Source organism: Marinovum algicola (assembly GCF_900109145.1).
Lineage (GTDB): Bacteria > Pseudomonadota > Alphaproteobacteria > Rhodobacterales > Rhodobacteraceae > Marinovum > Marinovum algicola.
Map to the genome: position 1 here is coordinate 54989 of NZ_FNYY01000001.1, position 56384 is coordinate 111372.

54 protein-coding genes (2 of these 54 running past the window's edge) are annotated in these 56384 nt (G+C 66.5%); 23 read left to right on the forward strand and 31 right to left on the reverse strand.

Annotated elements, in window-relative coordinates; translation table 11 throughout:
• Window positions 1–275 carry the end of an amino acid ABC transporter ATP-binding protein gene (locus BMW90_RS00295; RefSeq protein WP_048529652.1) on the forward strand. The gene continues 499 nt to the left of window position 1, outside the view, so only the last 275 of its 774 coding nucleotides appear in the window; the start codon falls outside the window, past its left edge; its stop codon occupies window positions 273–275.
• 216 nt (window positions 276–491) lie between these two features.
• Here the strand turns inward: BMW90_RS00295 and BMW90_RS00300 are convergent, their stop codons facing one another.
• The 10 genes from BMW90_RS00300 to BMW90_RS00345 all read right to left on the reverse strand — a co-directional run bounded on the left by BMW90_RS00300 (window position 492) and on the right by BMW90_RS00345 (window position 10263).
• Window positions 492–983, reverse strand: coding sequence for a SixA phosphatase family protein (locus BMW90_RS00300; RefSeq protein ID WP_074834244.1), 492 nt, complete (start codon window positions 981–983; stop codon window positions 492–494).
• Entirely contained in the window at window positions 980–1639 is a 660-nt protein-coding gene (locus BMW90_RS00305) for a ferredoxin (protein WP_074834246.1), read from the reverse strand. The genes BMW90_RS00300 and BMW90_RS00305 overlap by 4 nt, the downstream gene beginning before the upstream one ends.
• Window positions 1615–2409: a sterol desaturase family protein gene (locus BMW90_RS00310; protein WP_048529655.1), complete on the reverse strand. Its 795-nt coding sequence runs from the start codon at window positions 2407–2409 to the stop codon at window positions 1615–1617. The genes BMW90_RS00305 and BMW90_RS00310 overlap by 25 nt, the downstream gene beginning before the upstream one ends.
• Before the next feature lie 36 nt (window positions 2410–2445).
• Window positions 2446–3318 (reverse strand): acetylglutamate kinase, encoded by an 873-nt coding sequence (gene argB / locus BMW90_RS00315; protein WP_074834248.1) that lies wholly within the window; start codon window positions 3316–3318, stop codon window positions 2446–2448.
• A 204-nt stretch (window positions 3319–3522) separates the two neighbouring features.
• The gene (gene yihA, locus BMW90_RS00320) at window positions 3523–4173 is read right to left on the reverse strand and encodes a ribosome biogenesis GTP-binding protein YihA/YsxC (RefSeq protein WP_048533657.1); all 651 of its coding nucleotides are present in this window, start codon (window positions 4171–4173) and stop codon (window positions 3523–3525) included.
• On the reverse strand, window positions 4173–4916 hold the full coding sequence (locus tag BMW90_RS00325) for an MOSC domain-containing protein (RefSeq protein ID WP_074834249.1): 744 nt from the start codon (window positions 4914–4916) through the stop codon (window positions 4173–4175). The genes yihA and BMW90_RS00325 overlap by 1 nt, the downstream gene beginning before the upstream one ends.
• A complete protein-coding gene (gene yidC, locus BMW90_RS00330) occupies window positions 4913–6733 on the reverse strand; it encodes a membrane protein insertase YidC (protein WP_074834250.1) in 1821 nt (606 codons plus the stop codon). The genes BMW90_RS00325 and yidC overlap by 4 nt, the downstream gene beginning before the upstream one ends.
• 167 nt (window positions 6734–6900) lie before the next feature.
• On the reverse strand, window positions 6901–8463 hold the full coding sequence (locus tag BMW90_RS00335) for a putative bifunctional diguanylate cyclase/phosphodiesterase (RefSeq protein ID WP_074834252.1): 1563 nt from the start codon (window positions 8461–8463) through the stop codon (window positions 6901–6903).
• 64 nt (window positions 8464–8527) lie between these two features.
• The gene (gene ttcA, locus BMW90_RS00340; protein ID WP_048529664.1) at window positions 8528–9397 is read right to left on the reverse strand and encodes a tRNA 2-thiocytidine(32) synthetase TtcA; all 870 of its coding nucleotides are present in this window, start codon (window positions 9395–9397) and stop codon (window positions 8528–8530) included.
• 44 nt (window positions 9398–9441) lie between these two features.
• The gene (locus BMW90_RS00345; protein ID WP_048529667.1) at window positions 9442–10263 is read right to left on the reverse strand and encodes an ABC transporter permease; all 822 of its coding nucleotides are present in this window, start codon (window positions 10261–10263) and stop codon (window positions 9442–9444) included.
• Window positions 10264–10385: 122 nt separating this feature from the next.
• On the opposite strand from BMW90_RS00345, the gene BMW90_RS00350 reads away from it, so the two are divergent.
• The 5 genes from BMW90_RS00350 (at window position 10386) to recR (ending at window position 15176) form a co-directional block, all read left to right on the forward strand.
• A complete protein-coding gene (locus BMW90_RS00350; protein ID WP_074834253.1) occupies window positions 10386–10970 on the forward strand; it encodes a GcrA family cell cycle regulator in 585 nt (194 codons plus the stop codon).
• Between the two features lie 269 nt (window positions 10971–11239).
• Window positions 11240–13006 (forward strand): DNA polymerase III subunit gamma/tau, encoded by a 1767-nt coding sequence (locus tag BMW90_RS00355; RefSeq protein ID WP_074834255.1) that lies wholly within the window; start codon window positions 11240–11242, stop codon window positions 13004–13006.
• Between the two features lie 181 nt (window positions 13007–13187).
• Window positions 13188–13532 (forward strand): YbaB/EbfC family nucleoid-associated protein, encoded by a 345-nt coding sequence (locus BMW90_RS00360; protein ID WP_048529670.1) that lies wholly within the window; start codon window positions 13188–13190, stop codon window positions 13530–13532.
• A gap of 4 nt (window positions 13533–13536) precedes the next feature.
• The gene (locus BMW90_RS00365) at window positions 13537–14586 is read left to right on the forward strand and encodes a TraB/GumN family protein (RefSeq protein ID WP_074834256.1); all 1050 of its coding nucleotides are present in this window, start codon (window positions 13537–13539) and stop codon (window positions 14584–14586) included.
• A complete protein-coding gene (recR, locus tag BMW90_RS00370; RefSeq protein WP_048529673.1) occupies window positions 14583–15176 on the forward strand; it encodes a recombination mediator RecR in 594 nt (197 codons plus the stop codon). Before BMW90_RS00365 ends, recR begins: the two co-directional genes overlap by 4 nt.
• Window positions 15177–15280: 104 nt before the next feature.
• Here recR and plsY read toward each other — a convergent pair whose 3' ends face one another.
• The 4 genes from plsY to BMW90_RS00390 form a co-directional block, all read right to left on the reverse strand.
• A complete protein-coding gene (gene plsY / locus BMW90_RS00375; protein ID WP_074834258.1) occupies window positions 15281–15889 on the reverse strand; it encodes a glycerol-3-phosphate 1-O-acyltransferase PlsY in 609 nt (202 codons plus the stop codon).
• Complete coding sequence (gene pyrC / locus BMW90_RS00380; protein WP_074834260.1) at window positions 15889–17169, reverse strand: dihydroorotase; 1281 nt, start codon at window positions 17167–17169, stop codon at window positions 15889–15891. Before pyrC ends, plsY begins: the two co-directional genes overlap by 1 nt.
• A gap of 153 nt (window positions 17170–17322) precedes the next feature.
• Window positions 17323–17874, reverse strand: coding sequence for a hypothetical protein (locus tag BMW90_RS00385; RefSeq protein WP_074834261.1), 552 nt, complete (start codon window positions 17872–17874; stop codon window positions 17323–17325).
• A complete protein-coding gene (locus BMW90_RS00390; protein ID WP_074834263.1) occupies window positions 17871–18824 on the reverse strand; it encodes an aspartate carbamoyltransferase catalytic subunit in 954 nt (317 codons plus the stop codon). The genes BMW90_RS00385 and BMW90_RS00390 overlap by 4 nt, the downstream gene beginning before the upstream one ends.
• A gap of 167 nt (window positions 18825–18991) precedes the next feature.
• On the opposite strand from BMW90_RS00390, the gene BMW90_RS00395 reads away from it, so the two are divergent.
• The 15 genes from BMW90_RS00395 to folD all read left to right on the forward strand — a co-directional run bounded on the left by BMW90_RS00395 (window position 18992) and on the right by folD (window position 37661).
• Window positions 18992–19756 carry a uracil-DNA glycosylase gene (locus BMW90_RS00395; protein WP_074834265.1) on the forward strand — a complete coding sequence of 255 codons (765 nt, stop codon included), beginning with the start codon at window positions 18992–18994 and terminating at the stop codon, window positions 19754–19756.
• 21 nt (window positions 19757–19777) lie between these two features.
• Window positions 19778–20320, forward strand: coding sequence for a molybdenum cofactor biosynthesis protein B (gene moaB, locus BMW90_RS00400; RefSeq protein ID WP_074834267.1), 543 nt, complete (start codon window positions 19778–19780; stop codon window positions 20318–20320).
• A 91-nt stretch (window positions 20321–20411) separates the two neighbouring features.
• Entirely contained in the window at window positions 20412–21869 is a 1458-nt protein-coding gene (locus BMW90_RS00405) for an efflux RND transporter periplasmic adaptor subunit (RefSeq protein WP_074834821.1), read from the forward strand.
• 156 nt (window positions 21870–22025) lie between these two features.
• Window positions 22026–25427 (forward strand): efflux RND transporter permease subunit, encoded by a 3402-nt coding sequence (locus tag BMW90_RS00410; protein ID WP_074834268.1) that lies wholly within the window; start codon window positions 22026–22028, stop codon window positions 25425–25427.
• Between the two features lie 172 nt (window positions 25428–25599).
• Complete coding sequence (tolQ, locus tag BMW90_RS00415) at window positions 25600–26295, forward strand: protein TolQ (RefSeq protein ID WP_048529687.1); 696 nt, start codon at window positions 25600–25602, stop codon at window positions 26293–26295.
• A gap of 3 nt (window positions 26296–26298) precedes the next feature.
• On the forward strand, window positions 26299–26775 hold the full coding sequence (gene tolR, locus BMW90_RS00420; RefSeq protein WP_048529689.1) for a protein TolR: 477 nt from the start codon (window positions 26299–26301) through the stop codon (window positions 26773–26775).
• Window positions 26776–26787: 12 nt separating this feature from the next.
• A complete protein-coding gene (locus BMW90_RS00425; RefSeq protein ID WP_244526408.1) occupies window positions 26788–28020 on the forward strand; it encodes a cell envelope biogenesis protein TolA in 1233 nt (410 codons plus the stop codon).
• A complete protein-coding gene (gene tolB, locus BMW90_RS00430) occupies window positions 28017–29351 on the forward strand; it encodes a Tol-Pal system beta propeller repeat protein TolB (protein WP_048529691.1) in 1335 nt (444 codons plus the stop codon). The genes BMW90_RS00425 and tolB overlap by 4 nt, the downstream gene beginning before the upstream one ends.
• A gap of 98 nt (window positions 29352–29449) precedes the next feature.
• Window positions 29450–29974, forward strand: coding sequence for a peptidoglycan-associated lipoprotein Pal (gene pal / locus BMW90_RS00435; protein ID WP_074834270.1), 525 nt, complete (start codon window positions 29450–29452; stop codon window positions 29972–29974).
• A gap of 43 nt (window positions 29975–30017) precedes the next feature.
• A complete protein-coding gene (locus tag BMW90_RS00440) occupies window positions 30018–30854 on the forward strand; it encodes a tetratricopeptide repeat protein (RefSeq protein WP_170850482.1) in 837 nt (278 codons plus the stop codon).
• Window positions 30855–30960: 106 nt separating this feature from the next.
• Entirely contained in the window at window positions 30961–32229 is a 1269-nt protein-coding gene (gene tilS, locus BMW90_RS00445; RefSeq protein ID WP_074834272.1) for a tRNA lysidine(34) synthetase TilS, read from the forward strand.
• Window positions 32230–32308: 79 nt separating this feature from the next.
• Window positions 32309–34222: an ATP-dependent zinc metalloprotease FtsH gene (gene ftsH, locus BMW90_RS00450; protein WP_048529696.1), complete on the forward strand. Its 1914-nt coding sequence runs from the start codon at window positions 32309–32311 to the stop codon at window positions 34220–34222.
• A gap of 448 nt (window positions 34223–34670) precedes the next feature.
• The gene (locus BMW90_RS00455) at window positions 34671–36347 is read left to right on the forward strand and encodes a formate--tetrahydrofolate ligase (protein WP_074834273.1); all 1677 of its coding nucleotides are present in this window, start codon (window positions 34671–34673) and stop codon (window positions 36345–36347) included.
• A 103-nt stretch (window positions 36348–36450) separates the two neighbouring features.
• The gene (locus tag BMW90_RS00460) at window positions 36451–36762 is read left to right on the forward strand and encodes a chorismate mutase (RefSeq protein ID WP_048529698.1); all 312 of its coding nucleotides are present in this window, start codon (window positions 36451–36453) and stop codon (window positions 36760–36762) included.
• Window positions 36759–37661: a bifunctional methylenetetrahydrofolate dehydrogenase/methenyltetrahydrofolate cyclohydrolase FolD gene (folD, locus tag BMW90_RS00465; RefSeq protein ID WP_074834275.1), complete on the forward strand. Its 903-nt coding sequence runs from the start codon at window positions 36759–36761 to the stop codon at window positions 37659–37661. The genes BMW90_RS00460 and folD overlap by 4 nt, the downstream gene beginning before the upstream one ends.
• Here folD and BMW90_RS00470 read toward each other — a convergent pair.
• Entirely contained in the window at window positions 37658–38029 is a 372-nt protein-coding gene (locus tag BMW90_RS00470) for a PaaI family thioesterase (protein WP_244526409.1), read from the reverse strand. The genes folD and BMW90_RS00470 overlap by 4 nt on opposite strands.
• A 143-nt stretch (window positions 38030–38172) precedes the next feature.
• Between BMW90_RS00470 and BMW90_RS00475 the strand changes: the two genes are divergently transcribed.
• Window positions 38173–39012, forward strand: a complete 840-nt coding sequence (locus tag BMW90_RS00475) for a LytTR family DNA-binding domain-containing protein (RefSeq protein ID WP_074834278.1) — start codon at window positions 38173–38175, stop codon at window positions 39010–39012.
• Here the strand turns inward: BMW90_RS00475 and pdeM are convergent.
• From pdeM to BMW90_RS00555, 16 genes are all read right to left on the reverse strand, one after another.
• On the reverse strand, window positions 38970–39656 hold the full coding sequence (gene pdeM / locus BMW90_RS00480) for a ligase-associated DNA damage response endonuclease PdeM (protein WP_074834279.1): 687 nt from the start codon (window positions 39654–39656) through the stop codon (window positions 38970–38972). The genes BMW90_RS00475 and pdeM overlap by 43 nt on opposite strands.
• 40 nt (window positions 39657–39696) lie before the next feature.
• Window positions 39697–42105: a ligase-associated DNA damage response DEXH box helicase gene (locus BMW90_RS00485; protein WP_074834826.1), complete on the reverse strand. Its 2409-nt coding sequence runs from the start codon at window positions 42103–42105 to the stop codon at window positions 39697–39699.
• Between the two features lie 172 nt (window positions 42106–42277).
• On the reverse strand, window positions 42278–43588 hold the full coding sequence (locus BMW90_RS00490; RefSeq protein WP_048529707.1) for an ATPase: 1311 nt from the start codon (window positions 43586–43588) through the stop codon (window positions 42278–42280).
• A gap of 70 nt (window positions 43589–43658) precedes the next feature.
• Window positions 43659–44159, reverse strand: a complete 501-nt coding sequence (locus tag BMW90_RS00495) for a prepilin peptidase (protein ID WP_074834281.1) — start codon at window positions 44157–44159, stop codon at window positions 43659–43661.
• 3 nt (window positions 44160–44162) lie between these two features.
• Entirely contained in the window at window positions 44163–45023 is an 861-nt protein-coding gene (locus BMW90_RS00500; RefSeq protein WP_074834282.1) for a tetratricopeptide repeat protein, read from the reverse strand.
• Window positions 45024–45049: 26 nt separating this feature from the next.
• Window positions 45050–45649, reverse strand: a complete 600-nt coding sequence (locus BMW90_RS00505; RefSeq protein ID WP_053083316.1) for a tetratricopeptide repeat protein — start codon at window positions 45647–45649, stop codon at window positions 45050–45052.
• A gap of 243 nt (window positions 45650–45892) precedes the next feature.
• Window positions 45893–46861 carry a type II secretion system F family protein gene (locus BMW90_RS00510; protein ID WP_048529713.1) on the reverse strand — a complete coding sequence of 323 codons (969 nt, stop codon included), beginning with the start codon at window positions 46859–46861 and terminating at the stop codon, window positions 45893–45895.
• Between the two features lie 11 nt (window positions 46862–46872).
• Complete coding sequence (locus BMW90_RS00515; RefSeq protein ID WP_048529715.1) at window positions 46873–47841, reverse strand: type II secretion system F family protein; 969 nt, start codon at window positions 47839–47841, stop codon at window positions 46873–46875.
• A 5-nt stretch (window positions 47842–47846) separates the two neighbouring features.
• Entirely contained in the window at window positions 47847–49289 is a 1443-nt protein-coding gene (locus BMW90_RS00520) for a TadA family conjugal transfer-associated ATPase (protein WP_048529717.1), read from the reverse strand.
• Window positions 49290–49301: 12 nt separating this feature from the next.
• The gene (locus BMW90_RS00525) at window positions 49302–50612 is read right to left on the reverse strand and encodes a CpaE/TadZ family protein (RefSeq protein WP_048529719.1); all 1311 of its coding nucleotides are present in this window, start codon (window positions 50610–50612) and stop codon (window positions 49302–49304) included.
• A gap of 295 nt (window positions 50613–50907) precedes the next feature.
• Window positions 50908–51603, reverse strand: coding sequence for an OmpA family protein (locus BMW90_RS00530; RefSeq protein WP_048529721.1), 696 nt, complete (start codon window positions 51601–51603; stop codon window positions 50908–50910).
• A 4-nt stretch (window positions 51604–51607) separates the two neighbouring features.
• Window positions 51608–53032, reverse strand: a complete 1425-nt coding sequence (locus BMW90_RS00535; RefSeq protein WP_048529723.1) for a type II and III secretion system protein family protein — start codon at window positions 53030–53032, stop codon at window positions 51608–51610.
• 216 nt (window positions 53033–53248) lie between these two features.
• A complete protein-coding gene (gene cpaB, locus BMW90_RS00540; protein ID WP_048529725.1) occupies window positions 53249–54235 on the reverse strand; it encodes a Flp pilus assembly protein CpaB in 987 nt (328 codons plus the stop codon).
• Window positions 54236–54435: 200 nt separating this feature from the next.
• Complete coding sequence (locus BMW90_RS00545; protein WP_048529726.1) at window positions 54436–54615, reverse strand: hypothetical protein; 180 nt, start codon at window positions 54613–54615, stop codon at window positions 54436–54438.
• Between the two features lie 255 nt (window positions 54616–54870).
• On the reverse strand, window positions 54871–55050 hold the full coding sequence (locus BMW90_RS00550) for a Flp family type IVb pilin (protein WP_048529728.1): 180 nt from the start codon (window positions 55048–55050) through the stop codon (window positions 54871–54873).
• A 90-nt stretch (window positions 55051–55140) separates the two neighbouring features.
• Window positions 55141–55320, reverse strand: coding sequence for a Flp family type IVb pilin (locus BMW90_RS00555; protein ID WP_048529728.1), 180 nt, complete (start codon window positions 55318–55320; stop codon window positions 55141–55143).
• A gap of 361 nt (window positions 55321–55681) precedes the next feature.
• Between BMW90_RS00555 and BMW90_RS00560 the strand changes: the two genes are divergently transcribed.
• Window positions 55682–56384: the 5' portion of a lytic transglycosylase domain-containing protein gene (locus BMW90_RS00560; protein WP_074834284.1), read on the forward strand. 107 nt of this gene lie beyond the right edge of the window; only the first 703 of its 810 coding nucleotides appear in the window; the start codon lies at window positions 55682–55684; the stop codon falls past the right edge of the window.

Genomic DNA, 56384 nt, shown 5'->3' on the forward strand with positions numbered 1-56384 from the left:
GCATGCGGCCGCGGATCATGCTGTTCGACGAACCGACGTCGGCGCTTGACCCCGAGATGATCAAGGAGGTGCTCGACACCATGGTCGAGCTGGCCGAAGAGGGCATGACCATGCTCTGCGTGACCCACGAGATGGGCTTCGCGCGGCAGGTGGCAAACCGGGTGATCTTCATGGACGCCGGCCAGATCGTCGAACAGAACGAGCCGGAAGAGTTCTTCAACAACCCGCAGAACGAGCGCACCAAGCTGTTCCTGAGCCAGATCCTCGGACACTGAGACGCGCCGGGCATCCCCGGGCAGACCCGTCCCGGGCCTGACCCGGGACCTCCCGGCCAAGGGCGAGGCCCCGGATCAGGTCCGGGGCGCGTGCCTCGAAAAACAGAGCTGCGCACGCCCGCCTGGCATGCGTGGCCTCTCGCCAAAGCCTGCCAGGCTTGGCCGAAACCTCTCGTCACGTCGGAATTGGTAGCCCCGGAACCGATCCGTGGCGCGTCACACCAGCTCGCGCGGCACCACGAAATCGAGAACGGATGCCGTGCCATAATCCACCCCGGCCCAGCTCTCGGCCGCGAACTCCGCCACCAGGGTCGCGCCGGTCGGGTAGGGATCAAACTTCGGATGGTCCGGCGCCGTTGCCACCAGCCGCCCGGCAAACGCGCCGATCCCCGGGTTATGCCCGATCAGCAGCACCGACCGGGACTCGGCCTGCCGCAATCGCTCCAGCATCGTCCCGGTATCGGCCAGATACAGCGCCGGTGTGAAGCGCACCGGACAGGCCAGCGCCAGCCCGGCAAAGGTCTCTTGCGTGCGCACCGCATCCGAGCTGAGCGCCACATCCGGCAGATGGCCCTTGGCCCGCAGCCAATTTCCCAGCGCCTCGGCCGACCGCCGGCCGCGGCCGTTCAGCCGCCTTGCGTGATCGCCCTGCCACGGGTCGTCCCAGCTCGATTTCGTGTGGCGCATCAAAATCAGTCGCAGGGTCATGCCGGGTGAAAGCTCCTCATGTGAAAGGCCGATTGCGCCTCCGCCCGCCCGTAGCTCTGCGAAAGGGGACAGGACCGGCGTACAGCGCATCCCCGCGTCATGCAATCCTTGCCCGCAGGGGTGTCCAGATAGCCCTTGCAGCGCGGCACGTCATATGCGCGATCCGGGCCCATCGCCCCCACCGGACAGGCGCTCAGGCAGGGCTTGGCGCAGCGCTCGCAGGGGCAGGGTGGGGCAGGTGGCAGGGCGATCCGCTCGGCCAGCGCCAGCGCACCGCGAAACGACACCATCAGCCCGGCCCGGTCGTGCACCAGGATGCCGGCGGGCGAATTCCAGACCCGCCCCGTGGCCTTGGCCCAGGCGATGAAGGGCGCATAAGGCGGGCCATCCGAGGGGAACACCGCGCGCGCGTCCAGTTCCCGGGCCCAGCCGCCGAGCATCCGTTTCGACCAACGGTCGAGCGGATCGGGCGCGCCGTCGGAAAACTCCGGGCTGGCCTGGAACGCCGGCCAGAAGCCGGGTTCCGCCGGGCCGATCATCAGCAGGGTGGCACAGCCCTCGGGGGCGCCATCCCGTGGCCCTGGATGAAACCCGCCCAGCACCCGCAGGTGCCGCGCCTCGGCCTGCGTCTCTAGCGCTTCGAGAAGGGCAGCCACAGGCTCCACCCCAGTCGCGTCGGCCGTGTGTCCTGCCACTCCAGCCCGATTGTCATGCCGTCGTGCCCGGCCTCGGGCTGGGCCCGGTAGGTGCGGAACAGGCGATCCCAGAGAGAGAGGGAAAAGCCGTAGTTGCTGTCATGTTCGTGACGGTGCACCGAATGGTGCACCCGGTGCATGTCGGGGGTCACCAGCACCTTGCGCAACGCCGCGTCCAAACCCAGCGGCAGGCGCAGGTTGGCGTGGTTGAACATCGCCGTGCCATTGAGCAGCACCTCGAAGATCACCACCGCCCAGGCCGCCGGACCCAGGAGATAGACCAGCCCGATCTTGAGCAGCATCGACAGCGCGATCTCGACCGGGTGAAAACGGATCGCGGTGGTCACGTCGAAATCGACATCGGCATGATGCACCCGGTGCAGCCGCCAGAGCAGCGGCACCTTGTGGGTGATCAGATGTTGCAGCCAGATCGCAAAGTCGAAGATCAGTACCGCCAGCGCCATTTCGAGCCAGAGCGGCCAGCCCAGTTGGTTGAACAGACCCCAGCCCTGCGCCTCGGCATCAAGCGCCGCGCCCACCGCCAGCAGCGGCAGGCCCAGCGCCAGCGCCCGCAGTGCCAGCACATTGGCGATGGAAATCCCCCAGTTGGTCAGCCATCGGCCGCGGCGCGGATGTTTGCGCACGCGGCGCGGTGCCACCGTTTCGAGCGCCGCGAAGAGCAGGAAAAGCCCGCCGAACGCGCCCAGTCTGACAAGTGCTTCATTCTCCATGGCGGCGAATATATGCCATGGGCGGAATGTGACAACTCACGTCTTGGGCACTTCGCGGATCAGCGATCCGGCACCGTGTTCGGTATAGAGCTCGAGCAGGCAGGCATTGGGCGCGCGTCCGTCGAGGATCACCACCGCCCGCACGCCGCGCCCGATGGCGTCGAGCGCGGTTTCGGTCTTGGGGATCATGCCGCCGGCGATCACGCCCTCGGCGGTCATCTCGCGGATCTGCGCCGCCGTCAGTTCGGTCACCACCTCGCCCGCGGCATTCTTGACGCCGGCCACATCGGTCAGGAGCAGCAACCGGTCGGCCTTGAGCGCGCCGGCGATGGCGCCGGCGGCGGTGTCGCCGTTGATGTTGAATGTCTCGCCCTTGCGCCCCGCGCCGAGCGGCGCGATCACCGGAATGGTGTTTGACCGGAACATGTCGTGCAGCACCGCGGTGTTGATCCTATCGGGCGTGCCGACAAAGCCCAGGTCGGCATGGGTCTGTTCGCAGACGATCAGATTGGCATCCTTGCCCGAGAGGCCCACGGCCTTGCCACCCTGGGCGTTGATCGCCTGCACGATGCGCTTGTTGACGAGGCCCGAGAGCACCATCTCGACGACTTCCACCGTCGGTTTGTCGGTCACCCGCTTGCCGCCTACGAAGGTGCTTTCGATGCCCAGCTTGTCGAGCATCGCGTTGATCATCGGGCCGCCACCATGGACGACCACCGGGTTCACCCCGACCTGCTGCATCAACACGACGTCGCGGGCAAATTCCTCCATCGCCTCGTCCGAGCCCATGGCGTGCCCGCCAAGCTTGATGACGACGATGGCGTCGGTGTAGCGCTGAAGATACGGCAGTGCCTGGCTCAGCGTGCGAGCCGTGGCGATCCAATCACGGTTCATGTCCTGGGTTCTCATTTTCGGCCCTCTTGAAAGGCTGTTATCACAAGCTGGGGAAACGGGTGCAAGCGGTTTGCGGGAGGCGTGTCCCCGCCCCGGACCCGGCTCCGGGGCCGATTGGCAAGGGCGGGGGAGGCGGCCGCGGGCCGCTGCGCCCTGCGTCGGGCCGGCGGGGCCTGTGGGGCGCGCGGTCCCGGCGCGGGGGCCGGGACGGGGTGGGCGTCAGATCAGCGTCGCGATGATCGCCCGCAATGTCTCGATCCCGTCGCCCTTCTCGGACGAGGTGACCACGATCTCGGGGAAGGCCGCCGGATGCGCCGAGAGCCGCTTGCGCACCTGCGCCATCACCTTGTCGCGTTCTGCCGCCTTGACCTTGTCGGCCTTGGTCAGCACCGCCTGAAAGGTCACCGCGCTCTTGTCGAGCAGGGTCAGGATCTCTTCATCGACCTTTTTCACCCCGTGCCGCGCGTCGATCAGCACGAAGGCCCGGCGCAGCGATTGCCGCCCCGACAGATATTGCTTGAGCAGGCGCTGCCATTTCTCGACCACTGCCAGCGGCGCATTGGCATAGCCATAGCCCGGCAGGTCGACGAGGTAATGGCTCTCGGCCAGGGTAAAGAAGTTGATTTCCTGCGTCCGCCCCGGGGTGTTCGACGCCCGGGCAATGCCCTTGCGCCCGGTCAGGGCATTGATCAGAGACGATTTTCCCACGTTCGACCGGCCGGCGAAACAAACCTCGATCCGGTCGTCGGGCGGCAGGCCGGACATGGCCACCACGCCCTTGAGGAAATCTTTCTCGCCGGCAAAGAGCTTGCGGCCCGCCTCGCGGGCAAACGCGTCGGGCTCTTCGGCTATGGGGAAGGGCAGTTGCATCATGCGCGTCCGATCTCGTCACCTACGGCGATCTCGCCGCTTTTCACCACTTCGGCCATCACGCTGAAATCGCGATGCCCCCAGGCCTCGAGCGTGCCCAGAATATCCGCGTCCCGGGCCCCGGTCTCGGGGTTGGCATGGGTCATAAGACAGCGCCCGGTGCGCTCGCGCGGGATCACCACGGCGCTGCCGATCCGGACCTCGCGGTCGATCCAGTCGAATTCCTCCCAGGGCGCCAAGCCGTCAAACCAGAGGTTTCCGCGCCAGCGATGGATCGACAGTTCCCGGCCCAGCTTCTGCGATACTGCCCGGTGCGACGAGTGGTTGCAGAGCGTCACCGAGGCGAAATCGCTGTCGGTCATCGCCCGCGCCTCGGCCCGTACCACCCGGTCCGACGCGGCCCGGCCCTCGGGCATCAGCGGTCGCGTCCAGTCGATCAATCGCGCGCCTTCGTCATCGGGGCGAAATCTCAACTGGCCCAGCTCGGGGTGGGCCAGCGTCACCCGGGCGTCGGCTTCGTCGAGCGCGGCGGTCATTGCCTGCAAGCCGGGCACCTTGGCGCCGCGGGTGAAATTGCGGCAGGGCACCCAATCCGAGCCATCGGCATCCGAGGCTTCGTGCGCCACTGCCCAATGCCGGTCCCAGGGCAGGGATTGGCCTTCGGTCAAAGTGACGCGAGCCACGGCCTCCCGGCCGTGGCTCTTGATCGGATACCGCAGGATATCGGTGATCCTGCCGGTCATTTCTTGGCGGCTTCCGCGGCCTTCTTCTTGTTGCGGCCGGTGATATTGCCGAACAGGTCCGGCTTGTACCCATGGCTGCGCATGATCAGATACTGCTGGATGAAGGTGATCGTGTTGTTGGCGATCCAGTAGACCACGAGTCCGCTGGCAAAACTGCCCAGCATGAACATGAAGACCCAGGGCATCCAGGCAAAGATCATCTGCTGCGTCGGATCGGTGGGCGCCGGGTTCAGCTTTTGTTGCAGCCACATCGAGACGCCCAGAAGCAGCGGCAGGATACCGATGAAGATCAGCGCGAGGATGGTGCCCGGCTCGGGCGCGGCCCAGGGCAGCAGGCCCCAGAGGTTGTAGAGCGACGACGGGTCGGGCGCCGACAGGTCGTCGATCCAGCCGATCCAGGGCGCGTGGCGCAGCTCGAGCGTGACGAAGATCACCTTGTAGAGCGAGAAGAAGATCGGGATCTGCAACAGCAGCGGCAGACAGCCCGAGGCCGGATTGACCTTTTCCTTCTTGTAAAGGCCCATCATCTCCTGCTGGAGCTTTTGGCGGTCGTCGCCGGCGCGCTCCTTGATCTTCTCCATCTCCGGCTGAAGCTCGCGCATCTTGGCCATCGAGGCATAGGATTTGTAGGCCAGCGGAAAGAGCACGGCCTTGATGATCAGGGTGAGCGCGATGATCGCCCAGCCCATGTTGCCGATCAGCTGGTTGAGCCAGTGCAACAGGGCAAAGATCGGCTTGGTCAGGAAGAAGAACCAGCCCCAGTCGATCGAGTCGATAAAGCCCTCGACGCCCTCGGCCTCGTATTCGCGGATGGTTTCCCATTCCTTGGCGCCGGCAAAGAGCTGGGTGGTGACCTCGGCGCTGGCGCCGGGCGCCAGGCTCTGGGTCGGCAGGACGGCCTCGGTCTGGTAGATGTTGCGGCGCGGGTCGTATTTCGCGGCGGCGCGAAACGCCTCGCCGGGCGCGGGCACCAGGGTCGCCATCCAGTAATGGTCGGTAAAGCCGATCCAGCCGTTCTCGGTGACCTGCATGACCTCGGCCGGCACACCTTCGCGGGCATCGACGTCGAAATCGGTCATGTCGTCATAGTCGATCTCGGCCAACTCGCCATCGGCCATGGCGACAACGCCCTCGTGCAGGACAAAGAAGTTTTTCAGGTCCACCGGCTCGCCATGCCGCGCCAGAATGCCGTAGGGGGCCAGCGAAACGGTGCCTTCGGTGGTGTTTTCCACGCTCTGGGTGATGGTGAACATATAGTCCGCATCCACCGCGATCTGGCGGGTAAACCGCAGGCCGGCGTCATTGTCCCAGGTCAGGGTGACCGGGGTGTCCTGAGTCAGGGTCGCATCGCCGGCGATCTGCCATTCGGTGTTGGGGCCGGGCACATCCTCGATGGCGAGCCCCTGGCCGGGAGCCCAGCCGTGCAGTGCATAATAGGCGCCGGCGGTGCCCACCGGCCGCAGCAAAGAGACGATCGGCGCATCGGGCTCGGTGGATTCGCGGTAGTCCTTGAGCGCCAGGGTGTCGATCCGCCCGCCTTGGGTCGAGATGCTGCCCGACAGGCGCGGGGTCTCGATCGCGATGCGCGGCGCGTCGGCGGGGCCGGCGGCGGTCTCTTCGGTCGCCGGCGTGCCGCCGGGGGTGTCAGCCACGCCGGGGGTGGCGGCGACATCGCCGGGGGCCGCCGTTTCCTCGGTCACCGCCGGGGCCGGCTCGATCGCCTCCGGCTCTGGCGGTGGGAACAGCACGAACCAGATCAGGATCACGACGAAGCTGAGCGCAGTTGCGAGGATGAGGTTCTTGTTCTGATCGTCCATAGGGGACCGCCACCTGTCACTAGGGTATCGTGCCGGGTTCAACCCTTGCGCGGCCCAAAGGTCAAGGGCAGAGTGGCACATTCCCTTGCGGTGCGGCCATTCGGGGCACCCCCGAAGGGACGACGGGCGCCGGGCGGGAGGCGTGTCAAAGGCCTTTGACGGCCGGTTCAGGGGCTCTTGCGCCGGGCCGGTCCGCGCAGGGGGGTGATCTCGGGCGGCGGGGCGATCCGCGCATTGTGATCGGTGATCCAGGCCGCCAGGTTCTCGGCCGGCATCGGCACGGCGATGCCGAAGCCCTGCACATGACCGCAGCCCATCTGCGACAGCAGGGCGTTCTCGCCCAGCGTCTCGACGCCTTCGGCCAGGGTGTCGAGGCCCAGTTTCTCGGCCATAGACAGGATCATCGTCACCATCCGCCGCTGCTCGGGGTCGGTGTCACATCTGACGATGAAGGAGCGATCGATCTTGAGCCGGTCGATGGCGAATCGCCGCAGGCTGGTGATCGAGGCATGGCCGGTGCCGAAATCGTCGAGGTCGATGGCGCAGCCCAGGGCCGCCAGATCGGCGATATTGCGCGCGACGATGTCATCCGGGGTGCCGGCCACCACATGTTCGAGGATCTCGATCGTCAGCCGGTCGGGGGCCAAGTTGAAACGGTCGATCTCCCACCGCAAGCGCTGGCCGAGCTTGGGGTTGCGCAGCTCGGTCTCGGTAAAGTTCACCCCCACTTGCGGAATGTCGAAGCCGTCGCGATCAAGATCGCGCAGCGTGGAGAGGGCATGAAACAGGATCACCTCGCCCAGCCGCTCCATCAGGCCGGCGGCCTCGAGCGCGGGCAGGAAATCGGCCGGCGGGATCAGCCCGCGCGCCGGGTGGCGCCAGCGGGCCAGCGCCTCGATACCGGAAATCCGGCCGGTCTCGGTACTGATCTGCGGCTGATACCAGGCGCAGATCTGGCCGTCGTCCAGCGCCCGCGCCACCTCGTCCCGCAGTGCCACGCGCTGAATGCGGTTGCGCTGAAGGTCGGGGGAAAAGGCGCGGATCGCCCCGGGCCCGTGGCGCCGGGCCTCATCCAGCGCGGCCACCGTGGCCTCGATCAGCCCGGCGCCGCTCTGGTCCGGCGCGCGGGCGGCGAGGCAGAAGCCGAGGCAGGCCGAGATATAGACCGGCGCGCGGTCGATCCTGACAGGCTCTTCGAGTTCGGCCTGCAAGCGCGCCGCCATCTGAACCGCGGTTTCGATGTCGATCCGCCGCAGCGGCGACAGCACGACGCCGATCCGCCAGTCGCCCAGCCGTACGAAGCTGTCGGAACCGCGCATCGCCGTGCGCAGCCGCGCCGCCAGCGTATCGGCCACCCGGTCGCAGGCCTCGCCGCCGAATCGCTCGGTCAGTTCGGCGCTGTCATCGACCTCGATCATGAAACAGACGGTGGTGTGGCCGGTGCTGCGGCAGTCGGCCAGAAGCGCCTCGAGCCTTTCGGCAAACCCCTCCTTGAGGCGCAGCCCGGTAACCGGATCGGTGCGCGCGGCGGGCCGCCCGGCGCGGCCGATCAGCACCGCCAGCCAGACCAGGGGCACGCCGATCGCCAGAAGGGCCAGAACCGGTTCGCCGCCAAGCCAGAACCCGCCCAGGGCCAGCGCCGGAAACATCGCCGGCAACAGCGGGCTGGCCGTCACATCATTCAGAACGCGCTGCGTGGCGCGCGCCATTCGCGGCTTGGAAACCGACATGGGCAATCCGTCCGAGCTTGTCTTGTCCGAGCTTCAGACTTAGCCGCGAGGGTTCACTCATGCGTTAACGCAAGTCAGGAACATTCCCGGAACTTGTTTCGAATTGTTCCGAATTTCGCATCAACCCGGCAAAATCGAACAACCCCGAATCAAGCAGATGCGAGGGCCGCGCGTTCATCAGCGCGCGAAACATCACCTGCCGCCGGCCCGGGCTGTTGCGTTCCCATCCGTCGAGGATCTGCTTGACCTGCTGGCGCTGCAACCCGTCCTGCGAGCCGCAGAGGTCGCAGGGAATGATGGGATAATTCAACGCCTTGGCAAATTTCTCGCAATCGGCCTCGGCAACAAAGGACAGCGGACGATAGACAAAGAGATCGCCCTCTTCGTTGACCAGCTTCGGCGGCATGGTCGCCAGGCGGCCGCCGTGAAACAAGTTCATGAAGAAGGTTTCGAGGATGTCGTCGCGATGATGGCCGAGCACCACGGCAGAACAGCCCTCTTCCCGCGCGATCCGGTAAAGATTGCCGCGCCGAAGCCGCGAGCAGAGCGCGCAATAGGTCCGCCCGGCCGGCACCTTGTCCTTTACGATGGAATAGGTGTCCTGATATTCGATCCGATGCGGAACCCCCATCTTTTCAAGGAATTCCGGCAGCACGGTCGCCGGGAAATTCGGCTGGCCCTGATCGAGGTTGCAGGCCAGAAGCTCGACCGGAAGAAGCCCGCGCCACTTCAGCTCGTGCAGCACCGCCAGCAGGGTATAACTGTCCTTGCCGCCGGAGAGGCAGACCAGCCATTTTGCGCCGCGCTCGACCATGCCGAATTGCTCGACCGCTTCGCGGGTCTGGCGCACGATTCGCTTGCGCAGCTTCTTGAACTCCGTCGAAGACGGGGCATCGGCAAAGAGCGGGTGAATGTCATCGGTGTTGTCGAACATGGGGCGGGTTTAGGCCTGCTGTCGCGGCGTGGCAAGCACCATGCTCAGGCCTTGAGCCTGGTGCCCCTGCGCAACATGTTCCAGGCCACCGCGGCCACCGCCACAACCGAAACCAGCGAGATCACCAGCCCCAGCGCCGGGGCGCTGTCCGACACGCCGATCATGCCGAACCGCACGCCGTCGATCAGATAGAACATCGGATTGAAGCGGGTGATCTCGTGCAGCACCGGCGGCAGCGCCTCGACCGAGTAGAAGGTGCCCGACAGAAAGGCCAGCGGGGTGACGATGAAATTGGTGATCGCCGCCATCTGGTCGAACTTCTGCGCATAGATCCCGGCGATGATCCCGAGGCCCGACAGGAAGGCTGCGCCCAGCACCCCGAAACACAAGGCCCAGAGCGGATGCGCCACGCCCAGCCCGAGCACCAGCCAGAGCCCGGCGGCGATCACCAGCGCCACCACCATGCCGCGCGCCACGCCGCCGGCGAAATAGCCCAGCACCAGTTCCATCGGCGACAGCGGTGGCATCAGCGTATCGACGATATTGCCCTGCACCTTGGAAATCATGATCGAGGAGGAGGTATTGGCAAAGGCGTTCTGGATCACCGTCATCATCAGGATCCCCGGCGCGATGAAATGGGTAAAGGGCACGCCCATCACATCGCCGCGCCGGGGGCCGATGGCGATCGAGAAAATCAGCAGGAACAGCCCCGCCGTCACCAGCGGCGCCAGAAGCGTCTGGGTCCAGACCGCCAGAAAGCGCTGGATCTCGCGCTGGCAGAGCGTCGCCAGCCCCAGCCAGTTCACCCGGCCAAAGCGGCGCATGCCCATCTCGGGGGTGGTTCCGGCCTGCATCGTCTCGCTCATGGCTGCCTCCTGCTTGCGATTCGCGGCCTTGTAACTCAGCCACCAGTGATTAAAATAGGCGCCACACAGAAATTCCCAGAGCGGCCCGCTGTCGAGGCCGCTTTTTCTCGTAAGGATGATCCATGGCCTGGACCGATGAACGCGTCGAATTGCTCAAGAAAATGTGGGGCGAAGGGCAGTCCGCAAGCCAGATCGCCAAGGAGCTGGGCGGCGTGACGCGCAATGCGGTGATAGGCAAGGTGCATCGCCTCGGCCTGTCCAACCGCGCCGGCGCCGGCACGGGCGCCGCGGCCAAGCCCGAGCCCGCCAAGGCACCGAAACCCGAAGCCAAGCCCAAGCCCGCCCCCAAGGCCGACACCCGGCCCAAGTCCGAACCGGTCCCCGCCACCGAAGAGCCCGCGGTGGCCAAGTCCGCCACCCCGGCGCGCCGTCAGATCATTCCGGCCGGCCAGCCGCTGCCGCCGCAGCCCTCGGCCAACGAGATCAGCCCCGAGGCGCTTGCCAAGGTCAGCGAGATCGAGAAGAAGGCCAAGCGGCTGTCGCTGATGGAGCTGACCGAACGCACCTGCAAATGGCCGGTGGGCGATCCCGCGACCGAGGATTTCTGGTTCTGCGGCCTGCCGGTGCAGCAGGGCAAACCCTATTGCGAGGCGCATGTCGGCGTGGCCTTTCAGCCGATGTCCTCGCGCCGCGACCGTCGGCGCTAGCGCGTGACTGCCCCGGGTGAGGTTGCAGGACGGCGCCGGGCGTTTGGCCCTTCGCGTCCCGGACCTGATCCGGGACCTCCCGGCCCGAAGCCCCGCACCCGGCCTGCCAGCGCCGCGCGCCCGATCCCGTCGCAGGGGCCCCTGATCAGGTCCGGGGCGTGCGCCGCCCCGATCCCGGCACCGGCTCTGCCCAACATCGGCTGGACCTCCGCGCCGGCAGGCAATAGCCTGACGGCCGACTTCTGCTCAGGACAGGAAAGACCGCGATCATGAGCGATCCGCAGCAGCCCGCCTATCAGGTTCTGGCCCGCAAGTACCGGCCCGAGACCTTTGCCGATCTGGTCGGGCAGGGCGCCATGGTGCGCACCCTCAAGAACGCCTTCGAGACCGGCCGCATCGCCCAGGCCTTCATGATGACCGGCATCCGCGGCACCGGCAAGACGACGACGGCGCGGATCATTGCCAAGGGAATGAACTGCATCGGCCTCGACGGCCACGGTGCGCCCACCACCGAGCCCTGCGGCCAGTGCGAACATTGCCTGGCGATTTCCGAGGGCCGGCACGTCGATGTGCTGGAAATGGACGCCGCCTCGAACACCGGCGTCGATGACATCCGTTCCACGGTGATCGACTCGGTGGCCTATGCGCCCTCGGCCGCGCGCTACAAGGTCTACATCATCGACGAAGTGCACATGCTGTCGAAATCGGCCTTCAACGCATTGCTGAAGACGCTTGAGGAACCGCCCGCGCATGTAAAGTTCATCTTTGCCACCACCGAGATCCGCAAGGTGCCGGTGACGGTGCTGTCGCGCTGCCAGCGCTTCGACCTGCGCCGGATCGAGCCCGAGGACATGATCGGCCTGCTGCGCCGCATCGCCACCGCCGAGACCGCCGAGATCGCCGAGGATGCGCTGGCGCTGATCACCCGCGCCGCCGAGGGCTCGGCCCGCGACGCGACCTCGCTGCTCGACCAGGCGATCAGCCACGGGGCAGGCGAGACAACCGCCGAACAGGTGCGCGCCATGCTGGGCCTGGCCGACCGCGGCCGGGTGATGGATCTCTTCGATCTGGTGATGAAAGGCGACGCCGCCGGCGCGCTGGCCGAGCTCTCGGCGCAATATGCCGATGGCGCCGATCCGATGGCGGTGCTGCGCGACCTGGCCGAGGTGACCCATTGGATCTCGGTGGTCAAGATCACGCCGGATGCCGCCGAAGATCCGACCATCGCCCCCGACGAACGCGCCCGTGGCCAGCAGATGGCGACCGACCTGCCGATGCGCGCGCTCAGCCGCATGTGGCAGATGTTGCTCAAGGCGATCGAGGAGGTGGCGCTGGCGCCCAATGCGATGATGGCGGCCGAGATGGCGCTGATTCGGCTGACCCATGTCGCCGACCTGCCCAGCCCCGAGGAGCTTGTGCGCAAGCTGGGCGAGGCCCCGGTGCCCTCGCCGCCCTCGGGCGGAGGCGGCGTGCCGACCGCCGGCAACGCCCGGACCGGTGCGCAGGGCCAGGCCATGTCCCGCGCCACCCATCCCGGCCCGTCCGGCCCCTCGGCCGCCGGCGGCAGCGCCGTCGTGGCCCTGGCCGCCGACCAGGCACTGGCGCGCTATCCGAGCTTCGAACATGTGATCGAGCTGATCCGCTCCAACCGCGACGTCAAGCTGCTGGTCGAGGTCGAGGCCGGCGTGCGCCTTGCCGCCTATCAGCCCGGCCGGATCGAGTTCACCCCGGCCGAGGGCGCCGCCCCCGACCTCGCCCAGCGTCTCGGCACCGCGCTGCAACGCTGGACCGGCAATCGCTGGGCGGTGACCCTGGTCAATGGCGCCAAGACGCCCACCATCGTCGAGACCCGCGACGCCGACCGCCTCGCGCTCGAGGCCAAGGCCGGCGAACACCCGCTGGTGCAGGCCGCGCTAGCCACCTTTCCCAAGGCCCGGATCACGGCGATCCACACCGCCCAGGCGGCCGAGGCCGAAGCCCAGGCCGAGGCCTTGCAGGAGGTCGAGGACGAATGGGATCCCTTCGAGGAAGACTGACCCCCGCCGCCGGGGACCGATCCTGGAATTCTTTTGTTTGAAACTACCGCGGGGGAGGCCGCAGGCCGGGGGCAGAGCCCGCCAGCTCTGCCGCAAACCCCTGGACGCCGCGGCCCGGCCCCTTGTCGCCGCCGGTTGCGCCCCGTATCTAACCCCCAAGCACACAGATGAGGAGCTCCCGATGTTCAAAGGTCTTGGCAATCTCGGCGACATGGCCGGGATGATGAAGAAGGCGCAGCAGATGCAGACCCGCATGGCCGAACTGCAAGACAACCTGCATTCGATGACGGTCACCGGCGAAAGCGGCGCAGGTCTGGTCAAGGCCACGGCCTCGGCCAAGGGCGAACTCAAGGGGCTCGACATCGATCCGTCGATCTTCAACGGCGATGACAAGGAAGTGGTCGAAGACCTGATCCTCGCCGCCATCAAGGACGCCCAGCAGCGCGCCACCCAGAAGGCCGAGGACGAGATGTCCAAGCTGACCGAGGAAATGGGCCTGCCCAAAGACATGAAACTGCCGTTCTGAGGCGATGACGGGCCGGGGCGTCATTCTGGGGCTGGCGGCGGCGCCGCTGCTGGGCGGCGGCGCGGCGCAAGCGCAGGACTGGGCCGATCACGCGCTCTGTAGCCCGGTCGAACCGGCGCTGCATGCCGGGGCGTTCGCGCCGGCCGATCTGGCCGGGCTCCGGGCGGCCGCGGCGGCGATCCCGCATGGCACCGGGCGGTTCTGGCGGGTGGTGGCCCCCTCGGGCGCGGTGTCGCATCTCTGGGGCACGATGCATTCCGCCGATCCCAGCATCCTCGCGCTGCCCGACCTGGTCGAGCAGCGCATTGCCGAGGCCCGGATCGTGGCCCTCGAGATCGATCCGGTCCTGCCCTCGCGCGCCGCCTTTGACGCCCGGCGGGTCAGGCGCGACTGGTACCGTCAGGACCGGCTCGACGGGCCGCCGGCGGGGCTGCATCCCGCGGTGCTGGACTGGATCCGTCAGCGCACAGAAGGGCTGGGCTGGGGGCGTGGCGCGCCCGAACGGCTGACCCCCGGCGCTCTGGCCGAGGTGCTCCTCTCCGATCCCTGCGACGATTTTTCCGCCGGCGTGCTGCCGGTTCAGGACGGCCGTATCCAGATGCTGGGGCTGATCGGCGGCGCCACGATCACTCCGCTGGAGCCGCGGGAGCGCATCCGCCAGTACCTCGACAGCCCCGGCAACGCGGATTTCGCGGTGGATTTCCTCAATGTCTACGGCGCCTATCTCGACCCCGCCACCAGCCGCGCGGAACGGGCCACCCGCATGGCGCTGTATCTCGCCGGCGAACTCGGCTTGATGCTGGCCTGGGACAAGGCCGTCGTGAGTGCGGTTCTGGAGGATGGTGGCGCCACCCTCGCGCGGGTCAACCGCGTGTTGCTCGACGCCCGCAATCAGGCCTTCATCGATACCGCACGCGCCAACCTGGCCGAGGGCGGGGTTTTTCTGGCGGTCGGCAGCTTTCACCTGCCGGGGCAGGCCGGGCTGATCGCGCGCCTGCGGCGCCAGGGGTTCACCGTCACCCGCATTCCGCTGCCCGGCGAGGCCTCCCCATGACCGCCACCCGCGACATCGATGCGCTGATCGAGCTGATGGCCAAGCTGCCCGGTCTCGGCCCGCGCTCGGCGCGCCGCGCGGTGCTGCACCTGATCCGCAAGCGCGGCCTGTTGATGACGCCGCTGGCCGACCTGATGAGCGAGGTTGCCGCCTCGGCCCGGGAATGCCTGAACTGCGGCAATATCGGCACCACCGACATCTGCGACATCTGCGAAAGCGAGAAACGCGGCAACGGCATGATCTGCGTGGTCGAGGACGTGGCCGATCTCTGGGCGATGGAGCGCTCGGGCGTATTCCGCGGCCGCTACCACGTGCTGGGTGGTACGCTCTCGGCGCTTGATGGCGTCGGCCCCGAGGACCTCTCGATCCCGCGGCTGGTGGACCGGATCTCGGCCGAAAGCGTCACCGAGGTGATCCTTGCGCTCAATGCCACCATCGACGGCCAGACCACCGCGCATTACATCGCCGACCAGCTCGAGGGCCGGGTGACGCTGACCTCGCTCGCCCAGGGCGTGCCGATCGGCGGCGAGCTCGATTACCTCGACGACGGCACCATCACCGCGGCGCTGAACGCCCGCAAGAGCCTGTAACCCGCCCCGGCCGCCGCGCCGGGGCCTCTTGTCGAATCGCGCCGGCGCTTGCGTTGTGAGCGCGGGATCCCGGGTCAGGCCCGGGACGCGAAGCGCCGGAAACCTCAGCTCTTCTTGCCGATGCGCGGCTCTTCGCCCTTCAGGATGCGGCGGATGTTGGCGTGGTGGCGCCCCCAGACGATCGCCGCCAGAACCAGACAGAGCATCACCATCGACGGGTAGCCCAGCCCCCAGGCCCAGGCCGGCGCCAGCGCCGCCGCCAGCAGCGCCGAGGCCGAGGAGATCCGGGTCAGCGCCGCGCCCGCCGCCCAGGTGGCGCAGGCCGCCAGCCCCAGCGGAAAGGCCAGACCGAGCAGCAACCCGAGGAATGTGGCGACGCCCTTGCCGCCCTTGAACCCCAGCCAGATGGGGAAACAATGGCCGAGAAAGGCCATGAGACCGGCCAGTTGCGCCGCATCTTCCGCCGCCAGCCAGCGGGCGATCAGCACCGCGATCGCCCCCTTGAAACTGTCGAGGATCAGCGTCGCCAGCGCCGCCGGCCTGTTGCCGGTGCGCAGCACATTGGTCGCGCCGATGTTGCCCGAGCCGATCTTGCGCAGATCGCCCAGACCCAGCAGGCGGGCGATCACCAGGCCAAAGGGCACCGAGCCCAGCAGATAGCCGATCAGCGCCCAGAGCAGCAGCCCGGCAAGGGTGGTTTCCAGGACCGGCATCAGGGCTCTCCGTAGACGCGGGCGCCGGCCACGAAGGTGGCCAGCACGCGGCCCTGCATGCGGGCGCCGTCAAAGGGGGTGTTCTTGGATTTCGAGTGCAGCTTGAAGCGGTCGAGCACAAAGGGCGCATGGGCATCGAACAGCACCAGGTCGGCCGGTGCCCCGGCGGCAAGCCGGCCGGCAGCGAGGCCCAGGCGCCGCGCCGGGGCGAGGCTGAGTGCCCGGAACAGCTGCGGCAGGGTCAGCGCCTCGGCGTGATAGAGCCGGAGCGCCGCCGGCAACAGGGTTTCCAGCGCCACCGCGCCGGCGGCCGCCTCTTCGAAGGGCAGGCGCTTGCTTTCCTCGTCCTGCGGCGTGTGCATCGAACAGATCACGTCGATCAGCCCGTCGCGCAGCGCTTCGATCATCGCCTGACGGTCGTCCTCGGCCCTAAGCGGCGGCTTGACCTTGAAGAAGGTGCGGTAATCGGCGACGTCCATCTCGTTCAGTGTCAGGTGATGGATCGAGATGCCGGCGGTGACGTCGAGCCCGTTGCGCTTGGCGCGTTGCAGCGCGGGCAGGGCGCGGGCGGTGGTGATCTGGTCGAAATGCGCCCGCACGCCGGTCATCTCGATCAGCGCGATGTCGCGGTCGAGGCCCATGCGCTCGGCCATCGCCGAGACCGCCGGCAACCCGCGCAAAGAGGCGAATTTTCCCGAGGTGGCCACCGCGCCGTCCGAGAGCACCGGTTCCTGCGGATGCAGCATGACCAGCGCGTCGAGCGAGCGGGCATACGTGAGCGCCCGGCTCAGCACCTTGGTGTTGCGGGTGACGGCATCGCAATCGGAGAACGCCACCGCGCCCGCGTCGAGCAGAAAGCCGATCTCGGCCATCTCGCGGCCCTGCCGGCCCTTGGTCAGCGCCGCCATGTGGCGGACATGCACCGATGCATCGGCCTGGGCGCGGCGAGCAACGAATTCGAGGCTCTCGGGGCTGTCGATGGCCTGCGTGGTGTCGGGGCGGGTGATCATCGTGGTCACGCCGCCGGCCGCCGCGGCCCGGCCAGCAGAGGCATAGCTCTCCTTGTGGCGCTCGCCCGGCTCGCAGACCTTGACGCCGATGTCGACGATCCCCGGTGCCAGGCATTTGCCCCGACAGTCCAGCACCTGCTCGATGCCCTGCGGCGCCGCGCCGTTGCCGCTGGCCGCGATCACCCCGTCACGGATGTGCAGCCAGCCGGGGGCATCACTGTCGGCTTCGGGGTCGATCAGCCGGGCGTGTGTCAGCAACAGGTCGGTCATCGCCTCACCCCGCGATCCAGATCATCACGCCGACCAGCGCAAACATCACCAGAAGCGCCACCGTGGCGACGCGGCCCGACATCTTGGGGTCCTTGGGTTCCTGCATCAGGCATCCTTTGCATGCGTGTCATTTGCTGCGCCGCCAAGCGGCTGTCAGGCCAGCGCCCAGAGCACCACGCCCAGCACCGCCATCGTCACCACGAGGCCGATGATCAGGCCGGGCCGCATCATCCGCGCCGCGGCGGCGGGCGGCGGCGGAGCGGCCGGCGGGGCCTCCGGTTCCGGCGGCCTGGCGCTCTCGGCGCGGGGTTTTTCCAGCGGTACCGGGTCGCGCGCCTCGCCGAAGGTGGCGATCCAGCGCAGCGGATGGGTGACGCGCAACTGCTGGCCGATCCGTTCGAAGGCGGCCGAGCGCATCACCATCACCCGCCCCTTGACCCGTTCGAGCTGGGCGCGGATCGGCGCCAGTTCCTCGTCGGGGATGCCATGGCCCTCGGCCAGGTAATCGGCCAGCGGCAGGCCGGAGAGGTCGTTCATGTCGAACAGATCGATATGGTCGGGATCGAGCGCGATGGCGCCGGTCTTCTGCTGGAGCGCGCGGGCCTCGTCATCAAGCAGGATCTGCGCCTCGTCGAGCGGCAGATCGACGGTAAAGACCCGCACCAGACCGTGTTCGTCCGAGGGTATTTCGAGGACGTCGCTCATGCCATGATCCCTTCTGTCGTGGTGGTGGCCGTCCTGTTGCGGACCAGCAGGTCCATCGCCGCCATGCGCACGGCCACGCCCATCTCGACCTGTTCCTGAATGACCGAGCGGTTGATGTCATCGGCGATCTCGCCGTCGATCTCGACGCCGCGGTTCATCGGGCCGGGGTGCATGACGATGGCGTCGGGTTTCGCATGGCTCAGCTTTTCGGCATCGAGCCCGTATCGGTGGTAATATTCCCGCTCGGAAGGGATGAAACCGCCGTCCATCCGCTCTTTCTGAAGCCGCAGCATCATCACCACATCGACATCCCTGAGACCTTCGCGCATGTCGTCATGGACCTCGACGCCGAAGTCGGCGATGCCGGCGGGCAGCAGGGTCGGCGGCCCCACCAGACGCACGCGGTTTTCCATCTTGCCGAGCAGCAGGATGTTGGAGCGCGCGACGCGGGAATGCGCGATGTCGCCGCAGATCGCGATATTGAGCCGGTGCAGCCGGCCCTTGGCCCGGCGGATGGTCAGCGCGTCCAGGAGCGCCTGCGTCGGGTGTTCGTGCCGCCCGTCGCCGGCGTTGAGCACCGCGCAATTGACCTTCTGCGCCAGCAGGTCCACCGCGCCGGAATGCGGATGGCGCACCACCAGAAGGTCGGGATGCATGGCGTTCAGCGTCAGCGCGGTGTCGATCAGCGTCTCGCCCTTCTTGATCGACGAGGCCTGCATCGCCATGTTCATCACATCGGCGCCAAGCCTCTGACCGGCCAGTTCGAAAGAGGCCTGGGTGCGGGTGGAATTCTCGAAGAACATGTTGATCTGGCTGCGCCCGGCCAGGGCGTCGCCGTGCCGTTTGCCGCGATTGAGCCGGACATAATCGTCGGCCAGATCGAGGAGCGTGGTGATCTCGGACGGGTGGAGCGGCTCGATGCCGAGAAGATGGCGCTGGGTAAAGGTCATGACCTGCTCCGGTTCGGGTTGGCTGCGGTTATAGGAGCGGGGGCGGATGCGTTCAATGGGGGCGCCTTGGGCTGGCGTCGGAATTGCGTATTTGTCAAAGAGAAGAAGCAGGGGCGGGTTTATTCGGACGTTTTCATTCGGGGGCCGGGCGGGATAGGATCGCGGTGATGGATTATTTCGAACACAAGAGCCTGCGGGCGGCGCTGGACTGGCAGATCGAGGCCGGGGTGCTCGACACCATCGGCGAGGAGCCAGTCGACCGCTATGCCGTGCCCGCCGCGCCCGCACAGCCCAAGCGGGCCGCAGTCGCCGGCGCCGCGCCGGCACAGTCCGCGGCGCCGGCCTGGGCCGATCCGGTGGCCGAGGCGCAGCGGATGGCGGCGGCCGCGCAGGATCTGGCCGGGCTTCAGGCGGCGATGGCGGCCTTTGACCATTGCGATCTCAAACGCGGCGCGCGCAATCTGGTGTTTTCCGACGGTGTGCCGGGGGCGCGGGTGATGATCGTGGGCGAGGCGCCGGGCCGCGACGAGGACCGGCAGGGCAAGCCATTTGTCGGCCGCGCCGGGCAGTTTCTCGACCGGATGCTGGCCGCCATCGGGCTGAGCCGCGACAGTTCGGTCTATATCACCAATGTATTGCCCTGGCGGCCGCCGCAGAACCGCGATCCCCTGCCTGCCGAGATAGCCATGATGCGGCCCTTCGTGGCGCGGCACGTGGCGCTGGCGCAGCCCGAATTTCTGGTGCTGATGGGCAATATCTCCTGTGACGCGGGCCTGGGCAAACGCGGCATCACCCGGCTGCGCGGCAGCTGGGCCGAAGCCTATGACACGCCCGCCCTGCCGATGTTCCACCCGGCCTATCTGCTGCGCCAGCCGCATCTCAAGCGCGAGGCCTGGGCCGATCTTCTGTCCCTCAAGGCCCGCCTCGGCTGAGCCAAAGACCTGCGAGACCCCATGCGCCCCATCGACGACAGCCGAGACTTCATTCCCGTCCGCATCGCCGTCCTGACGGTGAGCGACAGCCGCTCGCTGGCCGAGGACCGCTCCGGCGATGTCCTCGCCGCCCGGATCGAGGCGGCGGGGCATGTGGTGGCCTGTCGCAGGATCCTGCCGGATGAACGGGCTGAGATCGCGGCGCTGCTGCGCGACTGGAGCCGAGATGCAGAGGTCGATGTGGTGATCACCACCGGCGGCACCGGGCTGACCGGGCGCGACGTGACGGTCGAGGCACACCGCGATGTCTATGAAAAGGAGATCGAGGCTTTCGGCACGGTCTTCACCCATGTCTCGATGGCCAAGATCGGCACCTCCGCCGTGCAGAGCCGCGCCACCGGCGGGGTGGCGAACGGAACCTACATGTTTGCGCTGCCCGGCTCTCCGGGGGCCTGCAAGGACGCCTGGGATGAAATTCTGGCCTATCAGCTCGATTACCGGCACCGTCCCTGTAACTTTGTCGAGATTTTGCCGCGATTGACCGAGCATCAGCGACGGAAATAGCGGATAAGTCCGTATCACTGCCGAAGCGGTGCGTCCGGCGGCGCCGGAACGCCGCTGGCGACTTGTGTTCAACGATCAGGGGATGTCGCGCATGCGGTTCCTACGCCAGAGCCTGACCGGTCTGTTTCTGCTGTCGCTGACGCTGGGCCTTCTGGTCTATGCCGGCCTGCTGGTGCGCGAGGCCGTCGAGGCGCGGATGAGCCAGGAGCGGCGGGTGCCGGAGGCGCGCGAACGGGTGTTTGCCGTCAATGTGGTCGAGGCCGCACCGCAGACCGTGACCCCGGTGCTCACCGCCTTTGGCGAGGTGCAGAGCCGCCGTGCGCTCGAGGTGCGTGCCGCCAGCGCCGGCAAGATCGTCGATCTGGCCGAGACCTTCGAGGAAGGCGGCCAGGTGCGCGCGGGCGAATTGCTGGTGCAGATCGATCCCGGCGACGCCGAACTGGCGCTGAGCCGGGTGCAATCCGACATTCTCGATGCCCGGGCCGAACAGGCCGAGGCCGAGGCTGCGCTGCTGCTGGCGCGGGACGAGCTGCATTCGGCCGAGGAACAGGCGGCGTTGCGCGAAAAGGCCTATGATCGGCAGCGCGACCTGCTGAGCCGTGGCGTCGGCACCGCGGCCAGCGTCGAGACCGCCGAATTGGCGGCCTCGTCGGCGCGGCAATCGGTGCTCACCCGGCGCCAGGCGGTGGCCCAGGCCGAAAGCCGTGTCAGCCAGGCCGCCACTGCGCTGCAACGCGCCGAGATCGCTCTGGCCGAGGCGCAGCGGCGGCTGGACGACACCCGGATCGTGGCGCGTTTCGCCGGCACGCTGGCCGATGTGAACGCCACGCTGGGCCGGTTGGTGTCGAACAACGAGCAACTGGCGCGGCTGGTCGATCCGGCGGCGCTCGAGGTGTCGTTCCGGGTCTCGACCGCGCAATATGCCCGGTTGCTGGACGGCAGCGGCGCCCTGGCGCGCGCCCCGGTCCGGGTGACGCTGGATGTGCTGGGCACCGGGCTGGTCAGCGAGGGCGTGCTGGTGCGCGACAGCGCCGCCGTCGGCGAAGGCCAGACCGGCCGGCTGCTGTTTGCCCGGCTGGAGGCGGCGCGCGCGCTGAAGCCCGGCGATTTCGTCACCGTCGAGATCGAGGAACCGCCATTGGAGCGGGTGGTGCGGCTGCCGTCTTCGGCGCTGGATGCCGGTGGCCGGGTGCTGGTGCTGGACGCCGAGCAGCGGCTGGAAGAGCGGCCGGTCACCCTTCTGCGGCGCCAGGGGGATGACGTTCTGGTGCGTGCGCCCGATCTGGCGGGCCGCAGCGTGGTGGCGGAGCGCACGCCGCTGCTCGGTGCCGGAATCAAGGTGCGGGCCCTGCGGCCGGGCGCGGCGGCCGGGCCCGAGGAGCCCGAGATGCTGGAGCTGAGCGCTGAGCGGCGGGCGAAGATCCGCGCCTTTGTCGAGGCCAATGCGCGGATGCCGGACGAAGCCAAGGCGCGCATCCTCGCACAGCTCGAGCAGGAGAAGGTGCCGGCGCAGGTGGTGCGACGGATCGAGGAGCGGATGGGGGGCTGAGGCAATGATACGGGATACCAGCCGCCGCACCAGCGCCATGCAACGCCCCGCCGAGCCAAATCGCCGCCCCGGGGGGCGGGTCATGCCGAAGGCCTGCCTCTGGCATGACGATCGTGCGGTGGCCTGCGGCCGCGATTTCGCGCGGAGGATACCAGCATGACCCGCGATCTTCCGCCGGGCCCGGGCGGCATTCTCAGCTATTTCACCCGCCACCGCACGCTGGCCAACCTGCTGCTTGTCCTTCTGGTTGCCGCCGGTCTCATGGCGGCGCCCAACATGCGGGCGCAATTCTTTCCCGATGTCATCATCGACGAGGTTTCGGTCTCGGTGAACTGGGACGGGGCGGGGGCCGAGGATGTCGATGCCGCCATCGTGCAGATCCTCGAGCCGGCGCTGCTGGCCGTCGAAGGTGTCGAGAGCGCGCAATCCACCTCGCGCGAGGGCCGCGCCGCGATCGATCTCGAATTCGAACCGGGCTGGGACATGGCCCGCGCCGGCGACGATGTGCAGGCGGCGGTCGATGCGGTCTCGAACCTGCCGGAGGAGGCCGATGATCCCAGCGTCCGGCGGGGTGGCTGGCGGGACCGGGTGACCGACGTGGTGATCACCGGCCCGGTGGGTGTCGATCAGCTGGCCCGCTTCGCAGATGAAATGGTGGTGCGGCTTTTTGCCGAGGGCGTCACCCGCGCGACCATCCGGGGCCTCGCCGCGCCGCAGACCATTGTCGAGGTGCCTTCGGTGGCGCTGATCCGGCATGACGTCACCATGCGCCAGATCGCCGATGCCATCGCCGCCGAGGTCGATGCCGATCCGGCCGGCGATGTCACCAGCGCCAATACTCGGGTGCGCACCGGCGTCGAGAAACGGTCGGCCGATCAGATCGAGGCCATTGCCCTGCGCTCGAACGATGACGGCTCCAAGCTTACCATCGGGGATGTCGCCAGGGTCCGGGTTGAGGGCATCGACCGCGATCGGAGCTATTTCGTCGGCGAGAACCCGGCCATTTCGGTGCGCGTCGACCGCTCCAATCAAGGCGACGCCATCGAGATTCAGGACACCGTGGAAGCGGTGGCCGAAGCGCTCGAGGCGACGCTGCCCGCAGGCACCCGGATCGACCTGATCCGCACCCGCGCCGAGGCGATCACCGGGCGGCTCGACATCCTGCTCGACAACGGGTCGATGGGGCTGGCGCTGGTGCTGGCGCTGTTGTTTCTCTTTCTGAATGCCCGCATCGCCTTTTGGGTGGCGGCGGGCATTCCGGTGGCGATGGCGGCGACCATCGCCCTGATGTTCCTGGCCGGGCTGACGCTCAACATGATCTCGCTCTTTGCGCTGATCATCACGCTGGGCATCGTGGTCGACGATGCCATTGTCGTTGGCGAACATGCCGATTTCCGCTATCGCCGGCTGGGCGAAAGCCCGGTCGAGGCGGCAGAGAATGCCGCCCGGCGCATGGCGATGCCGGTCTTTGCCTCGACGCTGACCACGGTGATCGCCTTTTTCGGGCTCACCGCCATCTCAGGCCGCTTCGGCGACCTGATCTCCGACATTCCCTTTACCGTGATCGTGGTGCTGCTGGCCTCGTTGGTGGAATGTTTCCTGATCCTGCCCAACCACATGGCACATGCGCTGGTGCACCAGTCGAAAGAGCATTGGTACGACTGGCCGTCGCGCCAGGTCAATCGCGGCTTTCGCTGGGTGCGCGACGTGATCTTCCGCCGGATCATGGCCGTCGTCGTCTGGGCGCGCTACGCGGTTCTCGCCGGTGCGGTGGTGCTCCTGGCCAGCCAGGTGGCGCTCTTCATCCGGGGCGAGGTGCAATGGCGCTTCTTCAACGCGCCCGAGCGAAGCTCGGTCACCGGCAATTTCGCCATGGCGCCGGGCGCCACCCGCGAAGACACGCTGGAAATGATGCGCGAGATGCAGCGCGCCACCGAGGCGCTGGGCGCGGAATACGAGGCCGAACATGGCCGCAACCCGATCGATTATGTCATCGCCGAGATCGGCGGCAACGCCGGCCGCGGCCTGGCCGGCACCGACACCAAGGAGAGCTATCAGCTCGGCGCGATCTCGATCGAGCTGATCGATCCCGACCTCAGGCCCTATTCCAGCTTTCAGTTCGTGGCCGCGCTGCAAGACGCCGTGGGCCGCCATCCGATGCTGGAAACCGTAAGTTTTCGCGGCTGGCGCTCGGGCCCCGGTGGCGACGCGCTCGACTTGCAGTTCTATGGTGCCTCCGCCGAGGTGCTCAAGGGCGCCTCGGAAGACCTGAAGGCGGCGCTGGCGCGCTTCCCCGAGGTTTCGGCGGTCGAGGACAACCTGGCTTACGACAAGGAAGAGCTGATCCTCGAGCTGACCGCCCAGGGCCAGGCGCTGGGCTTTACCATCGACGGGCTGGGCACGGTGCTGCGGCACCGGCTGGGCGGCATCGAGGCGGCGACCTATCCCGACGGGCCGCGCTCGGCCGCGATCCGGGTGGAGCTGCCCGAAGGCGAACTGACCGCCGATTTCCTTGAACGCACCCAGCTCCGTGCGGCCTCGGGCGCCTATGTGCCGCTGGCCGATATCGTCAGCGTCGCGCGGCGCACCGGCTTTTCCACCGTGCGGCGCGAGAACGGCATCAGGCTGATTTCGGTCACCGGCGACATCTCCGAGGATGATCCGGCGCGGGCACAGGAGATCCAGGAGGTGCTCGAGGCCGAGATCCTGCCGAAGATCGCCGAAGAGCGGCAGGTGGATTACCGGCTCTCCGGCCTATCCGAGCAGGAGAACGACTTTCTCAACGATGCCCGCACCGGGCTGATCCTCGTGCTGCTGGGCATCTATCTCGTGTTGTCCTGGGTCTTTGCCAGCTGGACCCGGCCGCTGGTGGTGATGTCGATCATTCCCTTCGGTCTGGTCGGCACGATCTATGGCCACAATTACTGGGACGTGCCGCTGAGCATGTTCACCGTGGTCGGAATGCTGGGGATGACCGGGATCATCATCAACGATTCGATCGTTCTGGTCTCGACCATCGATGACTACGCCAGGGACCGGGGCCTCGTGCCCTCGATCATCGAAGGCGCCGCCGACCGGCTGCGGCCGGTGATGCTGACCACGCTGACCACGGTGCTGGGGCTGGCGCCGCTGTTGTTCGAGAAATCCTCGCAGGCGCAATTCCTCAAGCCGACGGTGATCACCCTGGTCTATGGCCTGGGCTTCGGCATGGGACTTGTGTTGCTGGTGGTGCCGGCGCTGATTGCCATCCAGCAGGACCTTGGGCGGATCCATGCCACCCTGCGGCGCGGCTGGCGGTTCCGCGCGGCGCCGATCCGGGCGCTGCTCGTGCTGGCGACGCTGGCGGTCCTCGGCTGGCTGGCGGCGACCATGGGCGCGGTGGTGGTCACCGGCGCGCTGCCCGAGGCGCTGGCGACGCTCGTGCCGGAGGCGCTTGGGCAGGGGCTGGGCGCGGCATTCGTGCTCTATCTGGCGGGGGCGGCGTTGCTGGCGCTTGTCGCCTATGCGCTGGCCGCGCTCTCGCTGACGCTGGCCCGGAGGCGGCGCGGCGCGGCCTGATCACGGCGCCCGGGGGATGTTACAGCGGCTTGGCAAATATCCGCCAGCCGGCACGACATTCCCATGACAATGCCCCTCTGCTGACGCCTTCGTGTTGGCTTTCCCCCTTTCTTTCCGCTACGCTCGCGCTCAATTGGGCCGCAGAGAAACGGCCATAACAAAGAGCAGGCTGATGGAAACAGAGACCCTCGCGCTCGCACAGGAGATCGATTTCTCCATGTGGGGCCTTTTCGCCCGTGCGACCCTGACCGTGAAGCTGGTGATGATCGCGCTGATCGTGGCAAGCTTCTGGTCGTGGGCGATTATCGTCTACAATCTGGCCACCTATCGCCGCGCCAAGCGCGAGGCGCGCCGCTTTGACCGCGCCTTCTGGTCCGGCGAGCCGCTCGACGAGCTGTTCGAGCAGATGGGGCCGGGGCCCAAGGGGCGCGCCCAGCGGGTGTTTGCCGCCGGCATGCTGGAATGGCGCCGCTCGCACCGCGAGGACGGCGGGCTGATCCCCGGCGCCCAGGCCCGCATCGACCGCTCGATGAATGTCGCCATCGCCCAGGTCAGCGACGAGTTGCAGAACGGCCTTTCGGTGCTGGCCACCGTCGGCTCGACCGCGCCTTTCGTCGGCCTCTTCGGCACCGTCTGGGGCATCATGAACGCCTTTGTCGAGATCGCCGAGCAGCAGAATACCTCGCTCGCCGTCGTGGCCCCCGGCATCGCCGAGGCGCTGCTGGCCACCGGGCTGGGGCTTCTGGCGGCGATCCCGGCGGTGATCTTCTACAACAAGCTGAGCGCGGATGCGGACCGGATCCTGTCGGGCTACGAAAGCTTTGCCGACGAATTCGCCACCATCCTCAGCCGCCAGTTGGACAGCTAGGCCATGGGCGCGCATATCGTCAAACCGGGCGGTGGCGGCTCGGGCCGCAGACGGCGCAGGGGCGGGGCCAAGCCGATGTCCGAAATCAACGTCACGCCCTTTGTCGACGTGATGCTGGTGCTGCTGATCATCTTCATGGTCTCGGCGCCGCTGTTGACCGTGGGCGTGCCGGTCGAGCTGCCCAAGAGCGCGGCGAGCGCCCTGGCGGCGGATTCGGAAGAGCCGCTGACCGTGACACTGACCGCCGAGGGCGGCATCATGATCCAGACCACCGAGACGCCCTCGGACGAGCTGGTCGGCAAGCTGCGCGCCATCGCCCAGGAACGGACCAGCGACCGGGTGTTCCTGCGCGCCGACGGGGCGGTGCCCTATGCCCAGGTGATGGAGGTCATGGGGGCGCTCAATGCCGGCGGCTTTTCCAACATCGGGCTGGTGACCGATACCGGCGGGCCACGGCTCGACGGGCAGGACGAAGGCTAGGCCGGGTTCGCCGTGAGCGCTGATCAGGATATCCCCGAAGCGGGCCGCCGCAGGCTTCACTTCGGCTATTACGTGTCGGGTGCGGCGCATGTCGGGCTGATCGGCTGGCTGCTGATCGGGCCGTTGTTCGAGGTCGAGCCGCTGCCCTTCGACGTGACCAGCGTGACCACCATCAGCGAAGCGGACTACGCCGCGCTGACCGGGCAGGACACGCCGGAAGACGCCACGCCTGAGGTTGCCCCCGCGGTGCCCGACGCGCCGGAAGAACCCGCGCCGCCCGCCGCCGAGGATACGCCGCCGCCGGCCCCGGTCGAGGAACCGCCGGCCCCGGTGACGCCGCCGGAGCCGGTCGAAGAGCCGCCGGCCCCCGCGCCGGAGACCCTGCCTGACGTGCCCGAGCCGCCGGCGCCGGTGCTGAGCGAACCAGACGACATTCCGCCGCCCGAACCGGCGCCGCCGGCCGACGAGGATGTGGCCGTGGTGCTGCCCGAGGTCTCGCAACGGCCGCAGCCCCGGCCGGCGCCGCGCGTCGCGCCGGAACCGGTGGCGCCGCCGGAGCCCGAGGTCGCGATCGAGGACACCACCCGGGATGCGGTGGTGGCCGAAGAGGACAGCCCGACGCCGGAGCCGCAGGAAGAGCAGGAGGCCACCGCCGAGGAGGAGGCCACCAGCGAGATCGTCACCGAGGCCGCCGAGACGCCTTCGGGCGCGCCCGAACGCTCGGTGCGTCCGCGGGGCCGCCCGCCGGCGCCGCCGGCCGTGGCCGAAGCGCCGCAGGAAAGCCCGGAAACGCCGCGGCAGGCCCCGGCACCGGCCGACGATCCGGCGCCCGCCGCCGACGGCACCGCCGATGCGGTGGCCGATGCTCTGGCCGAGGCGCTGGGCGGCGGCGACACGCCGGCACCGGCGCCCACGGCCGCCAGCGGCCCGCCGCTCACCGCCGGCGAGCGCGAGAACCTGCGCCTGGCGGTGCAGGATTGCTGGGTCGTGGATGTCGGCTCTGCCGCCGCCCGGGTGACGGTGGTGGTCTCGATGGAGATGGAGCAATCCGGCCGCGTCATCACCAGCTCGATCCGGCTGACCGGCAGCGAAGGCGGAGACGCACGGGCCACTGAAGTGGCCTTTCAGGCCGCCAGACGCGCGATTATCCGCTGTCAGAAGGACGGCTATGAACTGCCGGTCGACAAATACGACCAATGGCGGCAAATCGAGATGACCTTTAATCCCGAGAAGGTAAGCAGATGAGTGTAAACCACCGAGTGACCCAGGTTTTGACCGCCTTGACCGCCGCGCTGGCCCTGCTGTTGGCCCTGCCCGCCCAGGCCGCGCCGCTGCGGATCGAGATCACCGAGGGGGTTGTCGAACCCTTGCCCTTTGCCGTGCCCGATTTCATCCCCGAAACCGCCGCCGCCGGCGAATGGGGCGGCAAGCTGGCGCAGGTGGTGGCCGACGACCTCAACGGCACCGGGCTGTTCATCCAGACACCGCAGGATGCCTTCATCTCGCGGCCCACCAGCTTTGCCGCACCGGTGCAATACAACGACTGGAAGGCGATCAATGTCCAGGCGCTGATCATGGGGGCGGTCTCGGTCGCCGACAATGGCCAGCTGACGGTGAAATTCCGAGTCTATGACGTGTTTTCCGGCCAGGAGCTGGGCAAGGGCCTGCAATTCCAGGGCACCACAGAAGGCTGGCGGCGCATGGCGCACAAGGTGGCCGATGCGGTCTACAGCCGGATCACCGGCGAGAGCGGCTATTTCGACAGCCGCGTGGTCTATGTCAGCGAAACCGGCCCCAAGGACGACCGCAAGAAGCGGCTGGCGATCATGGATTACGACGGGGCCAACGTGCAGTACCTGACCGACAGTTCGTCGATCGTGCTGGCGCCACGGTTCTCTCCCACCGGCGACCGGGTGCTCTATACCTCCTACGCCACCGGCTTTCCGCGCATCCATGTGCTCGATGTCGGCAACACCCAGAGCCGCATCCTCGAGAGCCAGACCGGGGTGATGTCCTTTGCGCCGCGCTTTGCGCCGAACGGGCAGACGGCGGTGTTTTCAATCTCGGAAGGCTCGAACACCGATATTTTCACCATGGACCTGGCCTCGGGCGCGACCACGCGGCTGACCAACACTCCGGCGATCGAGACCGCGCCATCCTATAGCCCCGACGGCAGCCGAATCGTCTTCGAAAGCGACCGTTCGGGCAGCCAGCAGCTCTACATCATGCCGGCCGGCGGCGGCGAGGCCGAGCGCATCTCCTTCGGGCCCGGCCGCTATGGCACGCCGGTCTGGTCGCCGCGCGGCGACCTGATCGCCTTTACCAAACAGCACAAGGGCCGGTTCCATATCGGCGTGATGCGCACCGACGGCAGCGAAGAGCGGCTGCTCACCGCCTCGTTTCTTGACGAGGGCCCGACCTGGGCGCCCAATGGCCGGGTGATCATGTTCACCCGCGAAACCCAGGGCGCCAGCGGGCAGGCCAGCCTCTATTCGGTCGATGTCTCGGGGCGCAGCCTGCGGCGGGTGCGCACCCCCGATGCGGCCTCGGACCCGAGCTGGGGGCCGTTGCAATAGGCCGGTCGCGGGATCGGCAATTAGGATGTCAAGGCGGGCAGGCATATGTTAGGCTCGCAGGCAACAATGGCGAAATGCCACGGAGCAGGACAGGAATCATGACACATCTCACCAAGATCGCGCTTCTCTTGGGCGCTTTGGCCGTTTCGGCCTGTACCAATGCCGGCCGCTTCGGTCAGGACGATCCGCGGCTCGACGGCAGCGCCGGTGCGGGCGCCGGAGCGGGTTTTGTGCCCGGTGGCGCCGGCGATCCCTCGAGCCCGGCCTATTTCCAGCAGGCGATCGGCGACCGGGTGCTGTTTCTCGTCGATCAGTCGTCGCTGACCGCCGAGGCGCAGGCGACGCTGGACCAGCAGGCCGAATGGCTGCTGACCAACAGCGATTATCAGGCGGTGATCGAGGGTCATGCCGACGAGCAGGGCACCCGCGAATACAACCTCGCGCTCGGCGGCCGCCGGGCCAATGCGGTGCGCGAGTACCTGATCTCCCGGGGTGTGCCGGCCAGCCGTCTGCGGTTTGTCAGCTATGGCAAGGAACGCCCGATCGAGATCTGTTCGGATGAAAGCTGTTATGCCAAGAACCGCCGCGCGGTGACGGTGATTGCCGGCAGCGCGGTCAGCTGAGGCCGGCACGCTGGGACAAGGCCCCCCGGGGCAGGAGAGGATGATGCGACTTCTGGTGCGATTTGTTGTGATCTTCGGGCTGGGCCTGTCGCTGACGCTGTCGGCGGCGGCGCAGGACAGGGCCGAGACGCTGGCCGATATCCGGCAGGATCTGACGCTTCTGAACATCGAGGTGAAACGCCTGCGGCGCGAGCTGTCGACCACTGGCGGCTCGGATGTCTCGGCCGGCAGCGGCACGCTGCTCGACCGGGTGCAGGTGATCGAGGCCGAACTGTCGCGGCTCACCGGCAAGACCGAGGAGCTGGAATATCGCATCGACCGGATCGTGACCGACGGCACCAACCGGATCGGCGATCTCGAGTTCCGGCTGGTCGAGCTGGAAGGCGGCGACGTGGGCGCCCTGGGCGAGACCTCGACCCTGGGCGGCGAGGAGGTGGCGACACCGGCCGCGCCGCAGCCGATCGCGCCGCCCGAAGGCGAGGGCCCGGCGCTGGCGATGAGCGAGGAAGAGGATTTCCGCCGCGCCGAAGAGGCGCTGGCCGCCGGCGATTATCAGCGCGCCGCCGAGCTTTTCGGCACCTTCAACGAGACTTATCCCGGCGGGCCGCTGGGCCCCGGCGCCTTGCTCGGACGCGGCGAGGCGCTGGAGAAGATGGGCAATACCAAGGAGGCGGCCCGGGCCTATCTCGACGCCTATTCGCTGGCCCGCGACGCTCAGGCCACGGCGGCGCCGGCGCTGCTGAACCTGGGCCGGGCGCTGGCCTCGCTGGGCCAGAACGACGCCGCCTGTCAGATGCTGGCCGAGATCGCGCCGCGGTTTCCTTCGGCGACCGAGCTGACCGAGGCGCAGACCGAGATGGGCCGGCTGGGCTGTTCCTGACCGGGGCGGCCCGGGCCGAAGGGAGAGGGGGCTCTGCCCCCGTCGCCTCCGGCGACTCCCCCGGGAATATTTTGGGCCAGAAGAAGCAGGGGGCGCGGCGCGCCGGATGACCTCTTTCAGTCTCGACAGCCATTTTGCCGGGGTGATGGGCGATCTTCTGGGGCCGGAGTTCCCGGATGAGATCGGGCTGGCGGTGTCCGGCGGCGGCGACAGCATGGCGCTGCTGACCCTGGCGCACAACTGGACGCGGCACATGGGTGTCGGCCTGCGGGTGGTGACCGTGGACCACGGGCTGCGGCCGGAGAGCGGCGCCGAGGCCGCGCTGGTGGCGGCGGAATGCGCGGCGCTGGGACATCGCCATGACGTGCTGCGCTGGCAGGGCTGGGACGGCAGCGGCAATCTTCAGGAGGCGGCCCGGACGGCGCGGCTGCGGCTGATCGGCCGGTGGCGCGGCGGGCTGCGGCATGTGCTGATGGCGCATACGCTGGACGATCAGGCCGAGACCGTGCTGATGCGGCTGGCGCGCGGCTCCGGGGTCGACGGGCTGGCGGGCATGGCGGATCGCCGCTTCGTGCCGCAGGCGACCGAGGATGGCGGCTTTTGGCTGATGCGGCCCTTGCTGACGGTGCGGCGGGCGGAGTTGCGGCATTATCTGACGGTGCTCAAGGGGGCCTGGGTCGAGGATCCGTCGAATGCCGACCGGCGGTTCGACCGGGTGCGCATGCGCCAGGCGCTGGAGGTTCTGGCGCCGCTCGGGCTCGACGCAGCGGCCCTGGCGGAGACCGCGGGCCGGATGGCACGGGCGCAGGCGGCGCTGCGGGCACGGGCGGCCGAGGCCGCGACGCGCGCGGTGCGCGTGCAGCATGGCGATCTGCTGATGGATCGCGACGCCCTGGCGGCGCTGGAGGCGGAGACCCGGCTGCGGCTCCTGGCGGGCGGGCTGCAATATGTCTCGGGGCAGGTTTACCGGCCGCGCGCAAGGGCATTGGCGGCGGCCGCCGACCGGGTGCTGTCGGGCGGCAGCGCCAGCCTGCACGGCTGCCTGATGCGGGCCGAGCGGGCCGAGATTCGCCTCTGTCGCGAATATGCCGCGGTGGCCGAAACCCGGGCGCCGGTGGGGGCGCCCTGGGACGGACGGCTCCGGCTGGGCGGCGCGGCGATTGCCGGGCTGACGGTGCGCGCCCTGGGCGAGGCCGGCGCCGCGCAGCTGCCGGCGCGGCCCGAGGGCCTGCCTTATCAGAGCCTGATCGCGCACCCTGCGGTCTTTGATGGCGACCGGCTGGTGGCCTTTCTCCCGGCCGGCTTTGGCCCCGAATACGACATCTGCCGCCTGACCGGGCAGCATGGCTTTGCCGCTTTCCTCACGACGCATTGAATGTGCCGCACAAACCCCTATTTTTCACCACAAGGGCACGCTATAGAGCGGGCCACACCCAATCTTCGGGAGAACTTTCTTGGGCAACCTGCGTAACATCGCCTTCTGGGTCGTACTCTTCGTATTGATCCTGACGCTCTTCAATCTCTTTTCCGGCGGTGGCAGCACGCTGCAAAGCCAGAGCACGCCGTATTCGGACTTTGTGCAACTGGTGGAGGAGGACAAGGTCTCCTCGGCTGTGATCGATGGCGAGACGATCCGCTATCGGGGCAAGGACGGGCGCGATTACGTGACCATCAAGCCCGAGGATGCCGAAGTCACCCAGGTTCTGATCGACAACGGCGTGGCGGTGAATGCCGAATCGCAGGAGCAATCGGGCTTTCAGTCCTTCATCCTGAGCCTGCTGCCCTTCCTGCTGCTGATCGGGGTCTGGATCTATTTCATGAACCGGATGCAGGGCGGCGGCAAAGGCGGCGCCATGGGCTTTGGTAAATCCAAGGCCAAGATGCTGACCGAGAAACATGGCCGCGTCACCTTTGACGATGTGGCCGGGATCGACGAGGCCAAGGAAGAGCTGGAAGAGATCGTCGAATTCCTGCGCAACCCGCAAAAATTCTCGCGCCTTGGCGGCAAGATCCCGAAAGGCGCGCTGCTGGTGGGCCCTCCGGGCACCGGTAAGACGCTCCTGGCGCGCGCGATCGCGGGCGAGGCCGGCGTGCCGTTCTTTACAATTTCCGGTTCGGATTTCGTCGAGATGTTCGTCGGTGTCGGCGCTTCTCGCGTCCGTGACATGTTCGAACAGGCCAAGAAGAACGCGCCCTGCATCGTCTTCATCGACGAGATCGACGCTGTCGGCCGTCATCGTGGTGCGGGCTATGGCGGCGGCAACGACGAGCGCGAGCAGACGCTCAACCAGCTGCTGGTCGAGATGGACGGCTTCGAGGCCAATGAAGGCGTGATCATCATTGCCGCCACCAACCGCAAGGACGTGCTGGACCCGGCGCTGCTGCGCCCCGGCCGCTTTGACCGGCAGGTGACGGTGCCCAACCCCGACATCAAGGGCCGCGAGAAGATCCTCAATGTCCACGCTCGCAAGATTCCGCTGGGCCCCGACGCCGACATGCGCATCATCGCGCGCGGCACGCCGGGATTTTCCGGTGCGGACCTCGCCAACCTGGTGAACGAGGCGGCGCTGATGGCGGCGCGCGTCGGCCGGCGTTTCGTGACGATGGAAGACTTCGAGAACGCCAAGGACAAGGTGATGATGGGCGCCGAGCGCCGTTCGATGGTGCTGACCGACGATCAGAAGGAAAAGACCGCCTATCACGAGGCCGGCCACGCGGTGGTGGGCTTGTCGCTGCCGCAATGCGACCCGGTCTACAAGGCGACGATCATTCCGCGCGGCGGTGCGCTGGGCATGGTGGTGTCGCTGCCCGAGATCGACCGGCTGAACTGGCACAAGTCGGAATGCGAGGAAAAGCTCGCGATGACCATGGCCGGCAAGGCGGCCGAGATCATCAAATATGGCGAGTCCAATGTCTCGAACGGGCCGGCGGGCGACATTCAGCAGGCGTCGGCGCTGGCGCGGGCCATGGTGCTGCGCTGGGGCATGTCGGAAAAGGTGGGCAATATCGACTACTCTGAGGCGCATGAGGGCTACAGCGGCAATACCGCCGGCCTGTCGGTCTCGGCCCATACCAAGGAGATGATCGAGGACGAGGTGAAGCGCTTTATCCAGGACGCCTATGACCGTGCCTTCGAGATTCTGACCGAGAAGAAAGAGGAATGGGAGCGGCTGGCGCAGGGTCTGCTGGAATACGAGACGCTGACCGGCGAGGAAATCCGCCGCGTGATGAAGGGCGAGCCGCCGCAACTGGGCGAGGATGAGGACGACACGCCGGATCAGGGCAATGCGCCTTCGGTCACGGCGATCCCCAAGACCAAGCCCAAGGCCAAGCCGTCCGGGGACATGGAGCCGGAACCGACGGCCTGAGCCCGGCAGATCAGTCAAGGAAACCCCCGCAGCCGATGCTGCGGGGGTTTTGTTTTGCCGAAGGGGTCTGGCGTTTCGGTTGCCAGGGCAGGGGGAGGCCCCGGAGCGGGGTCCGGGGCGGGTCATCTGGACGTCGGGCGGTGGCGCGTTTGATGAGCTGTCGGGGATCGGGGCACGATCTAGGATGCAGGCCGCAGCCCACGCCGGGCCCGCACCCGCCCCGGCCCTGCGCCGGGGCCCCGCGGTCCGGTCGACGGCCGGGAGAGCGGGCAGGGCAGAGGCCGGAGCCGCTCCGCGGCGGAGGCACGCCGAGACCCGGAGCGGCGGGTTTTCGAACTGCCGTGTCTTCGGGCAAAGCCGCCGCAAGCTGCGGTCAAAATGTCGGATTCACCTCGGGCTGCGGCGGGATGCCGCGTTATGCAGGGCCAAAGCCAACTGGAGTGCACCCATGTCCCATAAATCCGACATCGAAATCGCCCGCGACGCCAACAAGAAGCCGATCCAGGAAATCGGCGCAAGGCTCGGGATCGGCTCGGAACATCTGCTGCCCTTCGGCCATGACAAGGCCAAGGTCAGCCAGGATTTCATCACCTCGGTGCAGGGCAACAAGACCGGCAAGCTGATCCTCGTCACCGCGATCAACCCGACGCCGGCGGGCGAGGGCAAGACCACCACCACCGTGGGCCTGGGCGACGGGCTCAACCGGATCGGCAAGAAAGCGGCGATCTGCATCCGCGAGGCCTCGCTCGGGCCGAACTTCGGCATGAAGGGCGGCGCCGCAGGCGGCGGCTATGCCCAGGTGGTGCCGATGGAGGACATGAACCTGCATTTCACCGGTGATTTCCATGCCATCACCGCGGCGCACAACCTGCTCAGCGCCATGATCGACAACCATATCTACTGGGGCAATGCGCTCGACATCGACCCCCGCCGGGTGGTCTGGCGCCGGGTGATGGACATGAACGACCGGGCGCTGCGCGATGTGGTGACCTCGCTCGGCGGCGTGGCCAACGGCTTTCCGCGCCAGACCGGCTTTGACATCACCGTGGCGTCGGAAGTCATGGCGATTCTCTGCCTTGCGACGTCGCTGGCGGATCTCGAGCGGCGGCTGGGCGACATCATCGTCGCCTATACCCGCGACCGCAAACCGGTGACCTGCCGCGACATCAAGGCCGATGGCGCGATGACGGTTCTGCTCAAGGACGCGATGCAGCCCAACCTGGTGCAGACCCTGGAGAACAATCCGGCCTTCGTGCATGGCGGGCCGTTCGCCAATATCGCGCATGGCTGCAACTCGGTGATGGCGACCTCGACGGCGCTCAAGGTGGCCGATTACGTAGTGACCGAGGCCGGTTTTGGCGCCGATCTGGGCGCCGAGAAGTTCATGAACATCAAATGCCGCAAGGCCGGCCTCGCGCCCGATTGCGTGGTGCTGGTGGCGACCTGCCGGGCGATGAAGATGAACGGCGGCGTGCCCAAGGGCGATCTCGGTGCCGAGAATGTCGAGGCGATCCGCAAGGGCTGCCCCAACCTCGGGCGGCATATCCAGAACGTGAAGAGCTTTGGCGTGCCGGTGGTGGTGGCGATCAACCATTTCGTCACCGACACCGAGGCCGAGGTCCAGGCGGTCAAGGACTACGTCGAGAGCCAGGGCTCCGAGGCGATCCTCTGCCAACACTGGGCCAAGGGCTCCGAGGGCACCGAGGCACTGGCCACCCGCGTGGCGCAGATTGCCGACGCCGGCGTGTCGCAATTCGCCCCGCTCTATCGTGACGAGATGCCGCTCTTCGAGAAGATCGAGACCATCGCCAAGTCGATCTACCGCGCCGATGAGGTGCTGGCAGATGCCAAGATCCGCAACCAGCTGCACGACTGGGAAGAGGCGGGATATGGCGATCTGCCGGTCTGCATGGCCAAGACGCAATACAGCTTCTCGACCGATCCCCACCTGCGCGGCGCGCCTACCGGCCACTCGGTGCCGGTGCGCGAGGTGCGGCTTTCTGCGGGGGCCGGCTTCGTGGTGGTGATCTGCGGCGAGATCATGACCATGCCGGGCCTGCCGTCGGTTCCGGCGTCGGAAAATATCCGGCTGAACGAGGGTGGCCAGGTCGAAGGATTGTTCTAAAAGGGGGCGGGCCGCGGGGGGCATCTTGCCTCCTCCGGTCCGGTCGCCGCTGGGGCGGCGCCTGCCTCTGGCGGGGATATAGGACAATCGAAAAAGGACAGGCATGCGCAAGACCCCCGACGAGATCGAGACCATGGCCGAGCTGCGCGACACGATCGATGACATCGACCGCGCATTGATCGCGCTGCATGTGGAAAGGGTGGGGTACATCGACCGCGCGCCGGTGCTCAAGGCGCCGGACGGCATCGCGGCACGCGCCCCCTCGCGGGTGGCGGATGTGCTGGCCAAGGTGCGTGCTGAGGCGGACCGAACGGGGTTTGACGCGGATCTGGCCGAGGCCATGTGGGCGCTGTTGATCGATGCCATGATCGCCCGCGAAGAGCAGGTGATGGGCAAGGAAGGAAAAGACGGATGACGGCGAGTATTATCGACGGCAAGGGGTTTGCCGCCAAGGTGCGGGGCGAAGTGGGGCGCCATGTGAAAAGGCTCAAGGACGAGCATGGCATCACCCCGGGGCTGGCGGTGGTGCTGGTCGGCGAAGATCCGGCGAGCCAGGTCTATGTACGCTCCAAGGGCAAACAGACGGTCGAGGCCGGCATGAATTCCTACGAGCACAAGCGTGACGCCTCGATCTCGCAGGAGGAGCTGCTGGCGCTGGTCGAGCAGCTCAATGGTGATCCGGCGGTGCATGGCATTCTGGTGCAATTGCCGCTGCCCGATCACATTGACGAGGATTTGGTGATCAATGCCATCGATCCGGCCAAGGATGTCGATGGATTTCACATCTCCAACGTCGGGCTTCTGGGCACCGGGCAGGAGAGCATGGTGCCCTGCACGCCGCTGGGATGCCTGATGATGCTGCGCGATTTTCACGGCAGCCTGTCGGGGATGAACGCGGTGGTTGTCGGCCGGTCGAACATCGTCGGCAAGCCGATGGCGCAGCTTCTGCTGGGCGACAGCTGCACCGTGACCATCGCGCATTCGCGCACCAAGGACATTAAGGAGGTCACCCGCCGCGCCGATATCGTGGTCGCCGCCGTCGGCCGGCCCGAAATGGTCACCGGCGACTGGATCAAGCCCGGTGCCACGGTGATCGACGTCGGCATCAACCGCATCGACGCGCCGGAAAAGGGCGAAGGCAAGACCCGCCTGGTGGGTGATTGCCACTTTGACAGCTGCGCCGAGGTCGCGGGCGCGATCACCCCGGTGCCCGGCGGAGTGGGGCCGATGACCATCGCCTGCCTGCTGGCCAATACGCTGACCGCCTGTTGCCGGGCCAATGGCATCGCGGCACCCGAGGGGCTGACCGCCTAAGCCTCGGCCAGGACGGGCACCATGGTGCCCTGAAGGGCGGCGATCTCGGTTTCCCGGTCGCCGTCGCGCGCCCAGACCGCGGCCCGCACCACGATCAGCCGCCGCCCGGGCTTGAGCACCTCGCCCACCGCCCGCAGGCTCTGGCCGCGGGCCGGGGCCAGCAGATTGATCTTGATTTCCGCCGTCAGCACCTCGGCCCCCTCGGGCATCAGCGTGAGGGCGGCATAGCCGGCCGCTGTATCGCCGAGGGCAAAGGTCAGCCCGGCATGGCCAAAGCCGTGTTGCTGGCGCGCTCCGGGCCCGATGGGCGCACCGATCACCACATGCCCCGGGGCGATCTCGGCCAGTTCCGCCTCGAAGGTGGTCATCAGGCTTTGCCGGGCAAAGCTTGCCCTTAGGTCAATCCTTTTTTGGGGGGACAATTCCATGGTTTTCCCTTAGCCCGATGGTATTAAACACTCACTGTAGAAATCACGATGCCAAAGCGGCAAGTTTTTTGCAAAGAGCAGACATGACGCATTATTCAACGATGTTGAAAGAAGAAACCGACATTTCCCATACCGACACAGACCTCCCCCCTCTGACGGCCATAATCAACCGGGTTCAGAGCCTGCGCCACTCGCGCATTGCGCTGGCGGTGTTCTTCGGCCTGACGGCCGTCGCCGTGATCGCGGAACCCTTTGGCACAGATGGGCAATTGAGCGTTGGCCTGCGGATTTTCTTCTGGTCCTTCCTGATCGGCGTGTCGATCGTTTGCGGCGCGGTCTTCGACGAGATTTCCTATCGTCTGGTGCGCCCGCTGGTGGCCTGGCGCGCGGCGCTGGTGGCCTCGGTTCTGATGACGCTGATCTTTGCGCCTTTCGTCTATCTGTGGTCGCGCGCGATGGCGGTTCTGGGCGGCACGCTTGACCCGCAGATGCCGTCGATCGCGCTCAATGTCCTGGTGCCCACGCTCACCGTCTATTCTGTGATCCACGTGGTGCGCCCGCATCTGCGCGCGCCCGAAGCGGCCGCCGCCGCGCCCGAAGAGGAACCGCTGCCACGGCTGTTCGATCGGCTGGAAGTGTCGCAGGCGACGGTCTATCGCCTGTCGGCCAACGATCACCTCACCGATGTCGCCACCGACCGCGGGCTGGAGCAGATCCGCATGCGGTTTGCCGATGCGGTGGGCGAGATGGCGCCAATGCCGGGCTGCCACGTGCATCGCTCGCACTGGGTGCCGCTGGATGCGGTCGACGCGGTGCAGCGCCGGGGCGGCAAGCTCCTGGTCAAGCTGGTGAACGGCGATGAGCTGCCGGTCAGCCGCACCTATCGCCCGCGTCTGGAAGAGGCCCGGCCCGATCTGTTCTGACGCATCGGCACCGCCAGCGCCCGGGCTCCGGTGAGGATTGCCAGAGCGCCCGGCGCCATCAACCGGTCGAGCGCCGGATCGTCGCTGCGCAGCCCGCCGGTGTAGGTGCCGAAAGCCGGCAGAATCAGCCGCGCCTCATCGACGAGAAAACAGGCGCGCGACCCGGCCCGCAGCCGCAGCTTGGGGTGGTAATGGCCCGAAATCTCGCCCCGGTCTTCGTCACTGGCGAAATGGCGGAAGGTCAGCCCGAGGTGGCGAAACTGCGCCAGATGATCGCCGGCCAGCGCCACCGGACCGGGATCGTGATTGCCCTCGATCCAGATCCAGCGCCGGCCGGCCTGCAACCGGGTGATCCAGTCAAGCGCCGTCAGGGGCAGGGCGTCAAAGGCCTGCAAATCGTCGAAGCTGTCACCGAGACAGATCACCGTCGCCGCCGCGGTCGCCTCCACCTCGGCCTCGAGCCGGGCCAGCGTGTCCTCGACGTCATAAGGCGGCAGCTGCACGCCATTGCGCCGCGCCTGCCGGGCCGATTTGCCCAGATGCAGGTCAGACACGCAGAGCAGCCCGGCCGCGGGCCAGTGCAAGGCGCCCGAGGGCCGCGCCACCAGACGCTGGCCGGCAAAGGTGAAATCGTAGGTGTTCATGCTCTGTCCCTTGCCGCAAGCCGCGCCCGGGCGCAAGCGGTCACAGCCGGTCGATTCCCGCCTCGGCCATCAGCGCCGCCGCCTCTTCCTCCAGCAGCCGCTCGCGCGCGGCGCCCGTCACCGGCACCCGGCCGACCTCGAGCAGCATCGGCGCGGCCAACGGCGTCACCCGGTCGAGCCGGTGCAGATCGATTCGCCCCTGCACCCGTTCGGCCATCTCGCGGATGCGGGCGAAATCCACCAACCCGCGCATCGCCTCGGCCCGGGTGATCCGCATCAACAGGTGATCGGGATCGTATTTCAGCAGCGTGTCATAGAGGATGTCGCTGGAAAACGTCGCCTGCCGCCCGCTTTTCCTGGTCCCGGGCATGTTGCGGTTGATCAGCATGGCGATGGTGGCGCTGGCGCGAAAGGTGCGTTTCATCACCGCGTTGCCGGCCAGCCAGCCATCCAGCCCCGCCTCCAGCGCTTCAATGTCGAACAGCGGCGCCGGATCGGTCAGCGGCGTCAGCCCCCAGATCAGCGTGGCATAATCGGTGGCGACAAAGCCCAGCGGATCGAGCCCCAGCTCCTCCATCCGTTTGGTGACCAGCAGGCCGAGGGTCTGCTGCGCATTGCGTCCGGCAAAGCCGTAGATGCAGGCATGGGCACGGCCGTCATGCGGAAAGCTCTCGATCAGCAGCCGCCCGGGCTCCGGCAACCGGCTGACCTGTCGGTGCAGGTGCAGCCAGTCGCGGGTGTGATCGGGCAGGTACGGCCAGTCGCGCGCCTGCAACATGTCGAGGATGCGCTGGCTGAGCTGCGTCGAGGTGGCGAACTTGGTGCCGCCGAAGGTGGCGATCTTGGGCTTTTTCGCCGCATCCCGCGTCACCTCCACCACGGTCTCGCGCAGCCCGGCATAGCGCACGATCTGGCCGCCGATCAGAAAGGTGTCGCCCGGCGTCAGGGTGGCGGCAAAGCCTTCCTCGATCTCGCCCAGGGGCTTGCCGCCGCGGCCCTTGAACCGCACCTTCAGCAGGTCGCTGTCCTGGATGGTGCCGATGTTCATGCGGATGATCCGCGCCGACCGCGGATCGCGCAGTTGCCATTGCCCGTCCGCGCGCCGCTGGAGCCGCTGCCACTGGTCATAGGCGCGCAGCGCATAGCCGCCGGTGGCGCAGAATTCCAGACAATCGTCGAACTGCGCCCGCGTCAGCCCGGCATATGGCCCCGCCGTCGTCATCTCGGCATAAAGCGCCCCGGCCTCGAACGGCCCGGAACAGGCGGCGATCAGGATATGCTGGCACAGCACGTCGAGCGGGCCGGGGCCGCGCGGATCGCCATCGAGCGCATGGGCGCGGGCGGCCTGAAGCGCGGCATGGCATTCCACCACCTCGAAACGGTTGGCCGGCACCAGCCGCGCCTTCGACGGCGCATTGTAGCGGTGATTGGCGCGGCCGATGCGCTGGATCAGCCGCTTGACGTTCTTCGGCGCGCCGATCTGGATCACCAGGTCGACATCGCCCCAGTCGATGCCGAGGTCGAGCGACCCGGTACAGACGATGGCGCGCAGGTCGCCGCGCACCATGGCCGCCTCCACCTTCTCGCGCTGCGCCCGATCCAGGCTGCCGTGGTGGATGCCGATCGGCAGGCTGTCATCATTGGCCAGCCACAGGTTCTGAAAGAAGATCTCGGCCTGTGCCCGGGTGTTGTGAAAGATCAGCGTGGTGCGATGCGCCTTCACCGCCGCCATCACCTGCGGAATGGCATAGGCGGCGCCGCCCCCGGCCCAGGGCGGCGCCGCCGGCAGCGCGAGCATGGCAATGTCCGGGTCGGGGCCGGGATCGGCGGCGACGATGGCGCAGGGATCGGGATGGCGCGCCAGCATCCGCGCGATCGCGTCGGGATCTTCCACCGTGGCCGAAAGCCCGACCCGGCGCAGCCCGGGGCAGAGCCCCTGCAACCGCGCCAGCGCCAGCATCAGCTGATCACCGCGCTTGCTCTCGGCCAGGGCATGGATCTCGTCGACGATGACTCGCTGCAAGCCTTTGAAAATCCGCGGTGCATCCTCGTAAGAGGTCAGAAGTGCCAGGCTCTCGGGCGTGGTCAGCAGAATATGCGGCGGATCGGCGCGCTGCCGCCGCTTCCGGGTGTAAGAGGTATCGCCCGTGCGGTCCTCGATCCGGATCGGCAGGCCCATCTCCGTCACCGGCCCGGTCAGGTTGCGCTTGATATCCGCCGCCAGCGCCTTCAGTGGCGAAACATAAAGCGTATGCAGCCCCTCATGCCGCCCCGCCGCCAGTTCGGCCAGGGTGGGCAGGAAACCGGCCATGGTCTTGCCGCCACCGGTGGGCGCGATCAGTAGAACCGCCGGCTCCGCCCGCCGGTCGACCATCGCCTGCTGGTGCGGGTGCACCTGCCAGCCGCGGGTGGCAAACCAATCGGTGATGACGGCGGGCAGCGACTTCATCGGAAAAATCCAGGGCGCCCCCGCCGGATGCAAGACCGCCCCGGTCTTCTTCTCTTCGAAAATACCGCCGGGGGAGTCCCGCAGGGACGGGGGCAGCGCCCCCAGACCCCGCCTGCCAAGCCTCTCGCGGGGGGATCTTCCTGGCGCGGGGGTGCCCCGGCTGCGGTCGGTCTCACTTCACGATCTTCTCGTCCTTGACGAACATATTCGCCCAGGCGCGATCGACATAGTCCGGCGTCATCCGCGGCGCGACCCCTTCGAAGGCGCAGATCGACAGAATCTGATCGATCAGGAAGACCGGCTGGTAATTGGCATAGACATTGTCGATGGTCGGATATTTCACCTGCAACAGATGGATCAGGCTGGCCTCGTCCAGCGGCAGCCCCTTCTTCTTCGCCACTAGGGCAAAGATCTTGAGGAAATCCTTCTGCCCCGGCCCGTCGATCTTGATCTTGAAGAAGATCCGCCGCAGCGCCGCCTGGTCGAAAATCTCGTTCGGGTGGAAGTTGGTCGAAAATACCACCAGCGTGTCAAACGGCACCTCGAACTTCTCGCCCGATTGCAGCGCCAGGATGTCGCGGCTTTCCTCCAGCGGCACGATCCAGCGGTTGACCAGCGCCTGCGGCGGCTCTTCCTGCCGGCCCAGGTCGTCGACGATAAAGATGCCGCCCGAGGACTTGAGCTGCAACGGCGCCTGATAGGTCCGCGCGGTCGGGTTGTAGACCAGGTCGAGCATCTTCAGCGACAGCTCGCCGCCGGTCACCACCGTGGGGCGTTCGCAGCGCACGTAGCGGGTGTCATAGCGGTTCGACGAGCGCCGCAGCCGGGTCGGGTCGTCCTCCTGCTCCTCGGCGGCGGAATGCACGATCGGGTCATAGACGGTGATCACCTGACCGGCATATTCGATCGCCCGCGGCACATAGATCTTGTCGCCCATCGCCTTGCGGATGCCGTTCGAGATCGAGGACTTGCCGTTGCCGGGCGGGCCATACATCAGGATCGAGCGGCCGGCCGAGACCGCCGGGCCGAGCTGATCCATCAGCGTGTCGGGCAGGATCAGCTCGCCCATGGCGGCAGTCAGCTGGCTGCGGGTGATCTGGATGTTGCGGATCGACTGGCGCTTGACCTGCTCCTGATAGACATGCAGCGGCACCGGCATGGCGCCGTAGTATTCCGATTGCGCCAGCGCATCCAGCGCCCGCGCCTTGCCGGCATCGGTCAGCTCGTAACCCATCTCGTTGCCGGAATTGGCGTTCAGCGTGCCGGTGGCCTGCAACAGCTTCTGGCCGCGCGCCAGATCGACCAGCTCCTGTGTCACCGGGATCGGCAGGCAGATGCCGCGGGCGATCTCGGTCACCACGTCGAGGTTCGAACGGAACATGGTCTTGAGCAGGATATCCCGCATCATCACGATCGGCAGGGCCATCTCCTCCAGTCGCCTGGGGGCGGGCGGGGCTGTGACGTTTCCGACGGCCATGTTCATTGCAGATACCTCTCTCAATGCGGGGCCATGGTTGCGGGCAGGGGTTCAGAAATCATGAAGCGCATGGCGCTCAGCTCCCGTAAACCGCGCCAAGCGCGAGATAGAGCGCCAGCGTGCCGCCAAGCGCAAGGCCCATGGGAAAATCGCTGCCGGTCTCCCAGCTCTGCCAGCCGGGCGCCATGCGGCGCAGCGGGCTGTATTTCGCCAGCCGGTGGGCGGCAAAGGCGCCCAGCAGTGTCGCCGCCAGAAGCATCATCAGAAAGATGAAATCGCCGGGATGGATGAATGGCGCGGCAGCGGCGGCAAACTTGGCGTCGCCCGCACCGACCAGCCCGGTGGCATTCATCACGATGCCCAGCAAGAGCACGACCCCCAGCTGCAAGAGCCGCCAGGAATAATCGGCCAGCGGCAGGGCGATCAGCCCGACCACGACAAACACCGCCGTCAACGCCAGAACCGCATTGTTGGGGATCTTCATCATCCGCATGTCCGACCAGCAGACATAAACGCAGACCGGCGCCGCGAAGGGCAGGAACCACAGGGCCGACCAGGCGGTGACATGCAGGCCCATCGGTCAGTTCGCCGTGTTGTTTTCCAGGGCGCTCAGGGAGCGGACGGCGGCCTCGAAATACTGCGGATGGGTCTCGATCGCGTCGCGGAACAGGCCCTTTCCGGTCTCGACATCGCCGCGTTTGATCGCCGAGAGCCCCAGGGTATAGAGCAGCTCGGCGCGCTCCTGCTGGCTCATCGGCACCACCGGCAGGGTGTAATTGCCCTGGGCACCGCGGGCCAGAACGAGGTTGTTCTTGGCGGTAAAAAGCGAGGTGTCCTGGCGGATCGCCTGCACGAACATCCGCTCGGCACCCGGGTAATCGCCCCGGCTCAGCTTGGAATAGCCCCAGTTGTTCATCACGCTCGACGGCGTCGTGGTGAGGCCGATGGCGGTTTCGTAGAAACTGTCGGCCTTTTTCCATTCCTTGTTGCTGTCGGCGATCATCGCTTCGAGCCGGTAGCGCTTGAAGGTCTCATGCGTCGGCGGCACGCTGTCGAGCACCTCTTCGGCCTCTTGCCACTGGTTGTTGCGGATATAGGCATCGGCGAGCTGCACCTTGTCATCGGCTTCGCTGTCTTCGAGCTGGACGATCTTCTTCCAGGCCGAGACCGCCTCGGTCGGGCGTTTGGCCCGGATCAGCGAGGCCGCGAGGCCGCGTTGCAGATCGATCCGTTTCGGTTGGCTGGCGGCGGCGCGCTGGAAATAGCTCACCGCCTCGTTCGGGTCGGAATTTGTCAGCATCACCTCGTTGAGGTTGCTTTCGTCGATCACGTTGATGTCTTGCAGCTTGCGGTCGACGGCGTCCCTGTCGATCTCTTTCTCACAGGCGGCCAGGGCCAGCACGGCGGCCAGACCGGCGAACACAAAGATAGGGTGGCGCATTCTTGCGTCCTTTTCTGCTCGTGCCTCTAGAGTGCGGTTCGGATCAGGTAGTCGGAACTGCCCCGCCGCACCAATTTATAGTCTTGTTGTTGCTCGATACCGTACTGGATATTGTCCAGTTTTGCGAGGGCTAACCGCAGGTTGTCCCGGATCGAGTCGCTCTGCCCATCGTCGAGCGCATAGGCTCGGCGGAACACCTGGGCGGCCTCGGCATGTTTGCCGCGCTCCATCAGAACGACGCCCAGATTGTTCCAGACCTCGGGCCAGCTTTCCTCTTTCTTGACCGCGCGGCGCAGCAGGGTCTCGGATTGCCCGAGCCGCCCGAGTGCCAGATTTGCGGTGCCCAGCGCCGAGAGCACCTCGGCATCGCCGATCCCGCGTTCCAGCGCGGCGCGGTTGAAGGCCGAGATCGCCAGTTCGTATTCCTTGGCAGCGAGCAGCCTGTGGCCCACAAGGAGCTGATCCACCGGCTCCGCGCGGCGATTGACCTGCGGAGCATAGGGCGAATTGCGGTCACGCTCAAAGCCGCCCTGGGAACAGGCGGCGGACACCAGGATCACGGCCAGAAGGCCGGCTGTTCTGGAAAGGGACACCTTCTTTCCTGCTCGTTGACTGCCTCGGTTCATGCCGGTGTCTCGCCTCGCGGCGGCCCGGCTTGGCCCGAGCCTAGCGCAAGCCGGCGCAGAAACGGGACCGGTTTGTTGATCCCGGCCGCAAAAACCCCGTCCACGTTGCGGATTTGCCGATGGCGCCAGCCCAGCCACCGTCGCAGGACAAAGGGGGGTACGCCCCGTGCCTGACTGTAGGGTGGGTTTCCAACCCACCGCTTTGCGCCCGAGTGGCGGGTGGGTGTTCAACCCACCGCCACCTCACCCCGCCAGAGAGCCGAGCTTCATGATGCCCATCGCCGAGGGGCCGACCAGGATGATCAGCAGCGGCGGCACAGTCAGACCCATGGTCACCAGCGTCATCTTGGTGGGCAGCTTGTTGGCCTTTTCCTCGGCCCGCATCACCCGCTTGTCGCGCATCTCGCCGGCATAGACCCGCAGCGCCTCGGCGATCGAAGTGCCGAAAACCTGGGCCTGAATCAGCACGGTGACAAAAGACGAAATATCCTGCACGCCGCAGCGTTCGCCCATGTCGTTGAGCACGGTGGATTTGTCCTTGCCGGCCTTGATTTCGTGGCTGACGACCTGAAATTCATAGGCAAGCTCTCGATAAGACGACTGGATTTCCTTGCTCACGCGCAGGATCGACTGGTCGAGCGACTGCCCGGCCTCGACGCAGACCAGCATCATGTCAAGCGCGTCTGGGAACCCGTCCTCGATCTCTTCGTGACGTTTTCCGGCGCGGCGCGAGACCCAGTATTTGGGTAGGAAATAACCCGCCGCACCGGGGCCGAGGATATACATCACCATTTGCTGCGTGGTGGCATTCTCCGGGCCGAGCACAAGGTAATAATAGGCCAGGCCCAGCCCGAGGGCGAGCACGCCCAGGATCACCTGCGCCGCGTGGAACATCCGCACCGCGTCGCGGCCGCGATAGCCGGCCTGCATCAGCTTCTTCTGGATCTCGGAATAGCTTTCCTGGTCCTGCGGCTCGAGGAAGGCACCGTATTTCTCCAGCTTTTCGTTGCGGGTGCCGCCGGAACGCAGGGTCTCGTTCTTGCTGACCTTTTGCTGGCGGGTCTGCGCCGCCAGCTTTTCCATCGGGTCGGGGCGCTGTTTGAACAGCATCGACACCGCCAGCAACAGAAGCAGCACCGCCATGGCACCGACGATCAGCACCGGCGCCATCGGACCAAACAATTCGTAGAACACTCCGCCGGGTTCGAACATGACGGGCTCCTTTACACTTTGATGTTCACAAGCATCCGCATGACGACAAGGTTCGCCGCGAGGAAGCCGAAGACCACGAAACAGGCAATGATGAAGAGCGGGTGATCGATCACTTCGTCATAATAGTTCGGGTCGGTAAGCTGGATGAAGATCAGGCACATGATCGGAAAGCCCGAGAGGAACTTGCCCGACCACTTGGCCTCGGCGGTGATCGCCTTGACCCGGCGAAACAGCCGAAAGCGCGCCCGGATCACCTTTGACAGTCCCGCCAGCACCTCGGCCAGGTTGCCGCCGGATTGCTGCTGGATGGTCACCGCCACTGCCAGAAAACGCAGATCCTGCATGTCGAGCCGGTCCGACATCTCGCGCAGCGCCTCGCCGACGTCGCGGCCATAAGCGGCCTCGTCGGCGATGATGCCCAGCTCCGAGGCCAGCGGATCCTTGACCTCTTTCGACACGATGGTCAGCGCCGAGGAAAACGGGTGGCCGACGCGCAGCGAGCGCACGATCAGTTCGATGGCGTCAGGCAGCTGCTCTTCGAGCATCGCCATCCGCTTGCCGGCCTTGTGATTGATCCAGGTATAGACCCCGCCGACCCCCATGGCGATGGCGCCGGCCACGCGCACGGCCAGGCCGGCCTCGGTGCCCAGCGTCAGCCCGACAAAGGCGAGGAAGCTCACCACCACCATGATCAGGATGAGCTGGCCGGGCGTAAAGGCGATGGCCGCCTTCTGCGCCTTGGTGGCCAGCAGCGAATAGAGCGGGATCTTGCGCGATTTGACGTGCTGGGTCATCTCCTTGCGGAGCTTTTCCAGCACCTCGTCGCGGCGCGCGCCCTTGTCCATCATCTCCAGCCGGCGGTTGACCCGGCTGTTGAGGCTGATCGATTTGCCAAAAACGGTCAGGTAGACCCCTTCGACCAGCGCCAGGACGCCGACAAAGATCAACCCGTAGATAATCGGTTCTGCTGAGAGCTCCATGCGATCTACTCCGCGGCAAAGGGTTCAAAGATGGCGGGCGGCAGGTCGTAGCCCCAGAGCTTGAAGCGCTCGGAGAAATGGCTGCGGACGCCGGTGGCGGTGAAATGGCCGATGATCTTGTTGTCGGGCGTCAGGCCGACGCGCTGATAGCGGAACACCTCCTGCATCGAGATCACCTCGCCCTCCATGCCGGTCACCTCGGTGATCGAGACCATGCGGCGCGAGCCGTCCTGAAGGCGCGAGGCCTGGACGATCAGGTTGACCGCCGAAGAGATCTGCGAGCGCACCGCCTTGATCGGCATCTCGATCCCGGCCATGGCAATCATGTTCTCCAGCCGGCTCACCCCGTCGCGGGCGCTGTTGGCGTGGATCGTGGTCATCGAGCCGTCGTGGCCGGTGTTCATCGCCTGCAACATGTCGATCACTTCCTCGCCGCGGGTCTCGCCGACGATGATCCGGTCGGGGCGCATCCGCAGAGCGTTGCGCAGACAGTCGCGCTGGGACACCGCGCCCTTGCCCTCGACGTTGGCGGGGCGGCTTTCCATCCGGCCGACATGGGTCTGTTGCAGTTGCAGTTCCGCGGTGTCTTCGATGGTCAGGATGCGTTCACTGTCATCGATGAAGGACGACAGCGCGTTGAGCGTCGTGGTCTTGCCCGAGCCGGTCCCGCCCGAGACGATGACGTTCAGCCGGCAGGCGACGGCGGCTTGAAGATAGGCGGCCATCTCTTCGGTGAAGGCGCCGAAATTCACCAGATCGTCGACCGCCAGTTTTTCCTTCTTGAACTTACGAATGGAAACCAGGCTGCCATCGACGGCGATCGGCGGCACCATGGCGTTGAAACGCGAGCCATCGGCGAGACGGGCGTCGACGTAGGGGTTGCTCTCGTCGACCCGCCGGCCCACGGCCGAGACGATCTTGTCGATGATCCTGAGCAGGTGCTTTTCGTCCTTGAAGGTCACGTCGGACAGGGTCAGCTTGCCATTGCGTTCGACAAAGACCTGCTGCGGGCCATTGACCAGGATGTCGTTGACCGTGTCATCCTGAAGCAGCGGTTCCAGCGGGCCGAGGCCCTTGACCTCGTTGTAGAGCTCCTGGATCAGCGTCGTGCGGTCGTCGCGGTTGAGCACCACGCCCTTTTCGTTGAGAAGCTCCTGCCCGATGTCGCTGATCTCGGCCTTGAGGTCGGCCTCGGAGGCATGTTCCAGCGCGCTGAGGTTGAGATTGTCGAGCAGCGCGCGGTGAAGTTCGAGCTTGAGATCGCCCATCTTTTCCTTGCGCTTCTGCTCCTTGTCGGTGGCCACCGGACGCGCGGCCATGGTCTTGACGACCGGCCGGCGCATCGAGACCGGCTTGGCCGGGGCCTCTTCCTGGACCGGCATCTTGGCGACATTGTCGGGCTTGGGCGCCGGTTTGGCGGCGTCGGGCTTGCGGTATCTGGAAAACATCGGGCTTTGTCCTCAGGCTGCTTCTGCCGCATCTGCACCGATTTCGTGCAGAGATTTGGCAAGCTTGGCGATTTCACGGCGCAGCGGGTTCTTGGCAGCGGCGGTGGCCAGCGGCAGGCCGTGGTCGCAGGCCTGCACCACCGGCTTGCCGCCGTCGGGGAATTGCACGTCGATCGAGATGCCGAGGCTCTCGGCCATGCGCTTGACCCGGCTCTTGCCGGTCAGATCGGTGAATTTCGGCGCGCGGTTGAGCAGGAACCGCAGCTTTTCGAAGGGCAGATCCTCCGATTGCAGCGCACGTTTGAGCCGCAGGGCGTTTTGCGCCGAACGCATGTCGATCTCGAGCATCGAGAAATAGACATGCGCCATGTTGAGCACCGTCTCGGACCATTGCACCAGGGTCTTGGGCATGTCGACGATGACATAGTCGAAATGCGCGCAGGCGGTGGCCAGCAGCTTTTCCACATCCTGCGGCGGCAGCAGGTCGAGCGGCAGCATGTCGGCCGGCGCGGTCAGCACCTGCATCTTTTCTTCGTAATCCATCAGCGCCTGGCTGAAGCTGTCTTCGTCCATGTTCTCGATGTCCGAGAGCAACTCGTAGACGGATTCGCGGCGCGGCAGATCCAGGTAGGTGGCCACCGATCCGAATTGCAGATCGAGGTCGATCAGACAGACCTTGGGCGCATCGGTCTTGGCGATGGTGGCCAGTTCCCAGGCGAGGTTGGTGGCAAAGGTCGTGGCACCGGTGCCGCCGACAAGCCCCTGCACCGCGATCAGCACGCCGTTGCGCGCCGCGCCCTTTTCGAGCTTGACCTTCTTCTCGTTCGTCTCGTCGGACGCGGGCTCTTCGGCCACCGGAGCGTCGCTCACATCGGCCAGCGCCACGGCGGCGGCGGTCTCGGCCGGGGCAGGGGGGGTGGCCCGGACCCGGTCGATGGCGAATTGCAGCTCGGTCTCGGGCAGCGGGTACGGCACGAATTCGTCGGCGCCCTTGCGCATCAGGTGGTGCAGCGCGGCGGGCGAGACATCCTCGGTGATCAGAATCACCTTGATGCCACGCGCCTTGGCGGCCTCGATGATTTCGGCCAGCACCGGCAGATCGGCCTCGTCCTCGGCATCCATGGCGATGGCGATGAATTCGAGCGAGCCGGCGTCTTCCTGGGCAAAGAAGGGCACCGCCTCTTCAAAGCCCAGATCGCCCCATTGCTCGCCCAGGGCGTTTTCCATGTCTTCGATCAGGAGCTCGAATTCCTGCACATTCCGGCTGATGGTGCAGGCAATGATGGGGGGGATGTCCATCTCAAGCGCTGTTTCGTCGGTCATGGCCTTGTTATCCTTTACCAAGCTCTACTCGCCCTCTGTCTTCGCCGTCTGCCGCTACATGAAGCGCCTGTTGCAGCAGCGAGGATCCGGGACCGTCCCGCAGGTTCATCGTCCCGCGTGGCACATTTCACTGGATCGAAGGTGATGGAAAATTCGGGCGAATTTGCGGCCAAAAGATCGTCATTTCGCGAATTCGGTTCAATCGCGGGCCTGACCAGGCATTGTTCACCGGCTCCGAAAACCAAAAAGGAGGCGGAACATCCGCCTCCTTCTGCCTGCCGCCGGACGAGGTAGTCTAGTTGGCAGAACTGTCGGAGGTGTCCGCCTGCGTGCCGGTCGACACGCCGGTGGTAAAGGTCGAGGCCGGTTCGCCGGACACCAGGTATTCGCGATAGACGACGGCGGCATAATTGCCGTCGAGCAGCATCGGATGCCCCGCCACGAAGCCGGAAACCTCGGTCACGGTGCGGCGGTTGCGGCGTTCGCGGCCCTGGGTCACGATCAGCGGCTGGGTCTCGCCAAAGCTCACCACCGCCTCGAGCCGGGCACGCGAAATGCCCTGACCGATCAGGAAATTGACCACCGCATCGGCGCGGCGCTGGCCCAGCCGGCGGTTGTAGGCATTCGAGCCGACCTTGTCGGTATGGCCATAAACCCGGAAGCGCACTTCGGGGAAGCGGCGGATGAACGCTGCCTGCTGACGCAGGATGGCGCGTGCGCCGGCCTCGAGCTGCGACGAGTTGAAGGCAAAGTTCACCGTGGTCGGCACCTCGTCGGCAAACCGCTGGGCCATGTTGTAGACCCATTGCTTTTCGCCGGTCTGATAGGCCTGGTTGTTCAGCGTCGCGGTGCCGAAATGGCCGGTGTCGATCAGCGCGCCGGATTCGCGAAAGAACGAGCTTTGAACCGGCCCCCGATCGGGCGAGCATCCGGCCAGGACGCCGAGAGCGGCGACCGAAGCCACAAGATATGTCAAGCGCGGCTGCTGCATCCGATCAATCCATCACATAGCCATAGGACCCGGAGAAATCCTGCTTGGCAACCTCGGCAACGGGGCCCTTTTTATATGCCGTGTCGCTGGCCACGCGGCCATGCAGGAAGAGGTCTTTCTCGGAGGGCGGGCGCACCTTGTCGGTGGGCAGGGCCAGCGCCTCGCCGCGGGTGGGGGTTACCAGATGCGGCGTCACGATGATCACCAGTTCCGATTGTTCGCGGCTGTATTCTGCCGACCGGAACAGCGCGCCCAGCACCGGCACATCGCCCAGCCAGGGCACCTGGCCGTTGAGATCGCGGAAATCGTCCTTCAGCAGGCCGGCGATGGCAAAGCTCTCGCCGTCGCGCATCTCGACCGTGGTGGTCGCTTCGCGGCGGGTGAAGGCATCGATCTGGAAGTCGTTGTTGACAAATCCGTTTGTCGGGTCGATGGCCGACACCGCTGTCTTCAGTTCAAGGTTGATGACGTCATTGTCGACCACCCGCGGGATAAAGCTCAGCTCGATCCCGAAAGGTTTGAACTCGATGCGGATCAGGTCGCTTTCGGCCGAGACCGGCACCGGATATTCGCCACCGGCCAGAAAGGTCGCCTCCTGGCCCGACAGCGCGGTCAGGTTGGGCTCGGCCAGCATCCGCACCATGCCCTTGCTTTCCAGCGCCTCGAGCAGGACCGCCACTTCCACCGCGCCCATGTTGAAGCCAATCGAGGAGGAGAGCTCGTTCGAGGTCGAACCGGGGATCGTGCCGTTGAGAATGCCCTGAAGCGCCGAGTTGCGCGCCGCCTGGCCCGAGCCGAGCCGCACGCCGACATCGCCGCCGAAGATGTCGCCGCCAAGCGCCAGCGAGGACGACAACGATTTCGACACGTTGCGCGACATCTCGGCAAAGCGGACCTTGAGCATCACCTGCTGCACGCCGCCGACGCTCATCAGGTTGGACACCCGGTCGGGGGCGTAGCGTTCGGCAAGATCGAGCGCGCGCGTCATCTTTTGCGTGGAGGAGGCGACGCCAGACAGGACGATGCCGTCATCGGCGCTGCGCACCTCGATCTTTTCGCCCGGCATGATCTGGCGCAGGCGTTCCTTGAATTCGGTCAGGTCGAAGGTCACATGCACGTCGACATTGGTGATCAGCCGGCCCGAGGCGTCGAGCAGGGTCAGCGTGGTGGTGCCGGTGCCCTTGCCCAACACATAGATGGTGCGGTCGGACAGCGAAGAGATATCGGCAATCGCGGGGTTGGCAATCGAAAGTTCCGCGAAGGGCACGTCGCTTTCGACCACGACGGCGCGGTTGATCGGCACCGAGAGCTTGGACGAGGTGCCTTGCCGCACCACGCGAAGGGTTTCGGCCTCCGCGCTTGGCGCAAACGGCCCGGTGGCCAGAGCGGCGCCCATGAGGGCGGCCCCGAGGAACATCTTCACTGTCATCTGTGACCTGCCTTTCCGATCACGCCTCACACGCGCAGGTCTTGTTGCCTGCATTTGGCGCCACCTTGCGGGAACTTTGGATTTTTTGCAATATTCAATGGCTTCCGACCCTGTGTTTATGTGGGTATCTCGCAACAGGCGCAGAAAAAAGAAAACGCCACATTACAGGATGCGGCGTTTTTCATTTGCTGTCCTACCGGATATGGGGTGAGTCGCTCAGTTTGTGCAGGGGATCGGGATTTCGATCATTTCGCCGCCCTTGCGGGTGCGGATGGTGCAGACTTCTTCCTTTTCCACCTCGACGATCTTTTCCTCTTCCGGCGCCTCGAGCCCCAGAAGGCTCATCTGGTCGACCTCGACCGGGCCCACTTCGCTGGTGTCGCCCGAGCCGACCAGGGCCAACGACAGCCGGCCGGTCGATTGTGCCTGGGCCAGCGCCGCCACCTGCTGCGGCTTGGCCGAAACAGTCACCGTGCGGGCGATGGTGGTCGCGGTCTTGTCGCCATAGGCCGATTGATCGACGGCGATCAGCTTGACGCCGGTCTCGATCAGCTTGGTCACATCGGTCGAGCTGCGGCCGCTTTCGTCGGCAAAGGACGCGACACGGCCGGTCCAGTAGACGTCGACCCGGTCGCCGGGACGCAGGAAGCCGGAAACGCCGGAAGCCACGTCGACCTTGATCGCAAAGGCGCGCATGCCCGGGCTCAGCCGCGAGGTGATGCCGGCATCCTGGCCGGGCAGGGTGACCTTGCTGGCCAGAACCGCCTCGCCCCGCTCGATGGTGCGCATCACAAACCGTTCCTCGCCGGTTTCGGGGAAGAGATCGGCGATCTCGGTGATCTTCATGCCGTCGCGGCGCGGGTGCACGCCGGGCTGAGGGTTTTCGCGCAGCCGGTCCTGGGTCTCTTCGTCGAGCTCGTCCCAGGGCTTGTGATAGGGCACGGCGCCACCGCGTTGCAGAAAGGTGCCTTCCGGCACCGAGGCACGGGGAAACTTGACCACGCGCACCGCGTCCTTGTCCAGCTTGTCGCCGTAGTTCATCCGCTTGGTCGCGACAAAGACCTCGACCGTGGCGATGCCTTCGGCGCCCTTGGCCTTGGCCAGCGCGACACGATAGGAATTCACATAGCCGTTTGCCAGATAAACCGCGAATCCGGCCAATGCGATGCCGAGAATCAGCACAAATCCGAATACCACCCGCATATCCTGCCCTCTCCTTTGAAGCGTCCCGGTCTTATGCCGGGAGAATGTGGTGAAACTAAGCCCGGCAGCGGGCGTCCTGGGGGCGCGCCGGCCTTTCCCGGCCGCGGCAGCCGGCGCAGATCACGCCCGGCACGTACATGCGAAAGCCGGCCCAGGGATCGGGCCGGCCGTCGAAACTTGGTCCTGCGTTCTGTCAGGTGTCAGAAATCGTTCTGGCCGCCGATCGCGCCGCCAATTGCGGTGGACAGGGTATTGGTGTTGCCCTCGATCGTCACATAGGCCACCGAGGCCAGCCCGACGATCGCGGCGGTCAGAATGACCCAATCCACGGTCACGGCACCATCTTCGGATTTGTAAAATTGTTTGAGAAGCCTTTGCATAGCTCTCTCTCCTAACTCTTGATACCCCCGGGAGGCGCCGCCAGGGGTTGGCCTGACGTCCGCGCCGAGCTGAAACTGCCCCGAAACACCGGGGCGCAGCGGACCTGGCGCTTGCGCCCGGTCCGATCATCCGATCCGCCCTGTCCCGACATGCAACGGCCGCCACACGGGCGGCCGGCGCCATACGGCGAAGCGGATCCGACAGGTGCCCAAGCGTGAAATCGGGGCACCTGTCGATGTTCAGGCACTAAGCGATCAGAAGTCGTTCTGGCCGCCGATGGCGCCGGCAGTGGCGTTGAACAGCGTGGTGGCGTTGGTCTCGATCGCGCCATAAGCGGCGATGGCCAGGCCGACGATGGCTGCGGTCAGGACGACCCAGTCAACAGTCACGGCGCCGTCTTCGTCTTTGCGGAAGTTTTTGATGAACTTGATCATGGTTTTTCTCCGGGTAGGGCTCGCGGGCCCGATGTTTGTGGCGGGGTCTTGCCGCGGCAAGACCCTCATGTCAGATGCTCAGGCGGTCGATCAGAAGTCGTTCTGGCCGCCGATGGCGCCGGCAGTGGCGTTGAACAGCGTGGTGGCGTTGGTCTCGATCGCGCCATAAGCGGCGATGGCCAGGCCGACGATGGCTGCGGTCAGGACGACCCAGTCAACAGTCACGGCGCCGTCTTCGTCTTTGCGGAAGTTTTTGATGAACTTGATCATGGTTTTGGTCTCCGTAGGTCGATTTGCGTTTCGTTAACCTTGCCGGGGTGCTCAGAACTGCCTCTCACCTCAGGTCTGTCCGACTTGGTATGACGCTAATAAGCCAGCGGATTGGGGCGGCAGTTGGGCAGCAATCGCGCGATTTCCGGGTCTCGGGCCACTTTTGTGATTTAATCGTGAAGTACTTGATTCTGCTGGGAAACAAGTTTTTAGGAAAGTTTTCCGCGCCGTCGGATCGGGAAAATTGCTGGCAAATATGGCGCGCGTGCCGCTTTTGCGGCCGACAAAACTGGCCCCGAGGCGGGTTTTTTGCGAGGGTCGAGACAATCACATAGCCCAACGAGGCAGAGCAGGTAGACCGATGAGACATCTCGCAAGAGGCCTTGTGCTGTGCGCCCTGATGGCGGCCGTGGGGCCGGCCCGGGCCGAGCCGCCGGCCTTTCCCGATTTCGAGGCCCGCCGGGTCAAGCCGCCGAAGCCCGGCGCCAAGAAACGCATCCTGGTGCAGATCACCGCGCCGGTGCCGCGCAAGCCCGTGGCCCCCGCGCCCGATCCCGCCGTTCGCGATGACGGCGACGGCGCGGCCTATGGCTGGTTCTGGAACCGGGTCTCGACCAGATACGAGGCCAGGAACCCCGGCCGGTTGGAAGAGGCGCTGGCGGCGCTGGACGCCGCCCCCGCCGGCCAGGCGGTGCGCGCGCCGCGCCTGTCAGAGTTGCAGGCGATCGCCACGGCGCAGGGCATCGAGATCCTCAAGGCCACGGTCGGCACCCGGGTCTCGCCCGCCTTTGCGCTGGCGGTGATGTCGGTCGAGAGCGGCGGGCGGGTCGATGCGGTGTCTTCAGCCGGGGCGCAGGGGCTGATGCAGCTGATGCCGGCCACCGCCGCCCGGTTCGGAGTGAGCAATGCCTCGGTTGCGGCAGACAATATCCGGGGCGGGGTGAAATTCCTCGATTTCCTGGTCGAGAAGTTCGAGGGCGACCCGATCCTTGTCCTGGCCGGCTACAACGCGGGCGAGAATTCCATCGGCCAGCACGGTGGCGTGCCGCCATTTGCCGAAACCC

Bases quoted from the DNA above. Each gene is read 5' to 3' on its own strand.
- BMW90_RS00300 (WP_074834244.1), bottom strand. From the start codon at position 983: ATGACCCTGCGACTGATTTTGATGCGCCACACGAAATCGAGCTGGGAC.
- BMW90_RS00310 (WP_048529655.1), bottom strand. From the start codon at position 2,409: ATGGAGAATGAAGCACTTGTCAGACTGGGCGCGTTCGGCGGGCTTTTC.
- argB (WP_074834248.1), bottom strand. From the start codon at position 3,318: ATGAGAACCCAGGACATGAACCGTGATTGGATCGCCACGGCTCGCACG.
- yihA (WP_048533657.1), bottom strand. From the start codon at position 4,173: ATGCAACTGCCCTTCCCCATAGCCGAAGAGCCCGACGCGTTTGCCCGC.
- BMW90_RS00325 (WP_074834249.1), bottom strand. From the start codon at position 4,916: ATGACCGGCAGGATCACCGATATCCTGCGGTATCCGATCAAGAGCCAC.
- yidC (WP_074834250.1), bottom strand. From the start codon at position 6,733: ATGGACGATCAGAACAAGAACCTCATCCTCGCAACTGCGCTCAGCTTC.
- BMW90_RS00335 (WP_074834252.1), bottom strand. From the start codon at position 8,463: ATGTCGGTTTCCAAGCCGCGAATGGCGCGCGCCACGCAGCGCGTTCTG.
- ttcA (WP_048529664.1), bottom strand. From the start codon at position 9,397: ATGTTCGACAACACCGATGACATTCACCCGCTCTTTGCCGATGCCCCG.
- BMW90_RS00345 (WP_048529667.1), bottom strand. From the start codon at position 10,263: ATGAGCGAGACGATGCAGGCCGGAACCACCCCCGAGATGGGCATGCGC.
- BMW90_RS00350 (WP_074834253.1), top strand. From the start codon at position 10,386: ATGGCCTGGACCGATGAACGCGTCGAATTGCTCAAGAAAATGTGGGGC.
- BMW90_RS00355 (WP_074834255.1), top strand. From the start codon at position 11,240: ATGAGCGATCCGCAGCAGCCCGCCTATCAGGTTCTGGCCCGCAAGTAC.
- BMW90_RS00360 (WP_048529670.1), top strand. From the start codon at position 13,188: ATGTTCAAAGGTCTTGGCAATCTCGGCGACATGGCCGGGATGATGAAG.
- BMW90_RS00365 (WP_074834256.1), top strand. From the start codon at position 13,537: ATGACGGGCCGGGGCGTCATTCTGGGGCTGGCGGCGGCGCCGCTGCTG.
- recR (WP_048529673.1), top strand. From the start codon at position 14,583: ATGACCGCCACCCGCGACATCGATGCGCTGATCGAGCTGATGGCCAAG.
- plsY (WP_074834258.1), bottom strand. From the start codon at position 15,889: ATGCCGGTCCTGGAAACCACCCTTGCCGGGCTGCTGCTCTGGGCGCTG.
- pyrC (WP_074834260.1), bottom strand. From the start codon at position 17,169: ATGACCGACCTGTTGCTGACACACGCCCGGCTGATCGACCCCGAAGCC.
- BMW90_RS00385 (WP_074834261.1), bottom strand. From the start codon at position 17,874: ATGAGCGACGTCCTCGAAATACCCTCGGACGAACACGGTCTGGTGCGG.
- BMW90_RS00390 (WP_074834263.1), bottom strand. From the start codon at position 18,824: ATGACCTTTACCCAGCGCCATCTTCTCGGCATCGAGCCGCTCCACCCG.
- BMW90_RS00395 (WP_074834265.1), top strand. From the start codon at position 18,992: ATGGATTATTTCGAACACAAGAGCCTGCGGGCGGCGCTGGACTGGCAG.
- moaB (WP_074834267.1), top strand. From the start codon at position 19,778: ATGCGCCCCATCGACGACAGCCGAGACTTCATTCCCGTCCGCATCGCC.
- BMW90_RS00405 (WP_074834821.1), top strand. From the start codon at position 20,412: ATGCGGTTCCTACGCCAGAGCCTGACCGGTCTGTTTCTGCTGTCGCTG.
- BMW90_RS00410 (WP_074834268.1), top strand. From the start codon at position 22,026: ATGACCCGCGATCTTCCGCCGGGCCCGGGCGGCATTCTCAGCTATTTC.
- tolQ (WP_048529687.1), top strand. From the start codon at position 25,600: ATGGAAACAGAGACCCTCGCGCTCGCACAGGAGATCGATTTCTCCATG.
- tolR (WP_048529689.1), top strand. From the start codon at position 26,299: ATGGGCGCGCATATCGTCAAACCGGGCGGTGGCGGCTCGGGCCGCAGA.
- tolB (WP_048529691.1), top strand. From the start codon at position 28,017: ATGAGTGTAAACCACCGAGTGACCCAGGTTTTGACCGCCTTGACCGCC.
- pal (WP_074834270.1), top strand. From the start codon at position 29,450: ATGACACATCTCACCAAGATCGCGCTTCTCTTGGGCGCTTTGGCCGTT.
- BMW90_RS00440 (WP_170850482.1), top strand. From the start codon at position 30,018: ATGCGACTTCTGGTGCGATTTGTTGTGATCTTCGGGCTGGGCCTGTCG.
- tilS (WP_074834272.1), top strand. From the start codon at position 30,961: ATGACCTCTTTCAGTCTCGACAGCCATTTTGCCGGGGTGATGGGCGAT.
- BMW90_RS00455 (WP_074834273.1), top strand. From the start codon at position 34,671: ATGTCCCATAAATCCGACATCGAAATCGCCCGCGACGCCAACAAGAAG.
- BMW90_RS00460 (WP_048529698.1), top strand. From the start codon at position 36,451: ATGCGCAAGACCCCCGACGAGATCGAGACCATGGCCGAGCTGCGCGAC.
- folD (WP_074834275.1), top strand. From the start codon at position 36,759: ATGACGGCGAGTATTATCGACGGCAAGGGGTTTGCCGCCAAGGTGCGG.
- BMW90_RS00470 (WP_244526409.1), bottom strand. From the start codon at position 38,029: ATGACCACCTTCGAGGCGGAACTGGCCGAGATCGCCCCGGGGCATGTG.
- BMW90_RS00475 (WP_074834278.1), top strand. From the start codon at position 38,173: ATGACGCATTATTCAACGATGTTGAAAGAAGAAACCGACATTTCCCAT.
- pdeM (WP_074834279.1), bottom strand. From the start codon at position 39,656: ATGAACACCTACGATTTCACCTTTGCCGGCCAGCGTCTGGTGGCGCGG.
- BMW90_RS00485 (WP_074834826.1), bottom strand. From the start codon at position 42,105: ATGAAGTCGCTGCCCGCCGTCATCACCGATTGGTTTGCCACCCGCGGC.
- BMW90_RS00490 (WP_048529707.1), bottom strand. From the start codon at position 43,588: ATGAACATGGCCGTCGGAAACGTCACAGCCCCGCCCGCCCCCAGGCGA.
- BMW90_RS00495 (WP_074834281.1), bottom strand. From the start codon at position 44,159: ATGGGCCTGCATGTCACCGCCTGGTCGGCCCTGTGGTTCCTGCCCTTC.
- BMW90_RS00500 (WP_074834282.1), bottom strand. From the start codon at position 45,023: ATGCGCCACCCTATCTTTGTGTTCGCCGGTCTGGCCGCCGTGCTGGCC.
- BMW90_RS00505 (WP_053083316.1), bottom strand. From the start codon at position 45,649: ATGAACCGAGGCAGTCAACGAGCAGGAAAGAAGGTGTCCCTTTCCAGA.
- BMW90_RS00510 (WP_048529713.1), bottom strand. From the start codon at position 46,861: ATGTTCGAACCCGGCGGAGTGTTCTACGAATTGTTTGGTCCGATGGCG.
- BMW90_RS00515 (WP_048529715.1), bottom strand. From the start codon at position 47,841: ATGGAGCTCTCAGCAGAACCGATTATCTACGGGTTGATCTTTGTCGGC.
- BMW90_RS00520 (WP_048529717.1), bottom strand. From the start codon at position 49,289: ATGTTTTCCAGATACCGCAAGCCCGACGCCGCCAAACCGGCGCCCAAG.
- BMW90_RS00525 (WP_048529719.1), bottom strand. From the start codon at position 50,612: ATGACCGACGAAACAGCGCTTGAGATGGACATCCCCCCCATCATTGCC.
- BMW90_RS00530 (WP_048529721.1), bottom strand. From the start codon at position 51,603: ATGCAGCAGCCGCGCTTGACATATCTTGTGGCTTCGGTCGCCGCTCTC.
- BMW90_RS00535 (WP_048529723.1), bottom strand. From the start codon at position 53,032: ATGACAGTGAAGATGTTCCTCGGGGCCGCCCTCATGGGCGCCGCTCTG.
- cpaB (WP_048529725.1), bottom strand. From the start codon at position 54,235: ATGCGGGTGGTATTCGGATTTGTGCTGATTCTCGGCATCGCATTGGCC.
- BMW90_RS00545 (WP_048529726.1), bottom strand. From the start codon at position 54,615: ATGCAAAGGCTTCTCAAACAATTTTACAAATCCGAAGATGGTGCCGTG.
- BMW90_RS00550 (WP_048529728.1), bottom strand. From the start codon at position 55,050: ATGATCAAGTTCATCAAAAACTTCCGCAAAGACGAAGACGGCGCCGTG.
- BMW90_RS00555 (WP_048529728.1), bottom strand. From the start codon at position 55,320: ATGATCAAGTTCATCAAAAACTTCCGCAAAGACGAAGACGGCGCCGTG.